The sequence below is a fragment of the Enterococcus timonensis genome, assembly GCF_900104595.1.
Lineage (GTDB): Bacteria > Bacillota > Bacilli > Lactobacillales > Enterococcaceae > Enterococcus_J > Enterococcus_J timonensis.
Map to the genome: position 1 here is coordinate 1,094,929 of NZ_FNVY01000004.1, position 57,671 is coordinate 1,152,599.

General features: G+C 37.5%; 42 protein-coding genes, 2 tRNA genes, 1 other RNA gene and 2 CRISPR repeat arrays (2 of these 47 only partly in view). Of the genes, 10 read left to right on the forward strand and 35 right to left on the reverse strand.

From position 1 onward, the window contains the following. Together BQ5341_RS09980 and BQ5341_RS09985 are read left to right on the forward strand one after the other, a co-directional pair. Nucleotides 1–1,122 carry the 3' portion of a TFIIB-type zinc ribbon-containing protein gene (locus tag BQ5341_RS09980; RefSeq protein WP_071131832.1) on the forward strand. 15 nt of this gene lie to the left of the window's left edge, so 1,122 of the gene's 1,137 nt are visible here — the last part of the coding sequence; its start codon lies off the left edge, out of view; it ends in the stop codon at nt 1,120–1,122. Next, a complete protein-coding gene (locus BQ5341_RS09985) occupies nt 1,119–1,934 on the forward strand; it encodes a TPM domain-containing protein (protein ID WP_071131833.1) in 816 nt (271 codons plus the stop codon). The genes BQ5341_RS09980 and BQ5341_RS09985 overlap by 4 nt, the downstream gene beginning before the upstream one ends. A gap of 486 nt (nt 1,935–2,420) precedes the next feature. Here the strand turns inward: BQ5341_RS09985 and BQ5341_RS09990 are convergent, their stop codons facing one another. Beyond that, nucleotides 2,421–4,877, reverse strand: coding sequence for a heavy metal translocating P-type ATPase (locus BQ5341_RS09990; protein WP_071131834.1), 2,457 nt, complete (start codon nt 4,875–4,877; stop codon nt 2,421–2,423). 180 nt (nt 4,878–5,057) lie between these two features. On the opposite strand from BQ5341_RS09990, the gene ykzS reads away from it, so the two are divergent. The 3 genes from ykzS to BQ5341_RS10005 all read left to right on the forward strand — a co-directional run bounded on the left by ykzS (nt 5,058) and on the right by BQ5341_RS10005 (nt 5,956). After that, entirely contained in the window at nt 5,058–5,288 is a 231-nt protein-coding gene (gene ykzS / locus BQ5341_RS09995; RefSeq protein ID WP_071131835.1) for a protein YkzS, read from the forward strand. Between the two features lie 103 nt (nt 5,289–5,391). Then, a tRNA-Lys gene (locus BQ5341_RS10000) sits at nt 5,392–5,464 on the forward strand. A 231-nt stretch (nt 5,465–5,695) separates the two neighbouring features. Further along, nucleotides 5,696–5,956 carry a hypothetical protein gene (locus BQ5341_RS10005; RefSeq protein WP_071131836.1) on the forward strand — a complete coding sequence of 87 codons (261 nt, stop codon included), beginning with the start codon at nt 5,696–5,698 and terminating at the stop codon, nt 5,954–5,956. A gap of 230 nt (nt 5,957–6,186) precedes the next feature. On the opposite strand, the gene BQ5341_RS10010 is transcribed toward BQ5341_RS10005, so the two are convergent. The 12 genes from BQ5341_RS10010 to BQ5341_RS10075 all read right to left on the reverse strand — a co-directional run bounded on the left by BQ5341_RS10010 (nt 6,187) and on the right by BQ5341_RS10075 (nt 29,252). Next, nucleotides 6,187–6,411: a hypothetical protein gene (locus tag BQ5341_RS10010; protein WP_071131837.1), complete on the reverse strand. Its 225-nt coding sequence runs from the start codon at nt 6,409–6,411 to the stop codon at nt 6,187–6,189. An 802-nt stretch (nt 6,412–7,213) separates the two neighbouring features. Next, nucleotides 7,214–8,385 (reverse strand): IS3 family transposase gene (locus BQ5341_RS10015; protein WP_106396195.1). Its coding sequence is split into 2 segments (ribosomal slippage): nt 7,214–8,109 and nt 8,109–8,385, totalling 1,173 coding nucleotides; the frame shifts between segments, so codons are not numbered across the junction. 113 nt (nt 8,386–8,498) lie between these two features. Next, nucleotides 8,499–9,788: a CRISPR direct-repeat array (repeat unit 36 nt; unit sequence GTTTTGGAAGTATTCAAATCAACATCACTCTAAAAC). 129 nt (nt 9,789–9,917) lie between these two features. Then, a protein-coding gene (locus tag BQ5341_RS10025; protein ID WP_106396145.1) for an IS3 family transposase occupies nt 9,918–11,089 on the reverse strand; the annotation gives its coding sequence in 2 pieces (ribosomal slippage) (nt 9,918–10,813 and nt 10,813–11,089; 1,173 coding nt in all). A gap of 99 nt (nt 11,090–11,188) precedes the next feature. Then, nucleotides 11,189–16,321: direct repeats of the CRISPR family, unit length 36 nt; unit sequence GTTTTGGAAGTATTCAAATCAACATCACTCTAAAAC. A gap of 138 nt (nt 16,322–16,459) precedes the next feature. Continuing rightward, nucleotides 16,460–17,125, reverse strand: a complete 666-nt coding sequence (csn2, locus tag BQ5341_RS10035) for a type II-A CRISPR-associated protein Csn2 (protein ID WP_205408748.1) — start codon at nt 17,123–17,125, stop codon at nt 16,460–16,462. Continuing rightward, complete coding sequence (gene cas2, locus BQ5341_RS10040) at nt 17,112–17,453, reverse strand: CRISPR-associated endonuclease Cas2 (RefSeq protein ID WP_071131840.1); 342 nt, start codon at nt 17,451–17,453, stop codon at nt 17,112–17,114. The genes csn2 and cas2 overlap by 14 nt, the downstream gene beginning before the upstream one ends. Next, a complete protein-coding gene (gene cas1, locus BQ5341_RS10045) occupies nt 17,450–18,316 on the reverse strand; it encodes a type II CRISPR-associated endonuclease Cas1 (RefSeq protein ID WP_071131841.1) in 867 nt (288 codons plus the stop codon). Before cas1 ends, cas2 begins: the two co-directional genes overlap by 4 nt. A gap of 1 nt (nt 18,317) precedes the next feature. Then, nucleotides 18,318–22,346 (reverse strand): type II CRISPR RNA-guided endonuclease Cas9, encoded by a 4,029-nt coding sequence (gene cas9 / locus BQ5341_RS10050; protein WP_071131842.1) that lies wholly within the window; start codon nt 22,344–22,346, stop codon nt 18,318–18,320. A gap of 412 nt (nt 22,347–22,758) precedes the next feature. Next, nucleotides 22,759–23,700 (reverse strand): 3'-5' exoribonuclease YhaM family protein, encoded by a 942-nt coding sequence (locus BQ5341_RS10055; RefSeq protein WP_071131843.1) that lies wholly within the window; start codon nt 23,698–23,700, stop codon nt 22,759–22,761. 12 nt (nt 23,701–23,712) lie between these two features. After that, nucleotides 23,713–26,331: an ATP-binding protein gene (locus BQ5341_RS10060; protein ID WP_071131844.1), complete on the reverse strand. Its 2,619-nt coding sequence runs from the start codon at nt 26,329–26,331 to the stop codon at nt 23,713–23,715. Then, nucleotides 26,328–27,521: a metallophosphoesterase family protein gene (locus BQ5341_RS10065; RefSeq protein ID WP_071131845.1), complete on the reverse strand. Its 1,194-nt coding sequence runs from the start codon at nt 27,519–27,521 to the stop codon at nt 26,328–26,330. The genes BQ5341_RS10060 and BQ5341_RS10065 overlap by 4 nt, the downstream gene beginning before the upstream one ends. 106 nt (nt 27,522–27,627) lie before the next feature. Continuing rightward, nucleotides 27,628–28,338, reverse strand: coding sequence for an MgtC/SapB family protein (locus BQ5341_RS10070; RefSeq protein WP_205408757.1), 711 nt, complete (start codon nt 28,336–28,338; stop codon nt 27,628–27,630). A 155-nt stretch (nt 28,339–28,493) separates the two neighbouring features. Continuing rightward, on the reverse strand, nt 28,494–29,252 hold the full coding sequence (locus BQ5341_RS10075; protein WP_071131847.1) for an SDR family oxidoreductase: 759 nt from the start codon (nt 29,250–29,252) through the stop codon (nt 28,494–28,496). 344 nt (nt 29,253–29,596) lie between these two features. Here BQ5341_RS10075 and BQ5341_RS10080 point away from each other — a divergent pair, with 344 nt between their 5' ends. Further along, entirely contained in the window at nt 29,597–30,274 is a 678-nt protein-coding gene (locus BQ5341_RS10080; protein WP_071131848.1) for a Fic family protein, read from the forward strand. 158 nt (nt 30,275–30,432) lie between these two features. On the opposite strand, the gene BQ5341_RS10085 is transcribed toward BQ5341_RS10080, so the two are convergent. The 4 genes from BQ5341_RS10085 to tadA all read right to left on the reverse strand — a co-directional run bounded on the left by BQ5341_RS10085 (nt 30,433) and on the right by tadA (nt 31,921). Next, nucleotides 30,433–30,506, reverse strand: a tRNA-Arg gene (locus BQ5341_RS10085). A 47-nt stretch (nt 30,507–30,553) separates the two neighbouring features. Then, entirely contained in the window at nt 30,554–31,219 is a 666-nt protein-coding gene (locus tag BQ5341_RS10090) for an O-methyltransferase (protein ID WP_071131849.1), read from the reverse strand. A 65-nt stretch (nt 31,220–31,284) separates the two neighbouring features. Next, nucleotides 31,285–31,381: signal recognition particle sRNA small type (gene ffs, locus BQ5341_RS10095), an RNA gene on the reverse strand. 39 nt (nt 31,382–31,420) lie between these two features. Further along, a complete protein-coding gene (tadA, locus tag BQ5341_RS10100) occupies nt 31,421–31,921 on the reverse strand; it encodes a tRNA adenosine(34) deaminase TadA (protein WP_071131850.1) in 501 nt (166 codons plus the stop codon). A 55-nt stretch (nt 31,922–31,976) separates the two neighbouring features. Here tadA and BQ5341_RS10105 point away from each other — a divergent pair, with 55 nt between their 5' ends. Further along, a complete protein-coding gene (locus BQ5341_RS10105) occupies nt 31,977–32,834 on the forward strand; it encodes a helix-turn-helix domain-containing protein (RefSeq protein ID WP_071131851.1) in 858 nt (285 codons plus the stop codon). 27 nt (nt 32,835–32,861) lie between these two features. Here BQ5341_RS10105 and lplA read toward each other — a convergent pair whose 3' ends face one another. The 7 genes from lplA to BQ5341_RS10140 all read right to left on the reverse strand — a co-directional run bounded on the left by lplA (nt 32,862) and on the right by BQ5341_RS10140 (nt 39,126). Next, a complete protein-coding gene (lplA, locus tag BQ5341_RS10110) occupies nt 32,862–33,866 on the reverse strand; it encodes a lipoate--protein ligase (RefSeq protein WP_071131852.1) in 1,005 nt (334 codons plus the stop codon). 20 nt (nt 33,867–33,886) lie between these two features. Then, a complete protein-coding gene (locus BQ5341_RS10115; RefSeq protein ID WP_071131853.1) occupies nt 33,887–34,627 on the reverse strand; it encodes an MBL fold metallo-hydrolase in 741 nt (246 codons plus the stop codon). A 139-nt stretch (nt 34,628–34,766) separates the two neighbouring features. Then, the gene (gene dltD / locus BQ5341_RS10120; RefSeq protein ID WP_071131854.1) at nt 34,767–36,005 is read right to left on the reverse strand and encodes a D-alanyl-lipoteichoic acid biosynthesis protein DltD; all 1,239 of its coding nucleotides are present in this window, start codon (nt 36,003–36,005) and stop codon (nt 34,767–34,769) included. Then, entirely contained in the window at nt 36,005–36,241 is a 237-nt protein-coding gene (gene dltC / locus BQ5341_RS10125) for a D-alanine--poly(phosphoribitol) ligase subunit DltC (protein WP_106396196.1), read from the reverse strand. Before dltC ends, dltD begins: the two co-directional genes overlap by 1 nt. Before the next feature lie 35 nt (nt 36,242–36,276). Further along, entirely contained in the window at nt 36,277–37,470 is a 1,194-nt protein-coding gene (gene dltB / locus BQ5341_RS10130; RefSeq protein ID WP_071131855.1) for a D-alanyl-lipoteichoic acid biosynthesis protein DltB, read from the reverse strand. Further along, complete coding sequence (dltA, locus tag BQ5341_RS10135; protein ID WP_071131856.1) at nt 37,470–38,975, reverse strand: D-alanine--poly(phosphoribitol) ligase subunit DltA; 1,506 nt, start codon at nt 38,973–38,975, stop codon at nt 37,470–37,472. Before dltA ends, dltB begins: the two co-directional genes overlap by 1 nt. A 13-nt stretch (nt 38,976–38,988) precedes the next feature. Further along, nucleotides 38,989–39,126 (reverse strand): teichoic acid D-Ala incorporation-associated protein DltX, encoded by a 138-nt coding sequence (locus BQ5341_RS10140; RefSeq protein ID WP_106396207.1) that lies wholly within the window; start codon nt 39,124–39,126, stop codon nt 38,989–38,991. Between the two features lie 444 nt (nt 39,127–39,570). Between BQ5341_RS10140 and nrdD the strand changes: the two genes are divergently transcribed. The 3 genes from nrdD to BQ5341_RS10155 all read left to right on the forward strand — a co-directional run bounded on the left by nrdD (nt 39,571) and on the right by BQ5341_RS10155 (nt 43,908). Then, entirely contained in the window at nt 39,571–41,751 is a 2,181-nt protein-coding gene (nrdD, locus tag BQ5341_RS10145; protein ID WP_071131858.1) for an anaerobic ribonucleoside-triphosphate reductase, read from the forward strand. A gap of 33 nt (nt 41,752–41,784) precedes the next feature. After that, nucleotides 41,785–42,387 carry an anaerobic ribonucleoside-triphosphate reductase activating protein gene (nrdG, locus tag BQ5341_RS10150; protein WP_071131859.1) on the forward strand — a complete coding sequence of 201 codons (603 nt, stop codon included), beginning with the start codon at nt 41,785–41,787 and terminating at the stop codon, nt 42,385–42,387. A 156-nt stretch (nt 42,388–42,543) separates the two neighbouring features. Further along, a complete protein-coding gene (locus BQ5341_RS10155; protein WP_071131860.1) occupies nt 42,544–43,908 on the forward strand; it encodes an MFS transporter in 1,365 nt (454 codons plus the stop codon). A 46-nt stretch (nt 43,909–43,954) separates the two neighbouring features. Here BQ5341_RS10155 and BQ5341_RS10160 read toward each other — a convergent pair whose 3' ends face one another. From BQ5341_RS10160 to BQ5341_RS10210, 11 genes are all read right to left on the reverse strand, one after another. Continuing rightward, nucleotides 43,955–44,518 (reverse strand): DUF1697 domain-containing protein, encoded by a 564-nt coding sequence (locus BQ5341_RS10160; protein ID WP_071131861.1) that lies wholly within the window; start codon nt 44,516–44,518, stop codon nt 43,955–43,957. A gap of 65 nt (nt 44,519–44,583) precedes the next feature. Beyond that, nucleotides 44,584–46,263, reverse strand: coding sequence for a ribonuclease J (locus BQ5341_RS10165; protein ID WP_071131862.1), 1,680 nt, complete (start codon nt 46,261–46,263; stop codon nt 44,584–44,586). Between the two features lie 212 nt (nt 46,264–46,475). After that, nucleotides 46,476–47,642, reverse strand: a complete 1,167-nt coding sequence (locus BQ5341_RS10170) for an ABC transporter permease (protein WP_071131863.1) — start codon at nt 47,640–47,642, stop codon at nt 46,476–46,478. Continuing rightward, a complete protein-coding gene (locus BQ5341_RS10175; protein ID WP_071131864.1) occupies nt 47,635–48,330 on the reverse strand; it encodes an ABC transporter ATP-binding protein in 696 nt (231 codons plus the stop codon). Before BQ5341_RS10175 ends, BQ5341_RS10170 begins: the two co-directional genes overlap by 8 nt. Before the next feature lie 708 nt (nt 48,331–49,038). Beyond that, on the reverse strand, nt 49,039–50,049 hold the full coding sequence (locus BQ5341_RS10180; protein ID WP_071131865.1) for an aldose epimerase family protein: 1,011 nt from the start codon (nt 50,047–50,049) through the stop codon (nt 49,039–49,041). Nucleotides 50,050–50,195: 146 nt separating this feature from the next. After that, entirely contained in the window at nt 50,196–51,578 is a 1,383-nt protein-coding gene (locus BQ5341_RS10185) for an amino acid permease (protein ID WP_071131866.1), read from the reverse strand. A 21-nt stretch (nt 51,579–51,599) separates the two neighbouring features. Then, entirely contained in the window at nt 51,600–52,463 is an 864-nt protein-coding gene (locus tag BQ5341_RS10190) for a GRP family sugar transporter (RefSeq protein ID WP_071131867.1), read from the reverse strand. 173 nt (nt 52,464–52,636) lie between these two features. Continuing rightward, entirely contained in the window at nt 52,637–55,276 is a 2,640-nt protein-coding gene (locus BQ5341_RS10195; RefSeq protein ID WP_071131950.1) for a valine--tRNA ligase, read from the reverse strand. Between the two features lie 227 nt (nt 55,277–55,503). Continuing rightward, nucleotides 55,504–56,190 (reverse strand): redox-sensing transcriptional repressor Rex, encoded by a 687-nt coding sequence (locus tag BQ5341_RS10200; protein WP_071131868.1) that lies wholly within the window; start codon nt 56,188–56,190, stop codon nt 55,504–55,506. Between the two features lie 178 nt (nt 56,191–56,368). Further along, nucleotides 56,369–57,601, reverse strand: a complete 1,233-nt coding sequence (thiI, locus tag BQ5341_RS10205) for a tRNA uracil 4-sulfurtransferase ThiI (RefSeq protein WP_071131869.1) — start codon at nt 57,599–57,601, stop codon at nt 56,369–56,371. Further along, nucleotides 57,598–57,671 carry the end of a cysteine desulfurase family protein gene (locus tag BQ5341_RS10210; protein ID WP_071131870.1) on the reverse strand. 1,090 nt of this gene lie beyond the right edge of the window, so 74 of the gene's 1,164 nt are visible here — the last part of the coding sequence; its start codon lies beyond the right edge, outside the window — the gene reads right to left on this strand; the stop codon is at nt 57,598–57,600. The genes thiI and BQ5341_RS10210 overlap by 4 nt, the downstream gene beginning before the upstream one ends.

Consider the following 57,671-nt stretch of genomic DNA (forward strand, 5'->3'; position numbering starts at 1 on the left):
CATAAATGTCCTAACTGCGGCGGTGGCTTAACTTTTGAGCCGGCTGATCAAAAATTTCACTGCCCTTTTTGCCTCTCCATTTTTACGGAAGCAGAAGTTTTAGACTTTGAAAAAAAACAAGCCGCCGCTCATGTCGGTGCTACTGTTCCGATTGAAAATCCTGCTGAAACTTTGACTGATGTTGATCAAACGGCGGCTGACAAAACAACTGATGCCGAGGCTGAATCTACAGAAAATGCAACAGATTTAGAAATGTATCTGTGCCCTAACTGTGGGGCGGAAATTGTTACCGAACCCACAACGGCGGCGACTTATTGTTATTTCTGCCATAATCCAGTAGTTTTATCAGGGCGCTTGTCTGGAACTTTTCAACCAGAAAAAGTTTTGCCATTTGCCATCACTAAAGAGCAAGCAGTCGAAAAATTTCTCGCTTGGACGAAGAAAAAATATTTTATTCCAAAAAACTTTTTTGACGAAAAACAAATCCAGCTCCTGACTGGTGTTTATTTCCCTTATTGGGACGTTGAAGCTGATTTAAAAGGACAATTTCAAGGCAAAGGAACCACTTTGCGCATTTGGCGGATGGGCGACATTGAATATACTGAAACCAAACAATTTGCCATTAATCGCCGGGGGAATTTGAAATTTTCTCAAATGATTAAAAATGCCTTGTCGAAAAATACTCAAAAGAAAATGGTAACTTCCATTCTACCTTTTCAATTGGAGAAAGCTGTTAACTTTCACAGCCAGTATCTCGCCGGTTTCCAAGCTGAAAAAAGAGATATTGAAATTAATGAATTGAATAAAGAAATTAACGACGATTTAAAACGATACGCCACTTCGATGCTGAAAGCTTCCGTCAATCAGTACAATACAGTGACTGGTGAAAAAACATCGATTGAAGTAACAGATCAAAAAAATCATTACGTCTTGTTACCAGTTTGGCTTTTAACGTATCGCAATCCAGGAGATGAGACGGTTTATTATTTCGCCTTAAATGGTCAAACAGGAAAAACTGCCGGAATTCTGCCCATTAGTCAGAAAAAATTAGCGCTAGTTTCAGGTGGAATTTTTGCAGCTGTCTTCTTATTGGCCTTGTTAGGAGGGTTCTTCTTACTATGAAAAAATTTGCGATTTTTTTAGGGACGCTCTTTCTTTTCTTAAGTTTGAGTCTCGGGGTGAACGCCGCAGATTCAGTTGTCATTGACGATGCCGACTTATTAAGCGCCAGTGAGATGAGTGAATTAACTAATCAAATGAATGCGCTGGCTGAAAAAACAAAAGCCCCGATGATGATTATTACAAGTTATGATTTAGACCAAGACGATCCTCGTTTCGGTGTCGACCGGCGTTTAGGCGATTATGTTGGCGATAATCAAAATGGAATTCTGTTTTATTTAGATATGACTGGCCGCACAGTTTATCTTTCAACTTCTGGAAATATGATTCATTATTTGACAGATAGTCGAATTGACCAGGCACTAGACGCGATTTATGAGGGCGGATTGACTGATGGAAATTATTTTTCCGCGGCGCAAATATTTATTCAAGAAACTGAAAAATATTTTGATGCTGGCGTTCCAGGCGGCCATTACACCGTCGATGAAGCTACTGGAAAAGTGACTAAATATAAGACAATCACCTTATTGGAAGGCATCATTGCGTTTGTTTTGGCCGCCGGATTGGCGTTAGCATTTTATTTTATCACCCGCAATCGGTATCGTTTAACTAAGGTGGACTATGCTTACTCATTTTCCGAACACGGCACGCTAGACTTGACTGAAAAAGAAGACCCCCTGGTCAACTCCTTTATCACCACCCGGCGCATTCCGAAAGTACAAAATAATAATAAAGGCGGCGGCGGTGGTGGTGGCGGAAGTACCACTCACTCCAGCGGTGGTGGCTCATTCGGTGGCGGCAGCCGCGGATTTTAAATGATCAAAAGAACAGGCGCAAACCAAGAAGACTTGGTTTGCGCCTGAATTTTTTTTGGTTTTGAGCTGAGCGGTGTGTTTTCGCTAATACTTAGGAAAAAAGATAAAACCTCTAGAAAATATTCTATTTTCCTCAGTTTTCCTATTTTTCTACAGTATTTAGCAGCCAAAACACATCCTTATTTGACGGTGTGTTTTGGGCAATAGCTAGGGAAAAAGATGAAATTATTTAAAAATCCAAAAGAGGGATTTCCAAAATTTTCCCTATTTTCCTACGCTATTTAACGCCCAAAACACAACCTTAAACAAAAACCGCCCTGCATACCTACAGGGTGGAAGAAAGGAGTTTTTTTACTTTGGAGGAGTAAAAAAATGAAAAAGTGTTAGGGTTTTGTTGGTATGAATATACTATACCGAGAAGTTTTGAAGAAAGTATGAACAAACTTTTGGTAATTTGCTAAGAATTGCTAAGTTTTTCTAAAACGATTATTTCCCTGGTTTGAATCGTTTCAAACGAAGTGCATTTAACAAAACAGACACTGAGCTAAAACTCATGGCAGCGCCAGCAATCATGGGATTTAACAGCGGTCCGCCAAATAAATGCAAGACCCCCATCGCCACTGGAATACCTAAAACGTTATAGGCAAATGCCCAGAAAAGATTCTCTTTGATATTTTTAATTGTCTTTGAACTTAGCTCAATGGCTGTTGGGACGTCCATCAAATCACTGCGCATTAAAACAATATCTGCCGATTCAATAGCCACGTCGGTTCCACTACCAATGGCGATTCCCACGTCGGCTTGCGCTAAGGCTGGTGCATCGTTAATTCCATCCCCCACCATAGCCACTTTGAATCCTTCTTGTTGGAGTTTGGCAACTTCTTTTGCTTTATCTTCAGGCATGACCTCGCTTAAGACGCGATCGATACCTACTTGTTTGGCGATGGCAGCGGCGGTTTTTTCGTTGTCGCCGGTAATCATAGCGACGGTTAAGCCCATTTCGTGCAATCTTTTTACAGCAGCGACAGAATTTTCTTTCAAAGTATCGGCGACGGCAATTAATCCAGCGAGTTGTCCATCCACTGACAAATACATCGGTGTTTTCCCGGCAGCTGCTAAAATATCCGCTTGCTCGTGTGCTGCATTGGTTAAAATATTTTTTTGTTGCATTAATTTTTGATTGCCTAATAAAATTTCTTGGCCTTCAATGGTTACGGTAATTCCTAAACCAGGTAAAGCTGAGAAATTTTCTGACAGGCTCACTGCTAAGTTTCGACTTTTGGCCCCTTCAATTATTGCTTCACCTAATGGATGCTCTGATCCAACTTCGGCGGTAGCGGCTAGTTGTAAAACTTCTTCTTGAGTGAAATTTCCAAAAGTGATCACATCAGTGACGACGGGTTTTCCTTGGGTAATCGTGCCCGTTTTATCAAAAACAATCGTTTGAATTTTGTGAGCTGTTTCTAAGGCGTCCCCTGATTTAATCAAGACACCATTTTCTGCGCCTAGTCCAGTCCCCACCATAATTGCTGTTGGTGTGGCCAAACCCAGTGCACAAGGACAAGCAATCACCAAAACTGAAATGGTAATCGTTAAAGCAAAAACCCACGACTCTTGTCCTAAGAAAAACCAAGCCAGTCCTGCTAAAATCGCTAAAGCAATCACGATGGGAACGAAAACGCCTGACACGCGATCGGCTAATTTGGCAATCGGCGCTTTACTTCCTTGCGCTTCTTCAACTAATTTAATAATTTGGGCCAGCGTGGTTTCTTGTCCCACTTTGGTCGCTTTAAATTGGAAGGTACCATTTTTATTAAGAGAGGCCCCCACTACTGCATCGCCAATCTTTTTTTCCACCGGCAAACTTTCGCCAGTAATCATAGCTTCGTCCACAGCCGAAGTTCCTGCTACTAGGACGCCGTCCACGGGGATTTTTTCACCTGGACGGACAACTAAAATATCGTCAGTTGCCACTTGATTGATTGGTACTTCCATTTCTTGACCATTTTTTATAACCCGCGCAGTTTTTGGCGCCAAATCCATTAATTGTTTAATGGCTTCTGAGGTTTTTCCTTTTGAACGGGCTTCGAAATATTTCCCCAAAGTAATTAAAGTTAAAATCACCGCCGCTGATTCATAATATAAATTCATGGCAAAATGATGATCGCCTAAGAAAACCTGAACCGTTCCATATAAACTATAAATTACCGCCGCACTAGTTCCTAAAGCCACTAGCGAATCCATATTAGGATGTCCTTTAAAAAGGGCCCGAAAACCAATCGTAAAGAAACTTCTCCCGAAAAATAAAACCGGTAATGTTAGTAGTAATTGAACTATGGCAAAAGTTTGCGAATGCACCATGGGATTTAAAAATTCTGGCAGCGGCGCTCCTATCATGTCCGCCATGGCGATGTATAAAACTGGAATCGCGAAAATCGCTGACAAATAAAATCTCTGCCACACTTGATGAAGCTGAGCTTGTTTTTTTTCATTTTGTTGCTCAACTGTTGACGCGTCAGCACCTTGCATAAATTGCGCTTGATAACCGGCGTCTTCCACCGCTTTGATAATTATTGGCACTTCGCTAGCTGGCGCAGAAACCAACATTTTTTCACTGGCCAAATTCACACTAGCCTTTTGAACGGCTGGCAACTGATTGACTACTTTTTCAATTGTTTGCGCACAAGAAGCACAAGTCATACCGCTAATGGTAAATTGCAACGCGTCGGTGGCAGGTTCCACCGCTTGATAACCGGCATCTTTCACCGCTTGAAAAATATTTTCAGGCGAGATTGCTACTTGATCAAAGTCGACACTTAATTTTTCTGTGGCCAAATTGACATTGGCACTCGCTACTCCATCAAGTTTACCAACCGCTTTTTCCACCGTCTGGGCACAAGATGCACAAGTCATCCCCTCAATCGCATAAGTTTCTTTCAACATTTTTACCTCCATTTTAAAATCTATGAATTTTAAATCTAAATTTCTTTAAAAAGTTGGTTTACAGATGTAAATTCTTTCAACAAAACCATCATAACTTTTTGGTTTACATTTGTCAACGGTAAAACTTAAAAAATTTATGGTATAGTAATAGAAAAAGTAAATAAGAAGAGGTGGCAACATTTGGAAAATCCTTGGATCAACCAATTAAATCAATTAAAAAATGGCGAGCTGACTGAACTTTTTGTCCCCTTTGCCGAGTATGGAAATTTTCGTTTGGCCTGGTTAACTTTCCCAGAAAAAATGAATTTTCGCGGCATTGCCTCATTAGGCGGCGACATCACTTACGTCTACGATCCATCCAGCGCTCCTGGCAAAAAAACGCCAACTGAAATTGCTGAAGAAAATCTTTAAGGCAACTTAACGAGATATGAAAAATTATTTTGCGTCACTGCTTAGTATTTGCAAAAAACACTTGCGACAACGGCTAGACAATGTTAAAATTACTTTTGTTGTTGGGCTGTTAGCTCAGTTGGTAGAGCAGCTGACTCTTAATCAGCGGGTCGCGGGTTCGAGCCCCTCACAGCCCATGGGTGCCAAACCCACGGATAGGCAAACGTCGGTGCGAAAGCATTTCGAAGACGTTTGTGCTATCCACTTTTTTTATTTAAAAATCTAAAAATTCAAAAATAGACCGCTGGAAAGTTAGACTGAAATTCTAACTTCTGGCGGTCTTTATTGTTTATTTAAAAATTTTATCTTTGACCAAATCATTTGACGATACGAACACTTGTTTGTATAATTAAGTTGAGGTGAGGAAGATGAAAGAAGCCCAGCACGGACTCGTCAGCAAGATTAAAATTTTGCGCGTCTCGCCCTATCCGCTCGTGCGATTCACTTTAACGAGAGATGAGGACGAACTAAATTGTTTGATCAACCAGCATGCCTTGAACTTTTTATATCAAGTAAATGATGGCGATTATTTAGCTGCCTTTGGTCACACCAATAAACGTAAACAATTCGTCATTGAAAAATTCGCCGTCCAAAAATTAAACCAAACCGAAAAAGTATTGCAAAAATAGAGCTGAATTATAAAACAAATAGACCCCTGAAAAATTCCGTCTGTGGATGGAATTTTTTGGGGGTTTTGTTTTGTCAAAAACTCAATTAACTCTCTATATTACAGTTTAGTACATCTGATAAACCATAATAATTATCTTTGAAACTTTTAATCACTAAAATAGACTAAAAGTTTCAAAAACAATTTTATCGATAGAAATAACTTAAAAGCATTTCAATTTTAGAGACATAACTAAATTGAGATATCTCGAAAATAATCAAGAAAATCTATATCTGAGATTTCCAACTCTTTTGCCCAAAGAAATGCTTCTTCTACAGGTATCTGACTCTCTCCTCGCAACTTATTTGATACACTCTCTGCTGATTTATTTATTTTCCGAGAAAATTTACTGACAGTCCCAAACTTTTTCTTGATTCTTTGAACTAGCTTTTCATATTTTACAGCTTTTCTTTTCATTTCGTTCTCCCTTCTAAATCTGTCAAAAATTTTTAGAGACAAAGATTCATCTCACAGATTATTCACTAGTTTTGGACATTCCTTTTCTGTAGCTAATAGAAAAGGAATGTCCAAATTACGTAGACACAAAGATTAGAGGTTTAATAAATCTAAAAAGAAAGGATTTAGACCATTCGTTGGATAAAGCTTTCAAAAGAACATAGCTCTAAAACCTAATCTTTGTGCAGATGGTAAACAATTAGTGAACTGAATGACTATCTCATCTAAATATTAGCACTTTAAATCAATTTGTCCAATACTTTTAAATATAGATTTATTTCCAAGAATAGATTCCTCAACAATTTAACCAATTGAAGATTTTTCTACAGTTGTCTAATTAAAAGCTAAATTAAATACCAGTGTTTCAAATCAGAATAAATTTTTAATCTTTCAAACCAACATCGCTCTAAAACTCTGCCGTTCATCTTCACGTTCTTCAACTAGTTTTGGAAGTATTCAAATCAACATCGCTCTAAAACAGTCAATATCGTGCATACGTGCAATGTAATGTTTTGGAAGTATTCAAATCAACATCACTCTAAAACATCGTTACAGGAATAGTAAGCGTGCCACCAGTTTTGGAAGTATTCAAATCAACATCACTCTAAAACTGAGGGGGAAAAGCGTTCCCCCTCACCCTGGTGAAATGGCAACACTTTTTTTGACAAAATTTATAAGGTGTCATTTTTTGTCTCGTGTTATTATTCCGATTGCCCTTGACAATGAGCCTCCTCGGATATGATTCTCTACGGCAGAAGCTCACTCAAATGAATGAAGCCGCCTCACTCGGTGTATCATATCCGCGCTCATTATCAAGGGTTCGCTTCGCCAATCTCTGATAACGAAATCCAATTGGTGTCTCGTAACCAAGTGTCCCATGCAATCGTAAATGATTCCACCAATTGACGTAGTCAAATAATTCTAATTCTAACTGTTCCAAAGACTCAAACCGAAATTGATGAACAAATTCTACCTTCACTGACTTGTATGTAGATTCAGCTACTGCATTATCATAAGGACAACCTTTTTTGCTCAGAGAGCGAGTAATGCCAAAGGCTCCAATAATCTCTTCAATCGTTTGATTGTCAAATTCTTTTCCACGATCGGTGTGGAAGAGCTGCACTACTGTCAATGGATAAGAAATACGAGTAAAAGCCCGCTTGACCAAGCTTGCATCTTTTCTTTTGCCACAAGAATACCCAATAATTTCTCGATTGAACAAATCAAGAATCAAATAAATATAATGCCATTTTTTCCCAACACGTACATAAGTTAAATCAGTGACAATAGCTTCCAGAGGCTCTTTATTTCTAAAATCTCGAGCTAAAATATTATCTGTTTTTGATTCATTACAGGAAGAGGAATGGTTTTTGAAATGAGCCAAAGTATAGCTCGATTTCAATCCCCGTTGTTTCATGATGCGACCGATTCTCCGACGACTCACTTGGATGTCGCGATTCGCTAAGATTTGTTTTAATTTTCTTGTGCCGTAAGCCTTGCGATTACGAACAAATTCTTCTGTGATAGCTTCTTCCAATTCAGCTTCATTTTTTACGAGTTTTGGCTGGTAATAATACGTTTGACGGGAAATTCCTAAGACTTTACACATCGCTGATATCGAGTATTTGTGCTTATTGGCATCAATTACTTGTCTTTTCGTCCGAATATCAGCGCTGCTTGCTTTAAAATATCATTTTCCATTTCTAGCTGTTGGTTTCGCTTGCGCAAAGCGATCATTTCTTTTTGTTCTGGGGTCAAGTTATCTTTCTCTTTGAAAGAACCAGAGGTTTCTGCTTGTTTAATCCATTTATCAAAAGAAGAAGCGGTTAATTCATACTCACGAATAATTTCTACCCGTGATTTTCCGGCTAGATATAGATCGACTACCTGTTGTTTAAATTCTTTTGAATAAGTTCTTCGTGGACGTCTTGACATAAAAATTCCTCCAGTGTGTTTTTTTCTATTCTACACACCTTATTTTTTTTGTCTAGTCTAGTGTAGCCGATTCACTCTAAAACTACTTTAGTACGCCAATTTGACTCATTACAGTTTTGGAAGTATTCAAATCAACATCACTCTAAAACATAATCCAACTATTTCGGGGAATGCTATTAGTTTTGGAAGTATTCAAATCAACATCACTCTAAAACGTAAAAATCAAAGTAATCACCAGTTTTGGAGTTTTGGAAGTATTCAAATCAACATCACTCTAAAACCCATATCAGAATTTTTTTCAACAGTCTTTCGTTTTGGAAGTATTCAAATCAACATCACTCTAAAACTGATTGGTGCATTAACGCCACTTGTCGGTCGTTTTGGAAGTATTCAAATCAACATCACTCTAAAACTTTACATAGGGGCGTTTGGTTTCTCCGTCAGTTTTGGAAGTATTCAAATCAACATCACTCTAAAACAAGATTTGGGCTTAAATCTTGTACCAGCATGTTTTGGAAGTATTCAAATCAACATCACTCTAAAACTGGCCGTGAAGAGATCACGTCACATGCTACGTTTTGGAAGTATTCAAATCAACATCACTCTAAAACTATGAAGAAGCATTGTTGTATAGCGATGATGTTTTGGAAGTATTCAAATCAACATCACTCTAAAACCATACTGGTGGTTATGGCGCAAGCAATAATGTTTTGGAAGTATTCAAATCAACATCACTCTAAAACCGATTTTCGCCAACTCTTTGATAAATATCTGTTTTGGAAGTATTCAAATCAACATCACTCTAAAACAGAAATAGACTCTTCATAACCATTATCTCCGTTTTGGAAGTATTCAAATCAACATCACTCTAAAACTCGTTGTAGATAGTTGCTTCCAGCACACCGGTTTTGGAAGTATTCAAATCAACATCACTCTAAAACTACCGCAACGCTAGAATATAGTTCCAGCAAGTTTTGGAAGTATTCAAATCAACATCACTCTAAAACCAGCATCTTGACTTGTTCCCAAAACGTATTGTTTTGGAAGTATTCAAATCAACATCACTCTAAAACAACTTCACGACCTAACAGCTGGTGCTCTTTGTTTTGGAAGTATTCAAATCAACATCACTCTAAAACCCTCCTTGAGATTATTCCAGTTTTGGACTGGTTTTGGAAGTATTCAAATCAACATCACTCTAAAACTTACTTTAGGCACGGCTTTGCTAGGAGTTAGTTTTGGAAGTATTCAAATCAACATCACTCTAAAACCCTAATAATGATTAATATCAAATACCGCTTGTTTTGGAAGTATTCAAATCAACATCACTCTAAAACAAAGTAGGAGGGGCAATTTATTCAGCTCCTGTTTTGGAAGTATTCAAATCAACATCACTCTAAAACCGACAAAGTGAAATGGCAACACTTTTTTTGACAAAATTTATAAGGTGTCATTTTTTGTCTCGTGTTATTATTCCGATTGCCCTTGACAATGAGCCTCCTCGGATATGATTCTCTACGGCAGAAGCTCACTCAAATGAATGAAGCCGCCTCACTCGGTGTATCATATCCGCGCTCATTATCAAGGGTTCGCTTCGCCAATCTCTGATAACGAAATCCAATTGGTGTCTCGTAACCAAGTGTCCCATGCAATCGTAAATGATTCCACCAATTGACGTAGTCAAATAATTCTAATTCTAACTGTTCCAAAGACTCAAACCGAAATTGATGAACAAATTCTACCTTCACTGACTTGTATGTAGATTCAGCTACTGCATTATCATAAGGACAACCTTTTTTGCTCAGAGAGCGAGTAATGCCAAAGGCTCCAATAATCTCTTCAATCGTTTGATTGTCAAATTCTTTTCCACGATCGGTGTGGAAGAGCTGCACTTCTGTCAATGGATAAGAAATACGAGTAAAAGCCCGCTTGACCAAGCTTGCATCTTTTCTTTTGCCACAAGAATACCCAATAATTTCTCGATTGAACAAATCAAGAATCAAACAAATATAATGCCATTTTTTCCCAACACGTACATAAGTTAAATCAGTGACAATAGCTTCCAGAGGCTCTTTATTTCTAAAATCTCGAGCTAAAATATTATCTGTTTTTGATTCATTACAGGAAGAGGAATGGTTTTTGAAATGAGCCAAAGTATAGCTCGATTTCAATCCCCGTTGTTTCATGATGCGACCGATTCTCCGACGACTCACTTGGATGTCGCGATTCGCTAAGATTTGTTTTAATTTTCTTGTGCCGTAAGCCTTGCGATTACGAACAAATTCTTCTGTGATAGCTTCTTCCAATTCAGCTTCATTTTTTACGAGTTTTGGCTGGTAATAATACGTTTGACGGGAAATTCCTAAGACTTTACACATCGCTGATATCGAGTATTTGTGCTTATTGGCATCAATTACTTGTCTTTTCGTCCGAATATCAGCGCTGCTTGCTTTAAAATATCATTTTCCATTTCTAGCTGTTGGTTTCGCTTGCGCAAAGCGATCATTTCTTTTTGTTCTGGGGTCAAGTTATCTTTCTCTTTGAAAGAACCAGAGGTTTCTGCTTGTTTAATCCATTTATCAAAAGAAGAAGCGGTTAATTCATACTCACGAATAATTTCTACCCGTGATTTTCCGGCTAGATATAGATCGACTACCTGTTGTTTAAATTCTTTTGAATAAGTTCTTCGTGGACGTCTTGACATAAAAATTCCTCCAGTGTGTTTTTTTCTATTCTACACACCTTATTTTTTTTGTCTAGTCTAGTGTAGCCGATTCAAAGGAATTAAATCCTCAATGCCTTCGTTTTGGAAGTATTCAAATCAACATCACTCTAAAACATAACGATTGGCGATTTAACCTTTAACAAGGTTTTGGAAGTATTCAAATCAACATCACTCTAAAACTGCTTCATCCCAATTTTGGAACCACAATAAGTTTTGGAAGTATTCAAATCAACATCACTCTAAAACTTCAAGTGCAACCTTATTCATATGTTCCAGGTTTTGGAAGTATTCAAATCAACATCACTCTAAAACAATTCCATCTGTGTTAGCCACATGCCCACAGTTTTGGAAGTATTCAAATCAACATCACTCTAAAACCCACGATACGATTCACGTATTATTTTATCAGTTTTGGAAGTATTCAAATCAACATCACTCTAAAACGCATTGTTTCGAGATCGTTTTAAGTGACGTGGTTTTGGAAGTATTCAAATCAACATCACTCTAAAACTCTGAAGATGAATGTGAGGCAATTTTATTTGTTTTGGAAGTATTCAAATCAACATCACTCTAAAACTCACTTAAAAGATGCTCTTCGTAATTTCTAGTTTTGGAAGTATTCAAATCAACATCACTCTAAAACATACTTGGGTAGATTTAGCAACCCTAGCAATGTTTTGGAAGTATTCAAATCAACATCACTCTAAAACGCTGTTGATGAGGAAAATACATTTGCTGAAGTTTTGGAAGTATTCAAATCAACATCACTCTAAAACTCTAAAGTGGAACAACATATCCACATTGGGGTTTTGGAAGTATTCAAATCAACATCACTCTAAAACCCTTTTTTACAATAATACGCATTGAGTGCGCGTTTTGGAAGTATTCAAATCAACATCACTCTAAAACCCTGTAACGCCATGAAAATGAATACAGCCATGTTTTGGAAGTATTCAAATCAACATCACTCTAAAACGACAGCAATGCCGAGTCCTATCTAACCAATGTTTTGGAAGTATTCAAATCAACATCACTCTAAAACACTGTTTTCAGCCAATTTCCAAATTCTCCAGTTTTGGAAGTATTCAAATCAACATCACTCTAAAACTAATCTAACTTTCTAACCGCAGATAAACTAGTTTTGGAAGTATTCAAATCAACATCACTCTAAAACACAGCATCGCTTGTTTTATACATCCAGCAAGTTTTGGAAGTATTCAAATCAACATCACTCTAAAACACTGTAATTGTTCTTATATTTTGATAAGTGGTTTTGGAAGTATTCAAATCAACATCACTCTAAAACAAGCAAAACGAGCCAAAACAAAGTGAACCGAGTTTTGGAAGTATTCAAATCAACATCACTCTAAAACCGTAAGCTCCTTCGATATAAATTTTTCCGCGTTTTGGAAGTATTCAAATCAACATCACTCTAAAACACCCAAAAGCCTGTAAATGTATTAGAGCAAGTTTTGGAAGTATTCAAATCAACATCACTCTAAAACTCTGCGTCTGTTTTATTTTTCGTGACCGTTGTTTTGGAAGTATTCAAATCAACATCACTCTAAAACTCCCAAAGCTATCACTCAAAGTCGCTCTAAGTTTTGGAAGTATTCAAATCAACATCACTCTAAAACTCCAAGCGACGGATATTGAAAAGACAGCCGGTTTTGGAAGTATTCAAATCAACATCACTCTAAAACAGGTTCCAACATTGCCATTTGATTTGACATGTTTTGGAAGTATTCAAATCAACATCACTCTAAAACAGGGGATTGGTGCTGCAGGCGTTGACTCCAAGTTTTGGAAGTATTCAAATCAACATCACTCTAAAACCGTCATTTGCTTTCTCACTGATTGCTTTGTGTTTTGGAAGTATTCAAATCAACATCACTCTAAAACCTAGCAGTCAAAGTTTGGCGGTTTTGAAAAGTTTTGGAAGTATTCAAATCAACATCACTCTAAAACATCACTACAATTATAAATAATATGTTTTGTGTTTTGGAAGTATTCAAATCAACATCACTCTAAAACTCCACGTTATGCAAAGTTGCAAGATATTTCGTTTTGGAAGTATTCAAATCAACATCACTCTAAAACCCATTATGACGCCAGTCGAAAAAATTGCCCGTTTTGGAAGTATTCAAATCAACATCACTCTAAAACCATGGAGTAAATTCATAATTTCGATATGGAAGTTTTGGAAGTATTCAAATCAACATCACTCTAAAACTTTATAACACTTCTGTATCTGCGGAAAAAGGTTTTGGAAGTATTCAAATCAACATCACTCTAAAACTCGACACGTTAAATAAAATGGATAACCTTTGTTTTGGAAGTATTCAAATCAACATCACTCTAAAACGAAAAGCGGGAGAGATTACAAAAGCTTTACAGTTTTGGAAGTATTCAAATCAACATCACTCTAAAACACTCACTTCGCGCTTGGTTCACTAACTTTTGTTTTGGAAGTATTCAAATCAACATCACTCTAAAACATGTAGCTACCACTAAAGGTTACATTGACGGTTTTGGAAGTATTCAAATCAACATCACTCTAAAACTGAGTGGGCAACATCAAAAGAAAACTTATAGTTTTGGAAGTATTCAAATCAACATCACTCTAAAACCTAGATTTAAGTTTAAACGATTTAGATGCTGTTTTGGAAGTATTCAAATCAACATCACTCTAAAACTTAACCACATTGATTAAAGTTACCAATGTTAGTTTTGGAAGTATTCAAATCAACATCACTCTAAAACTTGCACTAGCACGACTTTTCCCTACATAAAGTTTTGGAAGTATTCAAATCAACATCACTCTAAAACTAAATACAGGTAGAAACTTCATAGGTTTTGGTTTTGGAAGTATTCAAATCAACATCACTCTAAAACTCTCGACCATTGACACAATAGGTCACGATAGTTTTGGAAGTATTCAAATCAACATCACTCTAAAACTAACTTTAGGGTCTTAGACAAAACAGGAGTGTTTTGGAAGTATTCAAATCAACATCACTCTAAAACAAAGACCCATCAGCCACGTCCGATTCGATTGTTTTGGAAGTATTCAAATCAACATCACTCTAAAACTTAGAGGAGGCAAGTAGATGATTGATTTTAGTTTTGGAAGTATTCAAATCAACATCACTCTAAAACTTGACTGGAGGAAGAAAAAATATGGCCTTAGTTTTGGAAGTATTCAAATCAACATCACTCTAAAACGGTCTATGTCGCTCAAAGAATTTCGGCAAAGTTTTGGAAGTATTCAAATCAACATCACTCTAAAACATAGTTTAATAGGAGAAAAATATCTCTTAAGTTTTGGAAGTATTCAAATCAACATCACTCTAAAACCCTCTTGATAAGTAATTTTGACTGACGTTCGTTTTGGAAGTATTCAAATCAACATCACTCTAAAACTCACCTTGTCTTAAATTAATTGTTTCTAAGATTTTGGAAGTATTCAAATCAACATCACTCTAAAACAGATTGCAAAACGTATCAGTAACGAAACGGGTTTTGGAAGTATTCAAATCAACATCACTCTAAAACTTGCTACATGCTCTTTTCACGGCGCTAAGAGTTTTGGAAGTATTCAAATCAACATCACTCTAAAACTTTGATGGTAGCTACGTTGGCAATCAGTCGAGTTTTGGAAGTATTCAAATCAACATCACTCTAAAACACTATCTGTGTCGTGGATATCCTTTACAGAGTTTTGGAAGTATTCAAATCAACATCACTCTAAAACTGGTCTTGACTGCGATTGACATCGAAACATTGTTTTGGAAGTATTCAAATCAACATCACTCTAAAACAACGATATTGTACTTGCTCCATAAAATTCTGTTTTGGAAGTATTCAAATCAACATCACTCTAAAACCAAGGATTGGGGCGAGATACCGGAAACCTTGGTTTTGGAAGTATTCAAATCAACATCACTCTAAAACATTGATTATGGCCGTCCGTTTGAACGCATTGTTTTGGAAGTATTCAAATCAACATCACTCTAAAACAAGAATTTGCCTACATCGCTGGTAAGCCAAGTTTTGGAAGTATTCAAATCAACATCACTCTAAAACTTAAGACCATTAAGACATTTACGTTTGGATGGTTTTGGAAGTATTCAAATCAACATCACTCTAAAACCAAGTGGAAAGCTGAACTACAAGCCATAACGTTTTGGAAGTATTCAAATCAACATCACTCTAAAACTCGGGTGGTGTGACAGTTGTCCATCCTTGTGTTTTGGAAGTATTCAAATCAACATCACTCTAAAACTCAATTGCATTTCGAGGTATTTTTGTATATGGTTTTGGAAGTATTCAAATCAACATCACTCTAAAACATTACTCCATGATTTAAAAGTCCAGTACAAGTTTTGGAAGTATTCAAATCAACATCACTCTAAAACTCACAATCATTGATGATATGCTGATAAGTAGTTTTGGAAGTATTCAAATCAACATCACTCTAAAACTTGATTCAGTTCAAAACAAACGTATTAGGCGTTTTGGAAGTATTCAAATCAACATCACTCTAAAACCGTAGATCCTTATCCATATCTACAAAAATGGTTTTGGAAGTATTCAAATCAACATCACTCTAAAACCATCGCATCAACCTAGATGGTGATTTAATCGTTTTGGAAGTATTCAAATCAACATCACTCTAAAACGCGAATATCGTAATTGACCAATAAAACTATGGTTTTGGAAGTATTCAAATCAACATCACTCTAAAACAATAATGGTGGTTTGAAGAAAAATCCTAATGTTTTGGAAGTATTCAAATCAACATCACTCTAAAACTGTTTCTATATCCCACATTCTTTCAGTCTTGTTTTGGAAGTATTCAAATCAACATCACTCTAAAACACATTGTTCATCAGCTGTAATTTTATAAATGTTTTGGAAGTATTCAAATCAACATCACTCTAAAACAAGTAAGTGACCTTGCTGATCAGATACCAAGTTTTGGAAGTATTCAAATCAACATCACTCTAAAACGGGAAATGTCAGTATCACATTTCTAACTAAGTTTTGGAAGTATTCAAATCAACATCACTCTAAAACCAGTAGTTCAGATCGGCTTTTTTTAGAATTGTTTTGGAAGTATTCAAATCAACATCACTCTAAAACTGAACAAACATTTAATCCATTTTGAAAATGGTTTTGGAAGTATTCAAATCAACATCACTCTAAAACCTCGTAGAATTTTTTGATTTTCCACGAAATCCCGTAATCGCGCGATTTGCCCATAGCAAAGCTTCAGATTTGAATACTCCTATATTTTAAAAATAATTTTATTTTATTGTCAAAGGACAATCTTTTCTTATGATAGGATCATATCATATTTTCTTCAAGAAGAAAATAATCCTTATCCAATACTAATTGCTTTATGCCAGATACTTTCCTTGGCTCTAAAAATAGGACGTCAATCTCCTGCAAAGAAATTTGTTTTTCTAATTCTAATCGTTCCTGCTGAGTTAAAAAAGTAGAGACATTTATTAGTACCAATAATTTTTTCTTTACTAAATACTTGAAAACTTGGATAATCTCTAATACTTTTTCAAAAATTGTGTCACTACGCGTTTCAATACGAATATTGAAAACTTTAAATAGATCAAGTATTGTCAATTCACCACTTTGTAAATCAAGTTCTTGCTCAATTAACTCTTCAGCCAGCAAGTCTCCTATATTGGCAACTAAGCTCTCAATTTTCCCTTTTATTTCAAGATTTTCATTCAATTGCTCCTCTAAATCTGCATAAATAAGTTTTAAAGTTGCAGCAGAATTAATCTCAAAACCAAGGACATCAATGACAATCATCAGCTCAGCAGGTTTAACTGCACGCTGTTTATCATCAAAAAGTTTCAGATCCCCTTCTCCTTCATATTGATAAAATAGCTGCACAACTTTAGCAAAAACTTGAACATCTTCAATAACTAGGCAAGTCGATCTATTTATCAAAATGGGTTCATCTAAAACGGGAAAATTAATTTTCATCATAGTCCTCCCCTAAAAAAACAATGCGAGCATCAGTATTTCCAACATCCGTATTTTTTTGACCACTCAAATAGATCATTTTAGAAAATTGTTTTTCAGTTACAGTTAATAAAGTAATCAAACCTTTTTTAGGATTTTTTTGTTTTAGTCGAGCAATCAACGCTTTATTGGCCGTTCCATTCAGGAGAATTTTACTGTAAATCGAAAATTGGTGCATAATGAATCCTTCACTCAAAATAAATTTTCGGAATTGTCGATAGGCTTTTCGATCATCCGCAGTTTCAGTGGGTAAATCAAACATTAAAATTAACCTCATATATCGATAGCTCATATTCTAAATTCCGGAATACTTTCACTTTCTTCGTTTATTGCCTTGATTACTTTTTTCGTATAATCACTGGCGATATTCACGAGATACATTTCCTGATTATTATAATGATAAGTCTGATTGAACAGGTTAAATAAAAATCGTTTTGCAAGCGAAAATTTTTGGTAACGGTGTTCATACACAATCTGATCAACTAAAGGACGAAAAGGCTCCATCAAATCGCTGGCTAAGTTAAAGTCGTTAAATTGATTAGCATGTTTCAGGCCTAATTGAGTCAAGCAGCCCGATTTTACAATTTCTCGAGCGAACACACTTAAAAGTAAGGTATAGCCGTAATTTAGGGCAGCATTGACATCATTATTTTGTTCCCGAGTAAAACTATTTCCAAAAAGTATATTGAAATAAGTCCGAGCGGCGTGACCTTCTCGATTACTTGGATCAAAAAGTTCCAATTTTTGTTGAAATTCTTTTAAGGCTTCTGCTTTTTCAGGATAATTTTGCATTGCCAAAAATTGACTTTGATTCAAAATTTTTTGAGAAATAATCTCCGTCCAAACCTCAGCTTTCCTGGAGTCATTCCAAGAAAGCTGACGAGTGAGTTGGAGCGAACTATCGTGTCTACCGTAAAATGGTAAAAGTTTACCGATTGGTAATCGTTTATCATCGCAGAAAAGGACAAGAATATTTTCATCCACCAAACGCTTAATCAACATCGTTGTGATGGTAATGTCTGTAGTCTCAAGTATGATGACATCGATCTCTGACAGGTGAATTAATTTATGTTCAAACGGTGTTTTGAAAATGAGATGATTATTTGTGTAGGACAATTTACTATGTTCATTTACAATTACAGTCCGCCATCCCATATTAATCCCCTAAATTTCTACGTGTTTCATAAAGACCAGTGACAGATTGATAGATGATCGTGGCGTTGAGAAGTTCAGATGTTGATGAATACCTTTTTCTCGGAATTGTTTCGTTAAAAAACTTAAAGTCTGCCGGAGCGCCCATAGCTGTAAACTGTAATAAATTGAAAAATGAGGTTGCGAGATCTTTCCCTTCAGAATCTTTATTATTTTCAGCTACAATTTGTATTCTCTCACTATTTTTTGTAGCAATAATATACTTTTGGGCAAAAATATCAACATACTCCAAAAAGTCAAAAAACATTGTAGAATTATTCGTTACAAACTCCAAGCTTTCGGATTTTTTATCGGAATTTTTTGCGTGATAAACTAATTCATTCAAGTCTTTAGAGAGAACTAATTGGTTACCTTTTTGTGATTCCTTTGAACTTGCCAATAATCGTCTCCGACCGTCTGCAAATTCAAATAGTGTGTATTTTGGTAACTTAGCTAAAACTTTGGGATTTTCATAACCTCTAGTTTTTAAAAATCCTAACTCATTTTCCTCAAAAGCTTTTCGTTGCATAATAGTGATTCCAACTATTTCTTTTACGACCTTTTTACTCTTTCCCTTTTCATAAGAAATAATGATTGAATACGCTTCAGTTGGACTTCCTACACCACCATACTTCGCTGGATCCCAATTATTCTTTCTTGGGATAAGTTTATCAGAAGGTCCTTTTGGCAAAACAGTCTCGTTTGAAAATCCACCTCGTTGAATTTCGGTTTTTTTCACGATGTTCATTTGGCGATAATCAATAACTTTTTTTACCATCGCTACAGATTTGTTATCCCACAGAATTTCTCCATTGCCCTCTTTATCTAGAGTTACGTCTTTTTTTGTAAACTGCATAATATTTGAGTACATATTTTTCTTAGCAGTAGCGCGATTTTCTTTGAAACTATCATAACGATGGTATTCTCCATAGACAAATTCCGGTTCTAATTGTGGATAAATTTTCAATAAAGTATTTGCCACTACACCATTTAGATAGGCATCATGAGCATGATGGTAATCATTAATTTCACGCACCTTGTAAATTTGGTAGTTTTTGCGGAACTGGCTAGTCAATGCAGATTTTAAAGTGACGATACGAACTGTTCGTATTTTTTTACCAGTTTGATCTTTCTCTGTATTAAATCGTTCATCTAAAATACGAGCCACGTGCTTAGTAATTTGTCGCGTTTCTACTAATTGGCGTTTTATAAATCCTGCTTTATCATCCTCAGTAATTCCACCGCGCTCTGCTTTCGTCAGATTATCAAATTTCTTTTTACTCATTAATTTAGAATGTAACAGTTGTTCCCAAAACCCTTTTCTGCTTTTTACAATATCAATATTCAAGACATCATCAGATTTTCCGCGATTTTCTTTGGAGCTGACTAAAACACGATTGTCTATCGAATTATCTACGATGAAACTTTGCGGGATTATGTGATCAATGTCGTAATTTGATAAGTTATTAATATCAAGGTCATGACCGGTATACATATCGCGACCATTTTGCAAATAGTACAAATAAAGGCGATCTTTCTGGATAGCTTTATTGTCTGTTGGATAATCTTTCAAAATCTTACTTTGCATTTCATTTAATGATTTTTCGAGATTTTTATAACGTGGTTGTGAATTAATTTTTCCTCGCCCGGTGGTTTGATTTTCTCGAGCCATTTCTATCACAATATTGGTTGGCGCATAACCCATAATATCTACGATTTCATCGACAATTTTTAAGCTTTGTAAAATGCCTTTTTTCAATGCTGGGCTCCCAGCTAATTCTTGAACAATTTGATTTAAGTCATTTTTAGTACCCACTTCTTTTTGGGCTTTTTGAATTTCTTCTTTGAACGACAGCATATTATCGTTAATTAGTTGCATAAAATTGCGATTTGTATTTTTACCTGGCGCATCATCCATGACTAGAAAATCTATGACTGTTTTTCCGGTTTGTTGATCATAAAGGCCGTTAATTAATTTAGCTGATAAACGACCCCAACCAGTATAATATCTCCTAACCAGCTCTTTCATGGTTTTTTCGTCAAAATAACTTTTGAAACTGGCCAATTGTTTGGCTAACATTTTACGATCTTCAAAAATCGTTAACATTTTGACAATTTCTTCAAACATGTCTTCATTTTCTGGGTCATTAAGCATTTCTGGAGAAACATTCAATTTTAAGAAATCATGATAAGTGGCTAATTTCGCGTTAAATTCATTTTCAATCCCATTTATAGTGACATTTTCTAAGTTGTATTCATTATAAAGAAATTTTTGCAGGCGATCTTTTGTTACTTTCCGATTTTTGCAAAATAACTCTTTGAAAATTTTCTCTTTTTCAATACTGGAAAAATTATGTGTTTTTTCTTGCTCATCAGTGTAACTAACCTTAGTAAGCTCATTGTATACAGTGAATTTTTCGTACAACATACTGTGTTTAGGCAAAACTTTTTCATTTGGTAAATAAGTGTCAAAATTAGTCATCCGCTCAATAAATTTTTCTGCAGACTTATTCATATCAACTACTTCTGTTATATTCCATGGCGTGATTGGCTCATCTGAATTTCGTTCTAACCAAGCAAACCGACCGTGATTTTCTTTACTAGCCAACGGTCCGACGTAATAAGGAATTCTAAAGTTAAACAAATCAACAATTTTTTGAAAATTTTCTTTTAGGAATGGATAAAATTCACCTTGATGTTCCATAATTGCTTTCAATTCTTCTAAATGAATTTGATGAGGAATGACTCCATTATCAAAAGTCCGTTGTTTGCGCAAAAAATCTTCTTGATCTATTTTAGCTAAGAAATAGTCGGCGCCTTCAACTTTATCCAGCATTTTTTTCGTGTAGCTATAAAAATCATCCTGTTTTGTATGGCCATCAATATAACTTGCATATCCGTTGTTATCTTTTTTCCCGTCACCTTTAAAGTAAGATACATACTCTTCATAGCCTAAATTATTTAAGAAAAATTTCTTTAAAAGTGCTAGGTCTTCTTTATGATCATCATATCGCTTGATCATCCCTGCGGAAAGTTTAGCCTTGGTTAGACTGTCTTGAACCGTTAAAATTCCAGAAAGTTCCACAGCATTGTAGGCATTTTTAGCGGCTTCAAAAACATCGCCATACCCATCGCCAGCCATTCCCAGTAAATTTTCCAGCTCTGTATCATAATCTTCTTTTGAAAATTGTAATTTAGCATCTTCATCTAAGTCAAAGGTTTTCTTAAAATTACCTTGATTTCCAACAATCATTTTTAAAAATTGATCGAAGGTATCATTCTTTTTTTCAGTTGGAAAGAAATTTAAGACATTCTCAGCTTTTCTTGAACGGGAACTTTTTTCGGTTAGAACTTTTTCAACATCTATTGTTGTATCAAGCTTTAATTCATTGTCTGCTATTTTAGATGCTTCATTAAATTTATCTAAAAAAACTTTAAATGTTTCTGAAACTGAAGTATTTTCGGTGCTTAATTTTCCCTCAATCAAAAAGTGACCCCGATATTTAATAATATGGGCCATTGCCAAATAAACAAGTCGCAAATCGGCTTGCTGAGTGGAATCGGCTAATTCTTTGCGGAGATGATAAATCGTTGGATATTTTTTGTAATACGCTTTTTCCTCTTCCAGCTTTCCAAAAATCGGATGCCGATTAAATTCTTTATCTTCTTCAACTAAAAAGCTTTCGTTTAATCGGTGAAAGAAATTCGCGTCTTTTTCATTCATTGCTTTTTGGAAAAATTCCTCTTGTAAAAATACAATACGTTGATGGCGACGGGCTAACCGACGACGCATTGTTCTTTTCATACGGGCATCAGCGGCTGTTTGTCCTTCGTCAAAAAGCGAGACCCCCCAGAAGTTTTTCTTTAGGGCTTTTTTATCCGTGTTGCCAAATACTTTCATTTTCTTTTTAACTAGATCTAAATCATCTCGTAAAACGGCCCAACCCACTGAGTTCGTTCCAATATCCAAACCAATTGTATAATCTTTTCCCATCTTACATACCTACTTTCTTTACCACTAAAATTTTTTTAACATTTTACTTGCAAATATTTTGGACCGTGCTATAATTTGCTTGTTGGAAGTTTTCAAATCAACATAGCAAAGTTAAAATAAGGCTTGTCCGTAATCAACCTTTAAGGTGGCGCTGTTTCGGCGCTTTTTTTGTACCCAAAATTTCACCAGTTATTCTATTTATTTATTTTTGAATAACATTTGTTTTGTTTAGTGAATGACCATATTATATCACTTGTTTCTCGATAAATGAATACGTTTCCTATCATATTTTACATAATTTCTTAAATTCTTTTCAAATGTATTTTCTTTAAACAAAAAAACCGATAAAAAGTCACCGTCACAAGTGATTTTTTATCGGTTTTTCTTTTTCAATCATTACCCCTAACCGAATTTAACTCTTCGGCAAATAAAAACTTCGGCCATCCATGCCAAAGATTCGTTCGGAATATGTTCCGGGGGTGGTTTGGCTTAGGGCCGTTTTCATCATTTGCATGGAGGCGTCGATCATATCGATTTGGTGTAAGATTTCGGCTTCCATCACTCGCGGTCTAACTGGTGAACCGTACTCCAATAAGCCGTGGTGCGCTAACACCATATGTCGCAAGATGACCACATCTTCGTCGCTTGGGTCGATTTTCAAATTGCCGCACGCTTTGACAATTTCTTCATCTACTAAAACCAGATGCCCGATTAAATTCCCCTCCACCGTGTATTCCGTGGACATGGGACCTGTTAGTTCAATGACTTTTCCTAAATCGTGCAAAATCACTCCGGCAAATAAAAGCGACGGGTTCAACACTGGATATTCTTTACATAAAGCTTGAGCAATATGGAGCATGGACAACGTGTGGTAGGCAAGTCCGCCATAAAAGGCGTGATGATTTTTTTTAGCTGCTGGTGATTCGAAAAATTCAGTTTGATACTGATTCAATAAAAAGCGCACGATCCGATTCCAGTGGGCATTTTCAATTGAAAATAGCGCCTGATTGAATTCTTCTGTCATTTCGGCGGTGCTCATTGGTGCCCGCTCCACATATAATCCCGGATCATTCGGTTCGTCATCTTTAGCCAAACGCAAATGAATAATTTTTACTTGCGGATTGCCATTGTATAATTCTCGTTTGCCGCTCAGAAAAACGACGGCACCATTTTTAAATTTAACGACATCTTCTTCAGAGGCGTCCCAATATTTTCCATCCAAGGTGCCGGATATATCTTGAAAAGTAAAAGCGATAAATTTTTTGCCGTTTTTAGCTAGCCGAACATCGGCGTTTTTCACGAGGACAAAGGTTTCAAAACTTTCATCCACAACTAGTTCTCGTAATTTTTTCATATGATCTCCTTTTTAGATTTCATTTAATGATATTACTATTTGGTCGCGTGTTTGAAATTGTGTCACCATCGCCACATCTGACGACAGTAAAATAATTTGATAATATTGAGACATTTTTTGCAGCACATTTAAAAAGTTTTGCTTGCGATGCTCGTCATAACGCAACCATCCGTCATCAATTATAACAGTTTGTCGCGCTTCTTGTCGTCTTACAGCTAAAAATCCGAGGCGAAAACTAAAAAATAATTGATCGCGGGTCCCGGAACTTAAATCTTGCACGGACCAAAATTGTCCATCGAGACTTTGTATGGAAAAAAGATTGTCGTGGAAAATAATTTTTTGATAGCGTCCGGACGTTAATACGGCCAAAAATTCGCCCACTTTTTTCAATAATTGCGGCAATTGTTGTTGGCTCAATTCTCCTGATAAATCTTGTAGCAAACTCAAAGCGATTTTGTCGCTGCCCCAAAGTTGTGCCAACTGGGAAATTTCGGCTAATAATTCGGCTTGGTCTTGTTCTAATTGGGCTAATGTGCCGTCTTTAGTCATGAGTTCGGCGCGAACTATGAATTCTTGGCTCTGCTTATTTAGTTGGTTGATTTGAATTTCTTGGTGGGTGAGTTGGGATTTTAGTTGATCTAGATTTAGTTCCGCTGATTTCACTTCCGCTTGATTTTTTTCAGCTTGATTTATTTCGGCTGGATTCACTAGTGCTATATCTATTTCGGCTGGATTCACTTCAGCCGAATTAAATTGCGGAAAATTCACCTCGCCAAAAGTTCCCCGCCCTTGATCAGCACTTAATTCAAAATCTGCCAGTTGGGCTAAAATTTGTTTTCGACGCTGGCCATCTTGGCGCATTTGGGCCCAGTTTTTTTCCGCCCGAGGTACCTCATACAAATAATGCAAGCCGGCTTTTTTCACTAGCGCTTGACTGGTACTGGCTAGTTGTTCGTTTTTTTGTCGTAGTTCGAATAATTCTTTTTGGATTTGTTTGAGATCATTTTGTTCTTTGGCAAATTGAATCTGGCCCATTTTCTGAACAAAAGCTTGAATTTCGGCTAGATTTTCTAACAAGGTGCCGGTTTTTATTTCTGGAAATAGATTTTTCCATTTTTGTTGGGCGCTAAAAAATTTTTGGCGTATTTCGCCTTGTGCTTCTTTATTTTCTGCCAATTCTTCTTGGAGAGCGCGATATGTTTCCGGGGCAGGATTTTCTTGCAACATCTTTTCTAATGGAAAACGGCCTAGTTGATAATTTTTTTGAATTGTAGAAAATTCTTCCCCCCACTTATCTAACGTAGCTTGCGGCACTTGATTTTTGGGCGTTGGCTTTTGGAAAATCGCAAAAATAATAATTACCCCAGCCAACAACCAGGCCGCCACTTTGGCCAATTGTGGTAGAAAAAAGCTCGCGCCTAAAAGAATCAACCCGACTACTACCAGTACAGGGCGCGCCAACAGTGGGTTGGTCCTTGCTGTTAATTTTTGTGCTTCGGTAAATTTTGTTAAGGAACTGGCTAAAATTTTCTTTTGCTCTTCAGAAAATAATTGGGGCATTTGTGTTGGTGAAAAATCGTATTTTTTCTCTAGCACTTCTGCTTCTTGCTGTTTTATGGCTCCGACAGCTTCTAACTTGGCCAAGTCTGTTTGGCGCTGATGCCAATCCGGTGCACTTGCGACAATTTCGGCTAAATATTTTTCGTGCTCCAAATAAAAATAATAATCGTTACTGTCCACCGTTTTTTCGCCGCTGCGACTTTTAATTTGTTCGCTGAGACTTTGAATGTTTTGCTGATGATTTTCATATTGTTGATAATACGCACTTAACTGAGCTTCTTCGGTATCTGTCAAAGGGACGCTTCCCACTTTTTCTAACGCTTGTAATTCTTGGTAAAGGGGTTGGGCTAGCGTTTGTTTTTGTGCGAACGTTACTTGTTGCTGGGTTTTTTCTTGCTGGATTTTCAGTGTTGCAAGTTGGTCTGTCAGTTGCCCACTGGTTTCAACAAGTTGTTGGTAAGCTGATTCCGTGTTTTCTTTTTCAATAATTTTTTTATTTAATGTAGCCAGTTCGGTTAATTTTTGGTTTAACAACGGTTGCCGGCCAGTTTTTTTATAAATTTTTTGCCCGTCATTTTCTAATTTGGTCGATAATGTTAAAAATTGTTGGCTGCCGGAAAGTCCTAACGACAATAATAATTTTTGCAAATCGTTGGCGTCTAGTCCTTGCCAGTCTTGCAGTTGTTCTTGTTGGAAGGAAAAAACTTGTTCAAAATTCCCCCGGGTCAACGGTTTTATCAGCTCTTTTAAAAAGTTCTCGCCGCCGGTTAAGCCGGTTTTTACCATCGTTACTTGCGGTTCTTTTTCATCTTTAAAGCGGCTCACTTTTACTAAGCCTGCTTCTGTTTCTAACCAGAGATGTCCGCCAAAACGTGCGCCAGATTTTGGCGTATAGTCTTTGGCGAATTTTGATTTTTTGGCAAATCCAAAAAGCATCGCCAAAATAAATTGATACAAGGTGGATTTTCCAGCCTCATTGTCTCCATAAAAAAGCATCAACTCTTCTTCAAATTGAAACTGAGCTTGCTGATATTTACCAAAGCCGATGATTTCTGCTTTTTTTAAAATCATGTTTCATCCTCCGCAAACTCAAAATGCTCTTTGATTATTTCAAAAGCTGATTCCAGCGTCTCTTCTTTAAAATTCGACTCGGTCAACAGTTGATACGTCACTTCTTGACTAGTTAAATCTGCCAAAATTTCCTCAAAAACTTCTTGTTGTTGATAAATTTTTCGATAATTAGCCAAAATTTGTGAATCCAGAGGCAATTTAGCTAAAGAAACCTCTGGCGTTTGAATGGTTAATTGATTCAAAAAAAGGGGCCAATTATGGCGAGTAATTTCTGCTTGCAAATAATTTTTCAATTCAGTACTAGAAATGTCCAGATCCGGTAAAGCCGTGATAACTAAATGTAAAATTTGCCATTGTTCATTGACATTGACTAATTGTTTCAAAAAGGCCAGAATTTCCGGTAAAATCGTTGTCGTTTCCTTATTTACTAGCGGCAAATATTTTTTTTCATAGCTGATATTAGCTACCGACATAAATGTCCATTTAGCTGGCCGATTTTTAGCAAGATCTACTAGGACCACCCCTTTGACTTGGGTTTCCTTTTTCGAATGGCCCACCGGCGTTCCAGCATAAATAATCGGCGGATCAAAGGACAAAACTTGTGGCACATGGATATGACCTAAAGCAAAATAATCGTAGCGCCGCTTTTTCAAATTTTCCAAAACAAAAGGCGCATAAACCTCACCCACCTTTTTTTCGCCGCCATGATAAATACCAATCGTCAAATCCGACGTTCTTTCAGGAAAATCAGCACTAAAATCGTGATTTAATTGAGGATGCTGATAGCTAAATCCGTTAACTACGACTTGCTCTTCGCCAAGATTTAAAACAAGCTGCTCGACTTTTTCTGCCGTAAAAAGATGGACATTGTCCGGCCAAGAAAACCAAAAGCGCTCCGGCGTATAGTAATCGTGATTGCCAAATGTCATAACCACTTGAATATTAGCTTGCTCCAACTGCTGGAGTCCTTTAATAAATTTTGCTTGTGTCGCCAGATGAATTTGCGGCTTATGAAAGGTGTCGCCGGCAAAAATCACCAGATCAACGTTGTTAACGAGTGCGATTTCAATTATTTTTTCCAAACTTTTTTGATTTTCCTGCCGCAACACTTCTTGCAAAGCAGGGCTTGGATCAACGATGCTTGAAAAAGGGCGATCCAAATGCAAATCGCTGACTTGTAAGATTTTCAAATAAATCCCTCCTTTTTCCTTTAATGATACGCAGTTGGCGCCAAAATTACTAGGGGAACAGCAAAAAAACTGCCACATTTGAAATGACAGTTTTCTCCATTTTAAATTACATCATTGTCGTCCGGATTTTGACAATATTTTCAATGGACGATAAATCTTCAATCACTTTGGGATAATTGATATTGTGGGGCAAATCGACGGCATAAACATTCGTATAGACTCTATTTTCACCGCTCATTTCCCGGGTAAAATTTACATCGATCACTCGAATTTTGTGTTCTTCAAAATAATCTTGAATCGCATTTTGCGTTATATCTTTATGAAGATATTTAATTTCAATTTTTTTGCTAGTCGGTACTCGTTGCAAAATCCGATTGACCAAAGTTAAAGCCAACAGCAAACCAAACGCTCCAAGTAAGGCGATTTCGTAATAACCCATGCCACAAGCAATCCCGAGACCTGCCACCGCCCAAATGGAAGCGGCTGTCGTTAGTCCTACCACCGAACGCTTAGTGACAATAATCGTTCCGGCACCTAAAAACCCTACGCCAGAAACGACTTGAGCAATTAATCGCGCTTCATCAGAACGAACCACGCCTGCTAACTGGGGAAAATCCGTCGCCGCTTGTAACGCACTAGCTGAAATTTCTTGTTGAATTAAAGCAATGATACAAGCGCCCATGCAAACGAGAATATGCGTTTTAATCCCGGCTGGGCGATTTTTAAATTCCCGCTCGTAACCAATCACCCCGCCTAAAAAAAGCGTTAAAGCCAGACGCCCTGCAATCTCAAAAATAGTCACATTCATATCCATGATTTCACCTCAAAAATAGCATACCATGAAAAAAACATTTTGACTTTAAAAATCATTGTGGTACGCTTAAATCCTTGGCAGGGGCACCAAACTGGAAGAAATTTTTCCAGTTAAAAATCCGCGGAAAAATTTTCCCGCGGATTTTTTTTATTTATTATTTAACCGACTGTCCAACCAGCGTCGGCTACAATGACACTGCCGTTAATCATGGAAGAATCATCGCTGGCTAAAAATAACGCAACATTAGCGACTTCTTTGGCCTCACCCACCCGGGGCACGCTGGCGGCATCTGTTTTCGTGCGACCGACACCAAATTCATGAACATTTTTCATCGTCTCTTGAATATTTGTTTGCGTGGCACCTGGGGCAATCACGTTGCAGCGCAAACCAGATCTTGCATACATAAACCCGATATTTTTACTCAATCCAATGACCGCGTGTTTACTTGCCGTGTGAGCAGCTCCTGCTTTATTGCCAAATAATCCGCCGACTGAAGAAATATTAATTATTTTTCCGTTGCGATTTTCCATTAGAGGAATGGCCAACCGGCAAGCATACATCACGCCGTCGACATTAATGCGCATCACCTTTTCCCACAATTCATCGGTCAAATCGCCCACTGGCACCATGTCATCCATCACGCCGGCATTATTTACTAAAATATCTAACTGACCAAATTTTTCAGTTGTTTTAGCTATCAACTGCTCCACTTGCTCTTTTTTACTGACGTCGGTGGCCAAAAATAATAAATTTTTCGCTAACTCCTCGCCTACTTCATCTTGCAAACGCAAGCAACCTTCCTCATTGAGGTCAGCGGCCATCACTTTTGCGCCTTCTTGTAAAAACAACCGGGTAATTTCTTTGCCAATTCCAGAAGAACTGCCAGTAACAATTGCGACTTGATCACGTAATTTCATTTGGTCACTTCCTTTTTCAATTTTTCCTTACTATTTAATTGTATCAAGGATTTAAAAAATTGAACAAGGAGAAGGTAGTTGGCCTCGTTACAAAAAGAAAAATCATTGACAGTAGGTTCTGGGAGTGCTAAATTTTTCTTGTCAGGAGATAGGTGCACCTAACAATAATCATCTGTGATACTTGGCACCTGTTGATTTCAATTGGATTTTCTAAAGTGAATGGCGATTCAATGGCGCCAGTATTTAAAAATCGTGGAACAAAAAAATAGGACGATTTAATTATTCGAAATTTCGATGCATTTAAAATTATTATTTAACAGTTAACTAAAAAGGAGGTCCACAAATTGGAACAATTCCCCGATAAATTCAATCTAACACGAGATTTAAACGTGCGATATGCCCGCAGTAATTTTGCTGAACTAATTTATACAACGTCTCGTTTCGAGGGCGTCAACACGACCTTACCACAAACTCAAACAATTTTAGCAGGAATGGGGGTAGACGGTGTTCCGCTTGAGGATATCAACACGATTGTCTATCTGAAAAGAGCTTGGGATTATATCACAAAAGAAACCTCGTCGCTCACAATCGAAATTAGCAAAAAAATAAACGCCATTGTTGCTAAAGATGATGCCCTTTACCCTGGTCAATTACGAAAAGGCTCTGGCGGGGTTTCACTAATGGACGGTACTTCTTATACTCCGCCTCTTGAAATTAGCCAAGAAGCTGAAACTGAATATCTCAACACGCTAATGGATAGTCCGAACTCTATAACAGACAAAGCTATGACGATGATGTATCACATCATGCGCACTCAAATTTTTTGGGACGGCAACAAGCGGACAGCTACGCTTGCAGCAAACAAAATAATGATGGACGGTGGCGCTGGGCTGATCCATGTTCCCCTTGAAAAATGGCATGAATGGAACCAATTGATTAGTGAATATTATGTAAATGGTGACATGTCAGCGATTAAGAAATGGACTTATGAAAATGGAATCGTTGGACCGACTATTCTATAAAAGATTTTTCAACAACTTTAACTATCTGCCATAAAATTGATCAACCACGAGGCCATCAAACTGGCCCTTCAAAAATAAAATCCGGAGAATTTTTCTCTTTTCCCCCTAAAAACAAAAGCCCAAACCTTTTTGTATCAAAGGTTTGGGCTTTTTTAAAACGTCGCAGAAGGGATTCGAACCCGCGACCGTCCGCTTAGAAGGCGGATGCTCTATCCAGCTGAGCTACTGCGACAACAATATTTTAATTATAGAGAAGAATTTTATCAGTGTCAATCGCTTTTACAACTTTTGTACTAAAAGTAGGCCATCGCCTAATGGTAAAATCGTCGAACCTAATGTTGGATCGTTGTGAATAGTTTGAAATAGTTCATTTAATTTGCGATGAATGGCGCGATTTTTCCGGGGAATTTCTTCGATCGGTTGTAAAATTGTGCCGGCTTGTAAGACATCATCAATGGCTAGTGTGCCGCCTTTTTTTAACACTCGCAAACAAGCTGGTAAAAATTCGAGATATTTTGCTTTGGCAGAATCCATAAAAATAAAATCATACGTTTCCGCTGGTAGCTCAGGTAAAATATCTGCGGCTTGTCCTTCTTTTAAAGTGATTTGTTTTCTTGAATCTAGTTTGTCAAAATTTTTCTGAGCTTCTGTGGCCATTAATTCAAAGCGTTCGATAGTAATAATTTTTGCTTCCGGCAAAGTTTCAGCCATTAAGCTCGCCGAAAAGCCAATTGCTGTGCCGATTTCTAAAATATTTTTCGGTTGCAGCGCCCGCAAATAAAATTGCAAAAAAATTACTGTTTCGTGGGGAATAATTGGTACGTTGCGTTCGTGGGCGTTTTCTTCTAAGTCTTTTAGCGCTCCAGTAAGTTGAACTTGGTCATGGCGCATAAATTGTAAAACAGGTTCATCTATAATCGGGCGAAACATCATTTCATTTAGCATCTTGATTATTCATTTCCTTTTCGTAAAATAAAAAAACCGCCAGCACTTTTTTCTTGCGCTTGACGGCCTTAAGCTATGTATCAGGCACATGGCCAGAACTTCTTAGTGCTGCTTCCTTCCGGATCTGACACGCTTCAAAGCCTAACCATTGCCCTAGCCTTTGCAGGCAAGTTTTATTTTACACGATGTTCAAAGAAATTGCTAGTCTTTTTTTGCTAGCCGTTTTTTTTGCCGTAAATTTCTAAAAAATGTTGTTAAAATTTCTCCACATTCTTCACTCATAATGCCCCCTTCAACGTAGGCCCGATGATTGAAGCGTGGTTCTTCAAGTAAGTTCATCAAAGTTCCAGCAGTTCCTCCTTTAGGATCGGCGGCGCCAAAGTAAACTTCGGTAATTCGCGCTAAAATCATCGCCCCACTACACATGGCACACGGTTCTAGCGTGACAAAAAGTTGGCAATTTTCCAGACGAAAACTTTTTTGCTGTAAACTCGCGGCATCAATGGCAATCATTTCGGCGTGTTTAGTGGCCAGTTGCAAGGTTTCTCGTAAATTATGGCCGCGACCGATGATTTCATTTTCAAAAACTACCAGAGCGCCAATGGGGACTTCATTTAAATTTTCGGCGAGCTTGGCCTCTTTTAATGCCTCTTTCATAAAAAATATTTTTTGTTCGTTGGTTAAGCTACTCGTTTGTTCCATCTTGCCCTCAATCCTTCAATTTTATGTTAAAATAACCCAAGAGGTGAATGCGTTTATGGATAATCTAACAGAAATTTATCCTTTTGGCAAAATGATGGATGTCGCCAGTTTCAATCCCGCGCTCTTGCAGCTGCCGGTGGGCAATCGTTGGTTTGTTTTGCCTAAGGATCGTTTATCTGTCACTGAAATCAAAATGTTGCAACAAATTTTTCCGGAAAATACGAAAAATGAAGCCCGAAAACATGTGTGGTATCGGATTTTACTTGAAAATGAACCTATCAAAGAAGCGGGTTACTTTCGGGTCTTACAAGTCAAACTTTCTCCGACCAGCGAGCATACCCGCCGCGAATGGTTGGAAAATATTTTAGAAATGATTGCGCCGATTGATCATTTTTGGTTGACGAAAGATATTTTAATTTTAGTGGAGCACCAAAACCGAAAAACCTTTTCTTTAACGGATTTAAAAGGATTATTCGCTACTTTGGATGCTGATTTTTTTGTCACAACTAAAATTTTTGCCGGCAGTTTTTATGAAGCTCATGAAAACTTTTCCCTGCTTTTTAAAGAAGAACAAGAAATTTTCGCTCAAGAAGAAGCACGTTTTTTAAAAGATAATTTTTTGTCATTATCTTTGGTGGCATTGGATTTTTTAACAAAAGAAAAAATTTCCAGCAGTCACTTAATGCAAAGTTTTCGCCGGGTTTTACTGAAAGATGATGAGCTTTTAGATATTGTTGAAGCGTTGATTTTAAATCAAGGGAATGTTTCCTCAGCGGCAAAAGATTTATTTATGCACCGCAATACGCTGCAATATCGGCTGGACAAATTCCACGAGCAAACAGGCTTTAATTTAAAAGAGATGGAAGATTTAGCTTTATGTTATTTACTTGTTCGCAATAAGGAACGCGCCTGATGATAGTCATCAAGCGCGTTTTTTTATTTAATAAATTAATTCTAGAAAGTCATCTGGTTCAATATTACCAAAGTATTTTTTTACATCAATTTTTTCGATGGCTGCAGCCAAATCAGCTTTCTCATAACGGACACCGGTTAAAATTTCTTCTACATCTTTTACTTCCCCGAGACCGAAAAAGTCACCATAAATCTTAGCTTCTTTAATGACCCCTTGTTGCACATCAAGGCGAATCTCAATTGATCCAATAGGAAAACGATGACGTTTAATTACCGCAAAGTCGGGAGATTTTCCGTAATTCCAATCCCAATTGCGATAATATTCATCAGAAATAGCATTGATTCGCTTCCAGTCGTGATCGGTTAATTGATATTGTTTTATTTCATCGACACTATCTACATTAAAAATCCGTAGCAAAATAGCTTGTCGGAATTCTTTTGTCGTTAAATTTTTCTGATTTTCTGGCAAATGAGGACGAATATTGGTGACACGTGAGCGGATAGATTTAATTCCTTTTGATTCGATTTTATCTTTGCGGACTTTTAAAGCGTTCACCACTTCATTAATATCAGAATCTAGCATTAAAGTGCCGTGGGCAAACATCCGACCGTCAGTGGCATACATGGCGTTGCCGGAAAATTTTTGATCATCAATGACTAAATCATTGCGCCCTTTCAGTTCGGCCCCTGCCACTCCTAAATCATGCAGTGCGGCAATCACCGGTTCAGTAAATTTACGGAAATCACGGAAAGAATCGCCATCGTCAGGCATAATAAAACTATAATTTAAATTACCAAAGTCATGATAAACTGCCCCGCCGCCAGACAACCGACGAACAACTAAAATCCCATTTTCGTCCACATATTCCTTATTAATTTCTTCTAAAGTATTTTGATTGCGGCCAATAATAATCGATGGTTGATTAATATAAAAAAGTAAAATCGGCTCGTCGGTTTTAAATTCCTTTAATAAAAAGTGCTCAATTGCTAAATTAATCCGGGGATCGTTATTTTCATTAGGTACAAAAATCATCTTATCATCGCTTCCTTAAATTAAATTATGATTTGTAAATCTTTTTGTGCTAGAACAACTAATGTTTCGCTGCCGGCTGCTGTTTGCGCTTCTTGTTGCAACTGCGTCAGATCGCCTACTTGCGGCAAATGGGTCAACACCAATTTAGAAACACCGGCAACTTTGGAAATTTCACCTGCTTCTACGCTAGTCAAATGGGCATGGTGCTTTTCGTGGCCTTTAAATAAATACGTGTCAGCGAGTAATAATTCGCTGCCTTTTACAAAATCAGCCAACTCTGGAAAATAACCGGTGTCGCCAGTAAAAGTGAACACTTTTCCCGTCGCCACTTCCGTAATTTTCAACGCATAACAAACTACTGGATGAACGGTTTTTAAAAATTTTATTGAAAATGGTCCAATGGTTAATTCTTTTTTTGGATCATAGGCAACACCGACGCTCACTTCAGGCAAGCTTAAATCAGTAAAATGTTGGGCATCTTCTTGATGTCCATAAATTTTTAATATCGGAATCTTTTGCTCTGTAGGAAAAAGTTGCCGATAATATTGCAATACCCCAAGATCGGCAATGTGATCATGATGATAATGCGATAAAATCACCGCATCTAATGCCCTCGGATCTACATAATGCTCCAAACTCACTAATGCCCCACTGCCGCAATCTATCAGCAGATGAAAGTCATCACTCTCCAATAAAAAAGCCGTCGTACCGCTGTCGCGATAGGAAAATCCACCCCAACAGCCTAAAACCGTTAGTTTCACTTGATCTCCTCCTTTTTAACTGCTTCCAGTATAGCAAACTGCCTAATAATTCCCAACAATTTGCAATTAAAATATCTTTCTTTCAATCAAAAAAACTTCGGCAAATGAAATGATGCGCCGAAGTTTTTTATTAAATAGTTTACATGCGATTTGGTGCCAGATTTTGCCAACTCTCTTGATAAAAATAGTCATCTAATTGGTAATTTAAGACCGGGTTTTTATCGTTCATAAATTGTTGGACAGCCGAATCCACTTGCAACCAGCCCCGCCAGCCCAAATGAATCGTATCTTCCATAAAATAATCGGTATTGGCAAATTGATTTAAGTCTAAAATTTTATTGAATCCTTGGGCGTTCAACTGGTATTGAATTTTATGACTAAATTCTCCTAACATTTCTTGGGAAAGTCCCGTGTAATCGGACCAGTGCTGATTTACCGGCGGAATTACAAATAAAATATCTGCATGTTGCTGGGCAAATTGTCGCAGCAGCAATTCAAAATCGGAAAATTCAGGAGAGCAACGATAGTCAAAATCTTTTTGAGAATCTTTCAATTGAGATAAATCCGGTAAAATTCGTTTCTGATAAAAACCATTAGAAATTTCAAAAGCATTGTTATCAGTATTTTTTTGACCCATTTCATAAGCCAATTCATCTAACACAGCGGGGTCATCTACTTTTGGCAAATAACTTTTTTGCTTTTGGATTTTCTTTTGATTAAAATCAGTCCCTAAAATAAAACTAAAAAACTCATCCTCATGGGCATAAAAATTACTTTCCAACTGCCAAAACCATTTTTCCGGTTGTTTATAATCGACAACATTTTGCAAAGCTTCTACTAAGCGATGATCTTGTTGGACCACCGGATAACTCAATAATCGCTGAGCCATAAAGTGATCGGCCGCAGAGATTTCTTTAAGATTTCTTAGCCAATGGGTGACTTGTAACGGCGAATAATAATAGGCAAAAGAGTCAGACTTCAGACCTTCTTTGACAAACCATTGCGGAGAAATAATGACCACCGCTTTTTTGCGATCTAGCGTCAGTCCTTCCATCCCTAACGCTTGGGTTAGCGACTGTGTTCCTGGCGCACCTAAAAGTAACACTCGGTAATCCCGCTGATATTGTTGGGCTAAAACGGCTGGATGAAATGGCGAAATCCGTGAAAGTTCTGAGGAGCCAAAAAATGGCAAATAATTTTGATCAATAGCCGCTTGTTTCACTTGCGTCCCTTTTAAAATACTGACATCCATAGAAACGGCCGCATCTTTTACAAAATGTTCACTGGAAATATCTAGTTGCCAAGGGGTGAAAAAAACAGCAACGATTAAAATAGTAGCGACTACTACTGGGCCAAAAATCAGCCACAGCTTTTTCATTAGCTTAACGCCTCAACTTGACTAATAATTTTTTTAGGGGTGCCCCAGCTTTCCCGCTCTACTTCAGAAACTGGCACGCTGACACTAAGTTGGCCCTCGATTTCGACTAATAATTGAACCATGCCTAAAGAGTCCAACAATCCTTCGTCAAATAGCGCCAAATCCAAATTTTCTTTTACCTCGTCGGTCCCGGTTAAATCGGCTAAAATATTTAAAACTGTTTCTTGTATATTCATTGTTCTTCTCCTTTTTAATAAAAAATTTTTTTAATTTAACGAAACCATAACTTATCTAAAAATCCTGAAAAAATTAAAAAACTCAAGGCTACACCATGAAACGTAGCGACAATACTAAAAATTTTGGTGAAACGATTGCTAGGTAAATTTTTGTGCTTTTTCTTAAATCGACCCCAGCTATCACATAAGACAATCCAAGTGGCGTGGTATAGGCCATATGCCAAATAATACCAAGTCAGCCCGTGCCAGACACCCATCAATAAAAACAAAGCAAAATAACCCACATTACTAGCTATCATTCGTGACTTAAACCATTTTTTCTTCAAAATTAAAAACATCAAGCGCATATACACATAATCGCGAAACCAAAAAGACAAAGTCATATGCCAACGATTCCAAAACTCTTTAATATTACTACTGATAAAGGGGCGGTTAAAGTTCATAGGCGTTTCAATGCCTAAAAAATAACTAGCTCCCACCGCAAATAAACTATAGCCAGCAAAATCAAAGAATAAGTAAAAACTATACACATACATGTATTCCAATGTGCCTAAAGAAAAAGTTCCGTTTGCTAAAGCACTATGGGAAACAAGCGGTAATAAAAGCGTTCCGAAAAGATAGCCGAGAATAAATTTGTAAAAAAATCCGAGAAAAATATACCAAACTCCTTTATCCAGCAAATGCAAATAATCATCTCTAGTAATCACTCGCTTCAGATCTTTTTCAAAACGGCGATAGCGATCAATCGGCCCTGAAGAAATCGTCGGGAAAAATAATAAAAATTGCAAAAAAACGAGTGGCGAATAATTTTTCAAGACCCCGTCGCGAATTTCCATCAGCACTTGGACGGCTTTAAAGGTTAAATAAGAAATGCCAAGAAAGCCGACAATTGAAACTTTGCCAAAAGCAAACGGCGTTATTTTAGTCAAGGCCAGTGGCGCAATGGCTAAAAGGACTAAAGTGAAAAAGACCCATGTTTGATTTTTTGAAAGACGATAACGGCTGTAAAAAAAAGTTAACGCCACTTGCCATAAAATAAAAACAATTAAGGCAATTCCTTGTTTATAATGATCGCCACCAAAGCTTACAATCAAAAAAAATAACGTCAATACACTTTCGTAAATCCGTAAGTGGCGCCCTTTCCATAATAAAGAAATAATAGCCGGCAACAAGGCCACAAGTAGTATCAGAAAATAAACCGGGCTGGCGTAAGGCGTCATATAGGGCATTATTTCTGACCTCCATTGACCTGAAGGGTTAATAATTTGCGATCTAATTTTCCGTTGACTGTTAAAGGAATTTTTTCTAAATAAATAAAGCGCTGGGGAATCATGTAGTCCATCACTTTTTCGCTAAGTTCTTTTTTAATTGCTTTACTTAGCGCAAATTCACTTGGAAAATCATGGGCTTTAACAACGACAAACGCCACTAACATCTGGGTTTTCCCATTTTTATCTTTGGCTACCGTACAAGCATTTTTCACATAGGAAACTTGCAACAAGTTTTGGTCGATATCTTCAAGTTCAATGCGGAAACCGTGGAGCTTCACTTGAAAAGCCAAACGCCCTTCATAAAGTAACAATTCCCCTGCAAAATGTCCCCTGTCTTGCGTGCGGTAAAATCGTTTGTGGTCAATTTCGATAAATGCTTCCGCCGTTTTTTTGGGAAAATTGAGATAGCCTTTGGAAACTGATGGACCGCTAATAATAATTTCTCCGGACTGACCATGGGGTAATATTTGTAAATTTTCATCGACAATTAAAATTTCTGTGTCCTCTTTAACAAAGCCAATCGGTAAGCGGGGATATTTTTGTAAAATTCCCGGGGTGATTTCAATTTGGGTAACCGCAACGGTGGTTTCTGTTGGTCCATATGTGTTGAAAATGCGCCCGCCAGGAAATCGCTCTTGTAATTTTTCAGCGGTGGCTTTCATTAATTCTTCCCCGCAAAATAAAAACAACTGCAACTCCGCTAAATTTTCTTCATTAAAATCAGGACTCATTAAACACAAATCAACAAATGATGGCGTTGAAACCCAAACATCCACTTTCAAAGTGGGTAAAGTTGTAAATAATTGCTTGAAATCTTGAATGACTTCATTTTCCAAAGTAACGAGCGTCCCTCCTGCTACTAACGCTGGATACAGACTCATAACCGATAAATCAAAAGAATAGGCTGCTTGAATAAGAAATCTTGGCTTTTGCCCCAGTGGAAAATCTCGCAATTCCCATTCAACAAAACTTGCTACATTTTCATGAGTAATTACTACGCCTTTTGGAATTCCAGAAGTTCCGGAAGTGAAAATTAAATAAAAATCATTTGTTATTTTTGGGATAAAAATTTTTTGGCTCACTGGATTTTGAAAAATCCGAGCCAAATCTGTTGCTCCTAAATAATTTTCTCGTTCTATATTATTTTTATTAACGTCAATAATTAGACTTGGCTGACTGACTTGAATAATCATCGCCAAACGCTCTTTTGGCGTATGACTTTCGACTGGAATATAAGCGTGACCAGCTTTCACACAAGCTAAAAAAGTCACTACCATTTCAAATTGCAACTGGCCAATCACTAAAATGGGCCCTTTTGGTAAATTTTGCTCTTCTAAATAAACGGCCAACTGTTGACTTTTTTCAAATAATTCCTGATAAGTGTGGGTCCGACCATTTTCTTGATAGCAAATCATTTCCGGACTTTTCTTTGCCCAATGGTCAATTTCTTCAATAATATTCATTTTTCCTCCAAAATCAAAACTCATTATAAATAAATGTCCCGCCATCGACTTTTTGGTAATGATACAAATAAATCAACGCTAAAATCACGCCAAAATAAAATAAAGTCCGCCCACAAAAACGTAAATTTGTGATCAGTTTAGGATGACTTATAAAAAAAACTTTCAAAAACTCACCTCAATCTTAATGAAACCTCTCGCAAATTTTCAGCCCCTTCACTATACCACTAATTCTACCAATTAAGTTGGAAAATTTTGCTCAATTTTTCTGCAAAAGAATGACTTTTTTGAACGGAGGAATCCATTTTTTTGGACTTGCCCTTAGTATAGCAATCATTTTTTTAAAGAAAAGATTTCTTAAGCAAACTTAAACAAGGTGACACGTATCTGACAGCAAAAAATTATTTGTTTTTTTATTCGTCTACACCCTTAGAAAGTTTTGCTTTCAAGAATCTTGCAATGTTATTTACCTACTATATATAGTGGGTTATTTGAAAACTAGCCACTATATCTATTGATTTTTGCTTAAATCTCCGCTAGAATAAATAGCAAGCGCACTTAGTTTACTAGGAAAAATCGCTACTTTGGGGGAATTTCAATGATGAAAATAAAAGCATTAACAACAAAACAAAACCAATTAGATCAGCTAAAAATTATTAAGCGCGATGGTCGCTTAATGGATTTTAATGATGAAAAAATTTATGGCGCGCTTTTAAAAGCCGAAAAAAAAATACAAGGGACAATTGATCCGCTCACCCATCGAAAAATTGAAAAAATCGTTGAAAAAGTCGACCAAGAAATCGCCCAACGTTTTGAAAAAAATGTCAAAATTTATGAAATTCAAAGTATCGTCGAACATACTTTACTCGCTCAAGGAGAATATGCCTTAGCCGAAGAATATATTAATTATCGGACGAAGCGGGATTTTGCTCGCTCTAAATCCACGGATATTAATTTCACCATTGGCCAGCTGCTAGGAAAAGATAGCTCGGTTGTCAATGAAAATGCCAATAAAGACGCCAACGTTTTTAATACGCAGCGGGATTTAACAGCCGGCATTGTTGGTAAATCCATTGGCCTTAAAATGTTGCCGCCTCATGTGGCTAATGCCCATCAAAAAGGCGATATTCATTATCACGATTTAGATTATCATCCGTATACGCCTATGACTAACTGTTGTTTGATTGATTTTAAAGGGATGCTTAATGGTGGATTTAAAATTGGTAACGCCGATGTGGAATCTCCTAAATCCATCCAAACTGCTACCGCCCAAATTTCCCAAATCATCGCCAATGTGGCTAGCTCGCAATATGGTGGCTGTTCTGCCGATCGCGTCGATGAACTGTTGGCCCCATTTGCCAAATTGAATTATCAAAAACATTTAAAAGATGCGCTTGAGTGGATTGAAGGGTCTGACAAACAAGAAGCCTTCGCCAAAGAAAAAACTAAAAAAGATATTTTTGATGCTATGCAGTCATTGGAATATGAAATTAATACTTTGTTTACTTCTAACGGTCAAACACCTTTTACTTCATTGGGCTTTGGCCTTGGAACAGATTGGTTTGAACGAGAAATTCAAAAAGCAATTTTCCAAATTCGCATTAATGGGTTAGGTTCAGAAAAACGGACTGCTATTTTTCCTAAATTAATTTTTACTCTGAAACGCGGTTTGAATTTGCGGCCAGAAGATCCCAATTATGATGTAAAACAATTGGCGATTGAATGTGCCACTAAAAGAATGTACCCTGATGTCTTGAGTTACGACAAAATTGTTGAACTCACAGGGAGTTTTAAAGTGCCAATGGGATGCCGCAGCTTTTTACAAGGTTGGCAAGATGAATTTGGCCAAGAAGTCAATGTCGGACGAATGAATCTTGGAGTGGTCACTTTGAATTTACCCCGCATTGCTATGGAAGCAAAAGGCAATCAAGAAACATTTTGGCAAATTTTAGAAGAACGATTGGCCGTTGTTAAAGATGCGCTAGTTTACCGAGTAGAACGCTGTAAAGAGGCAGATCCAAGTAACGCCCCTATTTTGTATATGTACGGCGCTTTTGGAAAACGACTGAAAAAAAATCAAGCCGTCGATGAACTATTTAAAAATAAACGGGCTACCGTTTCTCTAGGCTACATTGGTTTATATGAAAGTGCCGCTGCCTTTTTCGGTGGCGCTTGGGAAAATGATCCACAAGCCAAAAAATTCACGCTAGATATTCTTAAAGAACTTAAAGCCCACGCCGACAACTGGGGCGATGAGTACGGCTATCATTTTTCTGTCTACTCCACTCCTAGCGAATCTTTAACCGACCGCTTTTGCCGGTTAGACACTGAAAAATTTGGCCTAGTAGAAAATATTACCGACAAAGAATACTATACGAATAGTTTTCATTATGACGTTCGGAAAAATCCGACACCATTTGAAAAATTAGATTTCGAAAAAGATTATCCAAAATATTGTTCCGGCGGTTTTATTCATTATTGCGAATATCCTGTTTTGCAACAAAATCCGAAAGCTTTGGAAGCTGTTTGGGATTATGCCTACGACCGCGTCGGTTATCTCGGCACCAATACGCCAATTGATAAATGTTATGCCTGCGGATTTGAAGGTGACTTTACCCCAACTGAGCGCGGGTTCGAATGTCCAAATTGCGGCAACCACGATCCAAAAACTTGTGATGTAGTAAAACGAACTTGCGGTTACCTAGGAAATCCCCAAGCCCGCCCAATGGTCCACGGCCGCCACAAAGAAATCTCCGCCCGCGTCAAACATATGAAATAAGGTTGAAAAGCATTTAGCAATTAAGGAGGAACCATGCGTAATCCGAAACCTCAAGAATGGGATTCTCAAAAACTTAGCAAAAAAAAAATCGCCGACTACAAGGCGTTTAACTTTGTCGATGGCGAGGGCGTCCGCAATTCCCTTTATGTCTCTGGCTGTTTATTTGCCTGCGAAGGTTGTTTTAATCAAGCGGTCCAAAATTTTAATTATGGCACCCCTTTTACCGAAGAATTGCTGGCCCAAATTCTTACCGATTTGGATCACGATTATGTTCAAGGTCTGACTTTGCTTGGTGGCGAACCATTTTTAAATACGGAAGTCTGCCTGACAGTTGTCAAAGCCATCCGAGAAAAATTTGGTCATACTAAAGATATTTGGTCCTGGACCGGCTTCACTTATGAAGAACTTTTGCTGGAGTCTCCCGATAAATTAGAACTACTTCATGAAATTGATATTTTAGTAGATGGTCGTTTTGAGCTATCTAAAAAAAATCTTTTGCTGCAATTTCGCGGTTCCAGTAATCAACGAATCATCGATGTTCAAAAAACGCTGGCTGCCCAAAAAGTTATCATTTGGGATAAACTAAATGACGGCGATCATGCCTTTGAACAAATTAAAAAACAAGCACTGATTTAAAATTTTGACCCAAAGACTTGCTAATTCGGCAAAATTTCGGTAAAATTAATTAGAATTCGTACAGATGCACATTGCGTGTCGAGCTAAGAGGCGGTTCCTTTTTTAGGAAAGGACCGTCTATTTTTGCGGAAATTTTTAAAAATACAAGGAGATTTTATGCGACAAACAAAAAATGTTTTACTAGCAGTGATTGCCACTGGGATTATGGCTTTTTCCGGTGTCTTAATTGAAACTGCCATGAACGTCACTTTCACCAATTTAATGAGCGAGTTTTCACTTTCCATGAGCGATGTTCAGTGGGTGACGACAATTTATTTGCTGATGATTGCCATTACTGTGCCCGTTTCGGGGGTGCTAATTAAAAATTTCAGCGTCAAACAATTATTTTTACTGGCCAACTTGTTATTTCTAACTGGTGTAGTTTTAAATTTTTGGTCACCGGACTTTTTCATTTTACTTTTCGGGCGAGTCTTACAAGGGATTGCCACCGGTATTGCCCTGCCGTTAATGTTTCATATTATTTTAAGTGAGGCACCATTAGCCCAGCGGGGATTGATGATGGGCATTGGAACTTTAACGACTGCAATCGCGCCAGCAATCGGGCCGACTTACGGTGGATTTATCACCACTCATTTATCATGGCACGAAATTTATTTATTCTTAATTCCGCTGCTTTTGTTGTCGTTAGTGCTGGGATTACTAAATATTGTCCACGTTAAACAAAAGATTACTGAAAAAATCGATCTGCTGAATTTTATCTTTCTAGCCCTGACCTTCATCGGAATTCTAGCCTTCTTCAGCCAACTTGGTACCCTTCTAGGTTGGATTTTGCTGGCAGTCGGTTTATTATCTGCGGGATTATTTTATAATCGAAATAAAAAAACGAGTCATCCTCTATTAAATTTTCAACTTTTTTCCCATCATGTTTTTACTAAATTACTTTTTAGCTTTTTAGTTTATCAATTTTTACTATTAGGAATTTCTTTTATTTTACCTAACTATATTCAAATTGTGCACGGGCAAAATTCTGCGGTGGCTGGTCTAGCTATGTTTCCTGGAGCAATGATTGGGGCCGTTCTGGCGCCAATTTCCGGAAAAGTGCTTGATAGTGTTGGGCCGAAAAAACCACTTTTAGCCGGCACCTTGCTGGCCTTAATCGGATTTTTCTTACTAACTGTTTTTCTTTGGTTTAAACCAAGTATTCCTTGGCTAATTGTGGGCCACGTTCTTTTTCAAATGGGTCTAGGATTTTCTTATAGCAACTTCATTACGGCTGCCATGAATCAATTGCCGGAACAACTCCACAACGATGGTAACGCTCTTTTCAACACTTTGCAGCAATTTACCGGTGGTCTGGCAACAGCCATTGTGGCAGCGATCATCACGTTATTTCAAAATTCGGAACCAAATTTCGCTCACGGAACGCAAGTGGGTGCCTCTTTTGCCGGCGTCTTACTAACTGTGATTTTAGCAATTAGCTTTGCAACGATTGTTTCATTGCGAAAAACAAAATTAAAATAAAAAAAATGAGGAAGAAGATGATATCTGCTTCCTCATTTTCTATTTTCTAACTTAAATTTTGATGATCAGCCATCATTTTGGCCCCAACGTCCGATATTTTCGCTAAAGTATTGCCATTACGAATCGTTATTTTTTTGTATCCGGAATGTTTTAAAAGTTTCTGGTAGGCACTCTGACGATATTTCTTTAAATCACTGAAATCCGTCGACCAGAAAATCACTGGCGCTTGAACCATTATTTGTTCTAATGGGATTTGGGCTTGTTCTATTAATTCCAAAAAATCCTCTACCCGACCGTTTTCCAACATAAATAAAGCATTATGACGCCAAGTTTTTTGCGCGTTAAACCAGTTCGGACGAGCAAGCATCATCTCCTGCCAAATTTCCCAAGAAAAACTTACTAAATAAACTGGAAAATCAACATCTTGACGCAGCGCTTCGCCAATTTTTTGATCATCAACCTTCTCTCCAAAAAATAAAACGACGCCGGTATTACCAATCGTTGTCACTTGTTGAAAGCCCAGTGCTTCATACATTTTTTTTAAATCCGCCATAGCCAATTTCCCATGACCACCGACATTCAGTCCTCGCAATAAACTAATATATAGCATTAATATTCCTCCAGTCAAAAAAGCGACCGCCAATTGTGCGATCGCTTTTTCTATTTTTAAATTTCTTAAAAATTACGTTTCTTGCTAGAAGATTCCATAATTACTGGCAAAATCACCGGTTTGCGGCGGGTTTGATCGAACAAATAGCGACCTAATGAATCGCGAATTTCTTGTTTCAAACGGCTCCACTCAAATTCAGGATAGCGGAGATTTTTTTCCGTAATGTCAGTTACAATTTTAATTGTTTCTTCTATTAAATCATTATTTTCTTTCACATAAACAAAACCGCGGGAAGTAATTTGTGGTTTGGCAACAATTCGTTTTTCCCGACGATTAATCGTTAAAACGGCCACAAAAATCCCATCTTCAGATAATACTTTACGATCCCGCAAAACGATATTCCCAATATCACCGACACCAATTCCGTCAATCATCACGTTATCCGCTGGCACCGAACTCGTTAGCAATAAGCGTCCTTTTTCATAACTTAAGACATCGCCTTTAGTCGTTAGGAAAATATTGCGGTACGGAATCCCCACTTTATTGGCCAAATCCGCATGAGCCGCTAACTGACGATATTCTCCTTGAATTGGAATAAAGTATTCAGGTTTCAATAAATTCATCATCAATTGCAAATCTGTTGGATTACCGTGACCGGACACCCGCAAGTTATCAGTAATTGTTTTTACTTCCGCCCCAGCGCGATAAATCATATCCTCTGTTTTAGCAACGGTTGTTTCCATCGCCGTGGTTGGCGTGGTTGTAATATAGACTAAATCATTTTCTTTAATATGAATCGAGCGATGTTGATTGTTGGCCATTTTTTGCAACGACTTAATTGGTTCACCCATCCGACCAGTTTCTAAAATCAACAATTCATTGTCAGGATAGTTACGAATATCTTTAATTGGAATTAATAAATCATCGGCTGGCATTTGTAATTTTTCTAAACTTAAAGCTGTTTTTACAATCCGTTCCAAATCATGACCAGTTAAAACTACTTTGCGATTCGACGCTGCCGCAGCATTGAAAACTTGTTGAATTCGTTTCAAGTTAGAAGCGACACTGGCTACAATAATTCGATTTTCATGATAACGAATCGTATCTAAGACTTCTTCGGCGATTTGTTGTTCACTGGCAACTTGCAGCGGATTTTCAGCATTTGAAGAATCAGAAAGTAAAGCTAAGACGCCTTCGCTGCCGATTTTAGCTAAACGAGCAAAGTCGGTTTGGTAATCTTCTTCAGCGCTTTGATCGAATTTGAAATCTCCGGTATAAACGACAGATCCTTCTGAAGTTTTCACGACAATACCTAATGAATCGGGAATGGTGTGGGTCGTTTTGAAAAAGCTGACTGTTGCATCAGGAAAATCAATTTCAGTTTGCGCATCGACTACGTGGAATTCTTTAAATTTCTTGGTCGCTTCATAACTCTTGACATTCAGTTTTGCCAGTTCGATCGTCAATTGGGATCCAAAGACGGGCACAGGCATCGTTTCTAGAAAATAAGGCAGCGCCCCAATAGCATCTGCATGGCCGTGCGTTAAGAAAACGCCAGCCACTTTTTCAGCATTTTCTTGTAAATAAGTAAAATCAGGAATCACAACATCAATCCCTAACAGTTCGTCTTCAGGGTAGCGTAACCCACAATCTAGCACAAAAATCTCTTCTCCCACTTCAACGGCGTAAATATTTTTGCCGTTTTCACGGACGCCTCCTAGTGGAATAATTTTTAAATTGGTCAAACTTTTCACCTCGTAAATTTTTTTTATATTTTTGACTTATGTTGCCAACAGTTCCATTTTACCATAAAAACCAGCAGAAAGCCTTGAAATAAAACGGGAACTTTCAACGACTGCCATTGTCCTTTAATTAATTGTTGCTTTGCTTTTACCAAAAAAACACTAGCCACTAAAAATAAGCGCCGGACGCCCCATTTTAGTGGCTAGTGTTTTTTTTAAAGAGCTTGTCTTTTTTGTAAAACTAAAGCGCTCAAGACGTAGCACAAAGCCGCCGATAATAATAAGACGCTCAGCCCGGTTGTTAAACTTCCCACCGGCCATGGGGTGGTCCTAATAAGAAATTTCCCCACTTCTAAATAGCTACTTGGTAGAAATTTGGCAATCTTCCTTAAAAATCCGCTGGCTAAAATACCCGATTGCATCAGCAAAATTGGCACCACTAAAACAAATAAATTCACTCCAAAATTTCCTGAAAATAAACTGGAAAAAGCACTCAATGTCGCCAAAAAAATTAAAATAACGAGTAATAAAAGTAAATATAAGAGCAAAAAGTTGGCCATTGTTAAGATTTGAAAAGACTCCGCTCCAGTAGAAACAATTAGCGGATAATCTAATTGCCCCAATCCATACAAAGAAACATTTAATAAAAAGACAATGCCTAGCGCGATAAAAAATAATGGCAGCGTCAAAGCAAAAAAAGTGAAAATTTTACTGGTGAGTAGTTTGATTTTTTTTGTCGGGGCGTCGTTTAGTAGTTGGCTAGTGCCGTTATGCTTATCAATTGTAAAAAGTTGCGCCAATTGAATGCAAAAAAAAAGCAAAAGAATAAAAATCGGCACGCGATATAACAACGTGTTGGTTAAATAATGAATAGCCGGCACTTTAATAAAATACGAAGGAACTTCTGCCATCTGGTGAGCGATAAGATATTCATACAAAGCGATATCTTTTTTAAGCTCTGTTTCCGTCACGTTTAATTCTTTATCCGGAAATGGTAATAAGACAACCGATTCTCCACGTCCAGCTTGAATTTCTTGCAAATTATATTTCGCATAATTTAAATAGAGCTGATTTAATTCTTGCGCGTCAAAAGGACCCGCTGTTAGTAAAATCATATCTTGGACATATTTCAGGCGAGCTTTTTCTGCCGTAAGCATTTCGGCGTTTTCTTCAGGATTTTCGTTAAGTCCTTTTATCCGCTCTTGAATAGTGGCCGACGCACTTTTAATGGCCGTAAAAGTAGTCGATTGATTGATGGCCACATCGCTATTTAAATCATTTAAAAAACCCGATAACAAAACCAAAGCAAAAGCCAGTAAAATTACAACATTAAAACTGGTCAAAAAATTTCTTTTAAAATCAAGGCGAAATTGTTCAATCATGGCGGTCCTCCGCGTCTAAAAACATGGAAGTATATTCATGCATCATATCTTGGCCGGCGTTTTCTTCCACTTGAATCTTTTGGTCCCGTAAAAAGAACACTGTATCAGAAATCCGCCCCACCGAGTCCATTTGGTGAGAGGATACGAGTAATGATTTTCCTTGCGATTTTAAATCTCTGAAAATTTTCTCAAATTGCTGAATACTGGTAGGATCAAGTCCGTTTAACGGTTCATCAATTAAAAGCATTTTCGCATCACTCACTAAGTACATCGCCAGCAAAACATGTTGCTTCATCCCTAATGACAAGTGTTTAATTTTCTTTTTTTTGTAATCGGTCATTTCCAATTCCGCTAGAGTTTCTTCGATATTCACTTTAGAGTGCCACATTTTTTCAACATATTTCAAATGATCCAACACATTTAAATCATAATAAAGATGATTTGAACTTTCTAGAAAAAAGATTTGCTCCAAAAATTTAACCCTATTTTTTTTCAAGTTTTCTCCATTTAAATTAATCTCGGCTTTCCCGCTTGGCAAAAGTCCGCATAGGAGGCTTAACAAAGTCGTTTTCCCCGTCCCATTAGGAGCCACCAAACCAATAATTTGCCCATCACCTACCGTAAAACTCACTTCATCTAAAATTTGGTGTTTCCCAAACGCAAAACTCAATTGCTTCACTTCTAACATAATATCCCCTCCAAACTGAATTTTCTGAAATTTATAATTGTCTAAATTAGTCGGATTATAACACAAACACCTCTTAGCTGCAAACGTTCTATGGAAGCTCAATCTTAAATTTTTCGTCGCCGTTGTACGATTACGCCAATCATGCAGATAAGACAAGCTAACCAAACACCTAATATTAGACCCGCTTTAGACATTTTTATTCGTTCAAACCGCAGAATGTTTTATCATTTTTTTATTATATTTTCATTTTTCCAAATACTATATCAGTAGAATAGCACTTTGAAACTCTTAAACAAAAGCTTTTTAAAATTTTCAGTAAATTTTTTCATTAAAATCAATAATTATAAAAACTTTTTATATTATCTGCATTAAATAACTTTAAAACAAAAAAAAACATTGATTCTATTAGCTAACTTTAATTATTTTAAACTTTTATCTTCCTTAATAAATCGTTATAATAAAAGAAAAAGATCTTAAAACAAATTCGGTAATTCTCATAAGAAACAATAAATATTTCTAGTATTTTAATTAATTTTCATCCATTTTCTCCTTCATCCCTTTTTCATCATGAAATAATTAATTTAAAGGAGGTGATAAAATGATCGATTTTCCATGGCCGTTTCCTGTTCCAAGCAGCGACGAAGGCAATACCACACACGTGTAAAAAAAGAAGCATCTGCTGAAATTCAGCAGATGCTTCTTTTTATTTTACAGAACTTGATAAGTCGTTTTTGATTGGAAAATTTCACCAGGTTGTAAGACGATTTCGCCAAAACCTTCGTGACTCATGGCATCTGGTAAACTCTGTGGTTCAATCGCCACTGCACCATGGAAAGCTAGAGGTACTTCATCAAAATGTGGTACTTCCGCAAAATTACTTGTGAAAATCACCACTGCATCACGATCGGTAGTGATTTTTAATCGTAAAGACTCGTCAGGAGCAATCAGTTCAATCACATGTTCTTGCCCGTTAAACTTAAACGGATGGTCGACTCCTTCTTTCATAACAATCTGAGCGTCGTCACTAGCAAAAACTTCCGCTAATTTTTTACCTGCTCTAAGATCAAAAGGTCGTCCTTCTACTTGAGCTAAAACACCGGTTGGCAATGAATTTTCTTGTAACTCGCCAAAGCGATCGGCATTAATTTTTAGCGTATGTTGACTAATATCTAAACCATGTCCTGTCAAATTAAAATAACTATGATTCGTCGGATTAAATGGCGTGGCTTGATCTGTTTGCCCTTCATAAGAAATCGTCAACTTATTTTCATTAAACAAGCGATAAGTCACGGCAACTTCCAAATTCCCTGGGAAACCATTTTCCCCGTCGACTCTCTTATGAGAAAATTCCACCGCACAAGAATCTTCCTCTTCAAAAACTCGGCTAACAAAAATTTTACTTTCAAAAGAGTTCGCCCCACCATGCAAAGTATTGCCTTTTTCATTTTGGTCCGCTTGGAAATTTTTACCATCAATAGTAAATTGACCTTTAGTTATTCGCCCGGCCACAGGTCCAATTGTTGCACCAAAATATTTGGATGCATCTTTAAAGTCATTAGCTGTCGTTCCGCTGACGGCAACTTCTTGCAGCTGGCCATTGACTGGCACTTTGAAACTAATCATCCGCGCGCCGTAATTAACCACCGTCACTTGTGCTCCGTCATCATTGTTCAAAGTTAAATAAATGAAACCATTTTTTTTTTCTTCTGTAATTTTCATATGGCACCTCCAAAGATATTATACCGTAAATTTCCATAAGAGAATACGATTACAACAAAATAATTTATTGAACTAAAATCATTTTCTCTAGCAGCTTATTTTAAAAAAAAGCGCTGAACCCAAGATAAGGTTCAACACTTCTTAAATCATTTTTCCTTTAATTTACTGTGACTATAGCCGTAAAATAAATAGACTGCTAGGCCAATCACGCACCAAATGCCAAACAACAACCAAGTTAGACCAGATAATTGGAACATCAAAAGTCCACAAACGCCAATTGTAAAAATCGGCACTAAAGGTACGAAAGGCACCCGGAATTCATGTTTGGCCGGTTTGCCGTAATCATGGCGTAACTTCAGTAAGCCCACCGCTAAAATAACAAAATACATCAACGCGGACAAATTGGTCAGTTCCGCTAACATTTCTAATGGTAAAATACCAGCAAAAATCAGTGCTAATGCTCCGACAAAAATTGTCGCATTTTTTGGCGTATGATTTTTTTTATCGACTTTGTTAAAAAACTTAGGTAACAAGCCATCTTTACTAATGGCATAAAGCATCCGCGCTAAAGAATACGTCATGGAAATACACACCGTCAGCAAAGTAATAATCGCTCCGACTGAAATTACAGCGGCCACCACATTGTGATCTACAAAGCGCATGGCAAATGCCACCGGATCTTTGACATCTAAATGCGTATATGGCACCATTCCTGTCAACACTAACGTAACAATAATATATAAAATGGTTGAAATGACAATCGATCCAATAATCCCTCTTGGCACATTTTTTTGCGGATCTTTCACTTCTTCTGCGGCCATAGCCACAGCATCAAACCCGAGAAAGGCAAAGTAGACCATCGCCGCCCCACCAATGATACCAGTGGTGCCAAAGGGATTAAATGGCTCCCAGTTACCAGGTTTCACATAAAAGGCTCCTAAAATAACGAATAAGAAAATCAAACCAAATTTTACAAACAGCATTAAATTATTTAAGCGCAAAGCTTTTTTGGCCTCTAAAGAGACTAGCCAAGTTACAAAAACAATTACTGCCATAGCAATCACATCTAGATAAGTCCCATCTTCAGGATGAAAAGCCCCACTAACGGCTTTTGGTAAATAAATACCCACTGCATTTAAAAAACCATGGACATAACCTGACCAACCTGACGCCACTGAAGAAATGGCTAAGAAAAATTCACATATCACAATCCAACCAGTCATCCAGCCAATAATTTCGCCAAAAATAGCATACATATAAGCATACGGTCCACCTAAAATCGGCACACGGGAGGCAAACTCCGCATAAACAAGTCCTGATAAAATCACACAAAAAGCCGCTAGTACAAAAGATAAAATAAGGGCTGGCCCAGCTAAATTAGCAGCCGCCGTTCCGGTAACAACAAAAATACCGGTCCCCACAATCGCTCCTAATCCCAAAAAAATAAGATCAAGGGCATTTAAATCTCGTTTTAACATGGTTTTTGATGGATCTTCAGCGAGCATTGATTTTTTACGAAAAACTGACATCTCAGGCCTCCCTATTTTGAATTAGGCACCTGATTTCAGGTACCCTAATAGCATACCACCGACAATCACCAACAGGCAACCGGAAATAATGTAGCGCATTTCAAGTTTTGTCTTTTTCTCTCCTAAAATGTAAATCCCGCCAAGTGTGGAAATAATAATTCCCGTTTGTGATAAGGAGAAACTTACGGCTAGGCCAATGAGTTTCATGGCACTCAACATAAAGATATTCCCGGTACCCCATAAAAGTCCAGAGGCCATATTTTTTAAGACAACTTTTTCAAATTTAACTTTTCCGCCGGCAAAGACTAAAGCGCCAATCACCATTCCCACTGCTTGAGGCAAGATAACCGCTTGGGCGCCGACGCCAAAATAATTAATAATCGCATTGTAACTAGCATAACCTACTGTTGAAATAATTAGCGCGCGAATCCCGCGACCATAATTATGCAGCTCGCCAGTTTCTGGTGCATTGGGGTCTCTTCTAGAAGTTAAAGCTGAACCGACGATTAAACAAGCTAGAGCCAATAAGCCAAAAATAAAATCACGACTCGTTTGCCATTCGCCAAAAGCAAATACACCAATTAAAGTCGTTACAATCAGCTGCATCCCAGTAGATAGCGGCAAGGCAGAGGCCACCCCCATCGCTTTCATCCCGTGAAATTGTCCAACTTGACCTAATGACCACAAAAATCCCGCACCTAGACCGACAAGAATCGTTTTTAGATCAATCACTGGTTGTAAAATAATCGTTGCTACAATCGCAAAAACTAAAGCACCTAAAGTCATGCCTAGTGTTTGTTGGTTGGCATCGCCGCCAATTTTACCGCTAACTAATCCAATGGAACCCCACGCAAAAATGGGGATAATGGCATATAATAATCCCAAGAAAATCCTCCTCATATAATGATCTTTTATGTATTTACTAACTTAAAAAGCAGTAAAAACTAGTTTAACAGTTGAAAAACAGTTTGACAAGATTTTTGAAAGCAAGATTAAAATTTTCAAAAAAAAGGCTACTCAATAGGATATTGGTAGCCTTTTCTAATTAAAATATTCTTTTAAAGTTGTTGCAAAGTGACAATTCGTTCTTCAACTGCTTTTAGTTTGATTTCGTATTCTACGCCTTTTTGTTTTTCTTCATTTACTACGGCATCAGGGGCATTTTTAACAAATTTTTCGTTGCTTAATTTACCATTGACCCGGGCAACTTCTTTTTGCCATTTTGCAGCTTCTTTTTTAAGGCGCTCAATTTCTTCTGGTACATTAATTAAATCAGCTAATGGTAAATAAATTTCACAACCATTAATCACCGCCGACATAGCAAGATCTGGCGCTGTCAATTGTTGATTGATTTCCAAGTGCTCTGGATTAGTAAATCGGGTAATGTAATGGGTGTTGGCTTTTAGAAATTCTTCTATTTGATCCGTGGCCGGTTTTAACAAGAGGGTAATTTGTTTTGACAATGGCGTGTTCACTTCCGCACGAATATTTCGCACGGCGCGAATCAAGTCGACTAAGACTTCCATGCCGTCAGCGGCGGCTTGATCGTTAAATTCTGGTTGGACTACTGGATATTTGGCCACCATAATGGATTCACCTTCATGAGGAATTTCTTGCCAAATTTGTTCAGTAACAAAAGGCATCATAGGATGAGCCAAACGCAAAATTTGATCTAGGACATGAATTAAGACCGAACGAGTAGTTTGTTTTTGCGTTTCATCTTCGCCATACAACACTTCTTTACTCATTTCAATATACCAATCACAAAAATCATCCCAAATAAAGTTATACAAGACGCGACCTACTTCGGAAAATTCAAATTTGTCCGATAAAGTGGTCACTTTTTCAATCGTTTCATTTAGGCGAGTCAAAATCCAGCGATCAACAACGGTTTTCTCCCCCGTTAAATCAACATCAGAAACAGTCATTCCTTCCACATTCATCAAGACAAAACGACTAGCATTCCAAATTTTATTAATAAAGTTCCAAGCGGCATCCATTTTTTCATAAGAAAAACGAACATCTTGACCAGGAGCAGAGCCCGTCGTTAAGAACCAACGTAAAGCATCCGCGCCGTATTTTTCAATCACTTCACTAGGTTCAATCCCATTATCTAAAGACTTACTCATTTTCCGGCCTTGTTCATCGCGAATCAGACCATGGAGTAAGACATTTTTAAATGGTGCCACACCCGTGAATTCTAAACTTTGGAAAATCATCCGACTGACCCAAAAGAAAATAATATCCCAACCAGTAACTAAAGTGCTATTAGGGAAATAACGTTTGTAGTCAGGTGCTTCGGTATCCGGCCAACCCATCGTCGAAAATGGCCATAATGCAGAAGAAAACCAAGTATCTAACACATCTGGATCTTGTTCCCAATTTTCGCTGTCTTCAGGCGCTTGCATCCCGACATACATTTCGCCAGTTTCCTTATGATACCAAGCTGGAATTTGATGTCCCCACCATAATTGACGAGAAATAACCCAATCGTGGACATTTTCCATCCAAGTTAAAAAGGTCTTATTAAATCGTTCTGGATAAAAATCAACGGCATCATCGGTGTCTTGATTTTTTATCGCTAATTCAGCGAGCGGCGCCATTTTAACAAACCACTGAGTAGAAAGGCGAGGTTCCACCATCACACCCGTTCGTTCAGAATGTCCGACTGAATGGGTAATTTCTTCAATCCGAATTAGCACGCCCGAGGCTTTTAAGTCTTCAACAATTTGTTTGCGGGCTTCAAAGCGATCAAGTCCAGCATATTTTCCAGCCAATTCATTCATGGTGCCATCGTTATTCATAACATTAACCCGTGGCAAATTGTGACGATTCCCGACTTCAAAGTCATTAGGATCATGAGCTGGCGTAATTTTTACCACACCAGTTCCAAATTCCATTTCCGCATGCTTATCGGCAATAACGGGAATTTCTTTATCAACTAAAGGCAAGATGACATTTTTTCCGATGTATTCTTGGTAGCGAACATCATCAGGATTCACCGCTAAAGCAGTATCTCCTAGCATGGTTTCCGGTCTAGTGGTAGCTACTTCTAAAAATCCAGAACCGTCTGCTAAAGGATATTTCAAATGATAAAAGGCACCTTGGACATCTTTATGAATAACTTCAATATCAGAAAGTGCTGTTTGGGCTTTAGGATCCCAGTTAATAATATATTCTCCACGATAAATCATTTTTTTCTCGTATAATTTTACAAAAACTGTCCGAACCGCTTCAGATAAACCGTCATCTAAAGTAAATCGTTCCCGAGAATAATCTAACGATAAGCCGAGTTTTGCCCACTCTTCTCTAAAATGGCCAGCGTATTCTTCTTTCCATTCCCAAATTTTTTCCACCAGTTTTTCCCGTCCTAAATCATAACGAGAAATCCCTTGTTCGGCTAATTTGGCTTCTACTTTAGCTTGGGTAGCAATCCCTGCGTGATCCATTCCCGGTAACCACAAAGTATCATAGCCTTGCATTCTTTTTTGACGAATAATTACATCTTGTAGCGTCACGTCCCAGGCATGACCTAAATGTAAATTCCCAGTCACATTAGGCGGAGGAATCACAATACTATATGGCTCAGCCTCTGGATCTCCGCTTGGTTTAAATAAATCTTCGGCCAGCCACTTTTGATAACGGCCACTTTCTACTTCTTTTGGATTATATTTACTACTTAATTCCATTTTCTTCATCCTTTCTTTTACAAAAAACAAAAAAAGCGCCCTAGTCTTCACTAGGACGCTTTAGCGCGGTACCACCTATGTTATAGAAAAAATTTTCTTCTATCCCTCGAATGTTGTAACGGTCATCACCGGTAAACTCCAAAGCAACCCGCAAAGAATTCGGTCGGGCCTTTCACCAGCTACCCGTCGCTTTACCCAAATTTTCTTTACTCCTCTTTTTCATCGTTGGCTCTATTTTACAAAGCTTTTTTCAACTTGTCAAACGCCAGATTTTTTTCTTTTTTTTGCACCGTTTCATCATAGTAAATTAAAGTCTGCAATTCCGTCGTTAAATCAATATATTGCATATTCACTTGACTAGGGACTTTCACTCGATCGGAAGCAAAATTTAAAATTGCGGTAATCCCACTTTGAATAATGGCTTCAATTGCTTTTTGAGCATTCACACTAGGGACCGTAGAAATAGCGACAGTGATTTCTCTTGTCCCCACTGTTTCAGCTAAACTCGCCATATCTTCAATGGTCACGCCATTCACAATTTCACCAATCAGTTGCGGATTAGTATCAAAGGCGGCGATAATATTGAGATTTTCACTGCGGCCAAAATTATTATTAATAAGGGCTTTTCCTAAGTTCCCACAGCCGATAATTGCAATCTTTTTTTCATTTTTCGTATTTAAAATCTCGCAAAAAACTTCAATCAAGTAGGCAACGTCATAGCCGTAACCACTACGACCTAACTCCCCTAAATGTGAAAAATCTCGCCGAATCGTCGCAGACGGTATTTGCGTCATTTCACTAAATTCTCGCGACTTAATCCGCGTTACCCCATTTTCCTCTAACATTTTTAAATAACGCAAATATAATGGTAATCGTTTCGAGGTTGCTTTAGGTATTGTCTTTAAGCGTTCTTCATCAACCAAAATGCGCCCTCCTTTTGTATTTTTTTTCACATTGACAAAGCTAAGTCTACCACTTGATTTTCAAAAAAGCAATTAGTATGTGAAAAACGCAACTAATATTTTAGTCATCTTTCGGCAAAAAAAGCTGCCGCAAAAAAGATTTTCACTTTTTCGCTACAGCTTGATAATTTTTTTAGTTTTACAATAAATCGTCAAATAAATCTTTTTCGGCACTAGCGTTTTCTGGCGTATTGACTAGTCCGTTAACATTTATTTGGGAAACAATTATTTTTTCCACTGCCCGCAAGACAAGTCCTTCTACATCAAGGCGGCTTTCATAAAATTGCACTTTTTCAACTTGAGGTTTGGTTTTTGGTTGCGGTGGCGCAAAGATTGTGCAGCAATCTTCAAATGGTTGAATTGACAATTGGAACGTATCAATTTTTTCAGCGAGGTCAATAATTTCAATTTTATCCATCGTAACTACTGGGCGGATAATCGGCGTATTGGTGACTTCATTAATGGCTACCATCGATGGTAAAGTTTGTGAAGCCACTTGCCCTAAAGATTCTCCGTTAATAATTACTAAGCCATGACGTAAATTTTTAATTTCATCAGTAATCCGCATCATAAACCGGCGAGTAATCGTCATTAAATAACCTTGCGGCACTTTATTTTTAATTTCTTCTTGAATTTCCGTAAAAGGCACTTCAATAAATTGAATCGTTCCTACATAAGGCGCTAATTTAGCTGTTAAGTCTTGCGCTTTTTTCAATGCTTGCACGCTCGTATAAGGAGGAGATGCAAAGTGGACTGCTTCGATTTCCACGCCCCGTTTCATGGCCAAAAATCCAGCAACAGGGGAGTCAATTCCACCAGAAAGCATCAACATTCCGCGACCGCTAGTACCCACTGGCAATCCACCAGCTCCTTTAACAGTTAAGTAGGATAAATACGCGCCTTCTTTACGAATTTCAACCCGTAACGTAATGTCTGGTTTTCTCATTTGTGCTTGAATTTCCGGATAGACATCAAAAACCGCATTTCCTAAAAATAAATTCAAAGCATTAGTATCTAGTTCAAAGTTATGATCGGCCCGCTTTGTATTGACTTTAAAAGTTAAACCAGGCTCATACGCTTCTTTCATTAACTCTAGCGCAGTTGCTTTGATGATTTCTAAGTCTTTGGGCACTTTAATCATAGGAGAAAAATTTTGAATCCCAAAAATTTTCGTTAGTCCCTGACAGACACCTGTTGGATCGGCACCATTTAATACTAAATGCATCCGATCTTTTTTACCGTAAATTTTCACCTCTGGATAAGCAACTAAAGCTTGACGAACATTTTGCGCCAAACGTTGAATAAAGGTGAAGCGATTCTTCCCTTTGGTGGACAGCTCGCCGTAACGCACCATAATTTCTGTGTAGTTCATCGTGTCCCTCCTGTATGATTAATTTTGGAAAATTTTTGTCGTAAGAATTTCAGTTGAATTAAAAATTGTT

Coding starts and splice junctions, on each gene's coding strand:
- dltA (WP_071131856.1), bottom strand. CDS start 38,975: ATGAATATTATTGAAGAAATTGACCATTGGGCAAAGAAAAGTCCGGAA.
- dltC (WP_106396196.1), bottom strand. CDS start 36,241: ATGAATATACAAGAAACAGTTTTAAATATTTTAGCCGATTTAACCGGG.
- csn2 (WP_205408748.1), bottom strand. CDS start 17,125: ATGATGAAAATTAATTTTCCCGTTTTAGATGAACCCATTTTGATAAAT.
- tadA (WP_071131850.1), bottom strand. CDS start 31,921: ATGGAACAAACGAGTAGCTTAACCAACGAACAAAAAATATTTTTTATG.
- thiI (WP_071131869.1), bottom strand. CDS start 57,601: ATGAACTACACAGAAATTATGGTGCGTTACGGCGAGCTGTCCACCAAA.
- cas2 (WP_071131840.1), bottom strand. CDS start 17,453: ATGAGCTATCGATATATGAGGTTAATTTTAATGTTTGATTTACCCACT.
- cas1 (WP_071131841.1), bottom strand. CDS start 18,316: ATGGGATGGCGGACTGTAATTGTAAATGAACATAGTAAATTGTCCTAC.
- BQ5341_RS10090 (WP_071131849.1), bottom strand. CDS start 31,219: ATGCTAAATGAAATGATGTTTCGCCCGATTATAGATGAACCTGTTTTA.
- BQ5341_RS10105 (WP_071131851.1), top strand. CDS start 31,977: ATGGATAATCTAACAGAAATTTATCCTTTTGGCAAAATGATGGATGTC.
- BQ5341_RS10185 (WP_071131866.1), bottom strand. CDS start 51,578: ATGTCAGTTTTTCGTAAAAAATCAATGCTCGCTGAAGATCCATCAAAA.
- nrdD (WP_071131858.1), top strand. CDS start 39,571: ATGATGAAAATAAAAGCATTAACAACAAAACAAAACCAATTAGATCAG.
- BQ5341_RS10195 (WP_071131950.1), bottom strand. CDS start 55,276: ATGAAGAAAATGGAATTAAGTAGTAAATATAATCCAAAAGAAGTAGAA.
- BQ5341_RS10060 (WP_071131844.1), bottom strand. CDS start 26,331: ATGATTTTAAAAAAAGCAGAAATCATCGGCTTTGGTAAATATCAGCAA.
- dltD (WP_071131854.1), bottom strand. CDS start 36,005: ATGAAAAAGCTGTGGCTGATTTTTGGCCCAGTAGTAGTCGCTACTATT.
- BQ5341_RS10180 (WP_071131865.1), bottom strand. CDS start 50,049: ATGAAAATTACAGAAGAAAAAAAAAATGGTTTCATTTATTTAACTTTG.
- BQ5341_RS10075 (WP_071131847.1), bottom strand. CDS start 29,252: ATGAAATTACGTGATCAAGTCGCAATTGTTACTGGCAGTTCTTCTGGA.
- BQ5341_RS10055 (WP_071131843.1), bottom strand. CDS start 23,700: ATGAAAAAATTACGAGAACTAGTTGTGGATGAAAGTTTTGAAACCTTT.
- BQ5341_RS10175 (WP_071131864.1), bottom strand. CDS start 48,330: ATGTTAGAAGTGAAGCAATTGAGTTTTGCGTTTGGGAAACACCAAATT.
- BQ5341_RS10160 (WP_071131861.1), bottom strand. CDS start 44,518: ATGCTATATATTAGTTTATTGCGAGGACTGAATGTCGGTGGTCATGGG.
- BQ5341_RS10155 (WP_071131860.1), top strand. CDS start 42,544: ATGCGACAAACAAAAAATGTTTTACTAGCAGTGATTGCCACTGGGATT.
- dltB (WP_071131855.1), bottom strand. CDS start 37,470: ATGCCCTATATGACGCCTTACGCCAGCCCGGTTTATTTTCTGATACTA.
- BQ5341_RS09985 (WP_071131833.1), top strand. CDS start 1,119: ATGAAAAAATTTGCGATTTTTTTAGGGACGCTCTTTCTTTTCTTAAGT.
- BQ5341_RS10005 (WP_071131836.1), top strand. CDS start 5,696: ATGAAAGAAGCCCAGCACGGACTCGTCAGCAAGATTAAAATTTTGCGC.
- BQ5341_RS10010 (WP_071131837.1), bottom strand. CDS start 6,411: ATGAAAAGAAAAGCTGTAAAATATGAAAAGCTAGTTCAAAGAATCAAG.
- lplA (WP_071131852.1), bottom strand. CDS start 33,866: ATGATTTTTGTACCTAATGAAAATAACGATCCCCGGATTAATTTAGCA.
- nrdG (WP_071131859.1), top strand. CDS start 41,785: ATGCGTAATCCGAAACCTCAAGAATGGGATTCTCAAAAACTTAGCAAA.
- cas9 (WP_071131842.1), bottom strand. CDS start 22,346: ATGGGAAAAGATTATACAATTGGTTTGGATATTGGAACGAACTCAGTG.
- BQ5341_RS09990 (WP_071131834.1), bottom strand. CDS start 4,877: ATGTTGAAAGAAACTTATGCGATTGAGGGGATGACTTGTGCATCTTGT.
- BQ5341_RS10170 (WP_071131863.1), bottom strand. CDS start 47,642: ATGATTGAACAATTTCGCCTTGATTTTAAAAGAAATTTTTTGACCAGT.